The sequence below is a fragment of the Persicobacter diffluens genome (assembly GCF_036244895.1).
In the GTDB taxonomy this organism is placed as follows: domain Bacteria; phylum Bacteroidota; class Bacteroidia; order Cytophagales; family Cyclobacteriaceae; genus Persicobacter; species Persicobacter diffluens.
On sequence record NZ_BQKE01000001.1, the window covers coordinates 2,825,901 to 2,883,571 of the forward strand.

Sequence of the window (57,671 nt, forward strand, 5' to 3'; positions counted from 1 at the left end):
GTATCTTCAAAACAAGTCACCGAGGCAGTAGTCTCCGTCATTCCGTAACCAATCTTCACGACTAAGCCTACTGAATGGAAAAATTCCACAATATTGTCTGATAGCTTTCCACCACCACAGGGCATCATCCGAATATTACCTCCAAGATTCTCCCGAATTTTGGAAAGCACCAATTTATCGGCGATAGCATGCTGAATTTTCCAGTGTGGTGGTACAAATCGCTCTACTCTTCGGCGGTTCATCACCTTTTTCCCTACTCCCACTGCCCAGTTGAAAAGCTTTTGCTTGGCCTTTGGAGCCTCCTCTAGCTTGGAATAAATGGTACCGTAAATCTTTTCATATAAACGAGGGACCGAACAAAGCACCGATGGCTTCACTTCCTTCAGGGCATCTGCCACCGTAGCGGTATCGCGCAGATAGTAGTTGGTCATTCCTTTGTAAAAAACATAGTAGGTCCATGCTCTTTCAAAAACGTGACTCAATGGCAGGAAACAAAGAGAAGTATCTTCTTCACTAACGGATATGCGGAGGTCATGAATTTCATTCGTAAAAGCAAAATTACTATGATCCAGCATTACCCCTTTGGGCTCTCCGGTAGTTCCGGAAGTATAGATAATGGTCGCCAGATCCTCCAACTTCGCTTTCGCCAAACGATCCTGTATCATCAAAGTGCGATTTTCCTCCGCACCAAGTTTCAACAGATCAGAAAAATACATGACGTCTTTTTGCCCACTAATATCTACCGTAGGATCAAAAACAATAATTTGCTTTAAAGTCGGGTGATTCCCCAATAAAGTAATGGCCTTATCGTACTGATCCTGCCCGCCTACAAATAGAATGCGAACCTGCGCATCATTTAATATGTATTCGACCTGACCGACGGTATTGGTAGCATAAATAGGAACAACAACTCCACGAAGAGACATGACCGCATAATCGGAAATGGTCCATTCCGGTGTATTTTGAGAAAATATCCCTACTTTTTCCTCTTCCTGCAAACCAAAACCCAACAGCGCACTCGCTACCAAATCGATGTTTTGGGCAAACTCCGACCAGCTGCTCGGCAACCATTCCTTCCCCTCATAGGGTTGGTAATAGTAAGCGATTCTTTCTTTATATTTGGCGGCTCGGTTTCGAAGCCCGACCGCTAAATGCTCATAATTCATATTATTAAAGCGATTGTATCAACTTTTACACTTCTTAGAAAAAGATAATAAAAACTACTTTTTTTAATTGAAAAGTAGAATTATTGCCTCTAAAATACAAAAGTAAAGCAATTCAGTCGGAAATAATAGCATCTTCGCCCCTAGCTAGAAATTATTCTGCCTAACCCCGCATTTTATCTAATAAATTACTCAGAGTTTCCGCATCCTCCGGACTTAATTTTTCCATAAAATACGCCTTTTCCTTCAGTGCTCCACTCGCATCTTCCACCAGCTTCAGGCCTTTTTCAGTAATGCGTATCTCCACCTGCCGCCGGTTATCAGGACAAATCGCCCGCTCCAGGCAGTCCTTTGCGCGTAATTTCTCCACCAGCCTGCTGGTATTGGACATTCGGTCAATCATTCTTGAGGTTAAAACCTTTAGCGCAACGCTTTCCGGATATACCCCCCGCAAAATCCGAAGGATGTTAAACTGTTGAATAGAAATATCAAATTGCTTCATGACCTGATTCTGCAAGCCGCTTAACCAGCCAGCGGAAAATAACAGGTTCACCACCACCTTTTCTCTGGGATTAGCAAATGCCTTTTGGTTAATTTCCTGCTCTATATTCATTTGTTTAGACATCAATTGTAAGTTCAATACTGGTAAATGTATCTAAAACTACGTAAACCTAAACGAAAAAGTGGCAAAATTTCACAGAATCCTATGGAAAAGCCAATAGCAGCCAAAGTCGCTTTTTCATCATAAGAAGCGCGTAAAAAAACAAAGGAATCGTAGGGGAAAGCCACTGCTCGAAGCCATGACAGAAATAAGGGAGCACGCTTTTAATCGTCCAAAAAAAAGCAAAAAACCAAAAAAAATTACGCGAGCTGCTTTTTGATAAAAAAAATCTCTTTTCATGATATTTCCAATTTACCAGCCAGAAACAAAATGTGTTTTGAGATAATCAAAATAGAAAGCCTGATACACTGTAACAATATTTAAAAAAAAGGAGAATAAATACTAAAAAACACTTATTAGCAACCTTCATCAAATTGATTTTTTTACACTTAATCCTTTCAAAAACAAACTCTTATCCCTACTTTAAAACTGCGAGCACACAATAAAGGATGATTTTTATAATTATCGTACCATTTATCTCGCATTTCTTTAACCCCCTAATTCATTAGGACTATTATTAACTCACCAAAAATATGGCAGAAACTGTGACAGTAGTAGATCCAAAATCTGAAGCACTAGAGAAAGCATGTTCAAATGCTTTAACCAAACTAGAAAAATTGGACCTGGAACCTCATGCGGAACTTAGAGAGAAGTTGGCATGGGTAATCGGAAGCTACAACTACGATAAGAATCCGGAAGGATTAGTAGAATTTGGCGAAAAAACTTTAAAAGCACTATTAGCTTACAAAAAAGAAAAACCTCGTCAGGTAGCTAAAAAATTGATTGACGACCTTGAAAAGGCACTTGCAGCCTTTTAATCCATTCCTTAAAGTATTAAAAAAGGACGCCCTTTGATTAGGACGTCCTTTTTTTTGATTCATCGTAGGGCATTATTGGTAACCGAATCAGATGGACCAGAAAAGCTCCGAAGCTTTTACAGCTCCATGCAATCTACATTCTCAAACTCCTCGGCATTAAAAGTTTGCTGTCTTAGTCGATTACCCTCCGCATCATAATAAACCCACAGGTACAAATCAGCCTCCGCAATATACTTTTCGCCTTTATACAGTGGTTTCGCCGGAGTCCCGACATTTATCAGGCGATCCAGGGTAGGCTTTATTTTCACCCCCTTTTCCAGACTGAACAAACCTTCCTTGCCGTTCACCACCACAATCAGGTCGCCGCCTTTTTCCTGAGGATTCACTGGCAAATAACGCTCAATCTCATCAAAAACAACCTCCTTGTTCTCCACAGCCAAAATTTCCCACTGCTTTTCTTTTCTGGCCAGCACCAGGGAATCATTCCAGTTTTCAATCCGGTCATACTGAAAGTTAACCAGAGTTTTCCCTTTTTCATCCACCATCCCGAGCTTCCCGGCCTTATCGGCGATCAACATCTGGTCATTGATCGGGTTAAGTTTAGTCGTAAACTGAGGACGAATATATAAGGCATTATAAGGGTTATAAATACCAAACTTTCCATTGAGCAATAAGCTAACATAACCATCATGGAAATCCGCAATACCCTGATAGAGCATTTTAAGCTCCTGCTTGCTTCCCCGGCTCATCAAGCCCTTTCTGCCATTGGCCTCCACTACAAACATGGAAGTATCCAGCGGTACAATCTCCTTAAAACTACCTTTTATCACCTCTTCTCCCTTACCATCCAGTAACACCTTCCAGTTTTTCCCTTCAATCAGGGCCAGGTATTCCACGGCATCTTTACCAAAACCGGACTTGACAATTCTACACTTATAGTCCTTGTCCAGATTTTTATAATTTCCGGAGGAGAAATAAACCGTCGTGGAGTCTTCGGATTTCACATAAGCAAACTCTTTACCCAAGAATGCCACCGAATCAAAATCAAACTGTGGCAGATGGTCTGCTTCCCAATGCTGAAAAGACCAGCCATCCTTTTCGGCTGCCCACCATTTATCATTGTATGCAATGGCATCGAAGGCGATCTCATATTTCATTTTACCCAATGGGTCAAACATCAGATAATCTGAAGTTCTGCTAACCCAATTGGGGCCAGCGGAATTGATCACATGATTGCCCAAAGGAATGATCTCTTCCATTTTATTATTAAATAGGGATTCCTGATTTCCCACCATGGCAATGACATGATCCTGCCCCACCACTTCATAATCATCATAATTGAAGAAAAGAGGTACCGAAGAATTATCCGCACCCTTTACCAATTGCTGCTTATTGGTGATGCCATATTTCTTGCCCTTGCGGAAAATATAAAAATCGCCTTCCTGCTCTATTTCATCATATTCCGGCTTCAATGCCAAACGCCCCGTCGCAGAAACCACGCCCCAATATTTCTTCTTTCTTACCGCAAAGAAAGAAGGCGAGAGTCTTCTAATCTCTTCATACTGCGGCGCTGCCAGTACTTTGCCGGTTTTATGCACCAGCCCATGCAGCCCTTCATTGATGATTTCCATCACGCCATAGCCTAAATCATAAGCTTCGTTGATTTTCCCCTGGAAAACCAAATGGCCATCTCTTGCTAATAATTTTGGTTGTTGATCCTCTATGACTAACAACACATCCTCCGCTACAGGGTCACATTTATAATCTCTGGCCACCTGATCAAACCTATTGGGCATGGCCTCCTCCCCATTCTGATCAATGAAGATAAATTCCCCATCCTCATAAAATGGCACCCAACTTCCTTCGGATATATTGGAAAAATGCTGCAGGCTGTCAATCTTTGAAACATGGGCAAACCTTTCAAAAAAGTTATCCAGATTTCCCTGCTCTTTATACCAATAATAAAGGTAACCCATCGCAATAGGTGCGGCCGCACTCGTTTGGCTATATTCCTGCAAAAACCATAATAGTGGCTTTTCGGAATTATCCGAAGCGATAAAATCAAAAATCTGAATTTCTGCCTGTCCGCGGAAAGGAGAATCCGGATATTCCTCCAGAAAGCTCATAAAGCTCTTCAGCTTTCCATTCTTGGTTTTTGCCTCAAACAACAGGGCATCGTATTTTTCCTGTGCGGCCTCATACTGATCCGCATCCGGATAGCGCTGCATAAATTGGAAATAAGAAAGAAAGGTCCCTTTTTCCACTGCCTGATCAAAGGCCATCTGATTTCGCTCAGAAATAGCTTGGGCATGTTGTGGGGCTTCAGGATACTGTGCAATAAAATAATTGTAGCGATCCAATGCCGCCATCTTTTGCGTCAGATCAAAGGCCAGAGAATCAATTCTTCTTTCTTGCTGATCCAGCACCGCCTGATTAACACTGGCCCTTTCCAAACGATCCAGCACCCGCTCATCATCTATATTGTGATATCCTCGCTGAGCCGCCAGTATTCTTTGGTGCGCTGAATCTATATTATATTTCTCATACTCGAGCTGTAAGTACAATTCACTATAGGCCAGATTGACCGCTGGTGCCAAAGAATCCAATTGCATATCATCTTTTAACCAAGCCTCCGCCTTTTCATATTCCTTTTTCTCGATGGCTTTATAGACTTTCTTTACATTGTCGGCCATCACCCCCTGCCAAAAAATCATCAAAGCAGCAACCGCCGCCATTCTTTTATTCATATCCAGCTTAAAATCAATTCTATTGCAAACAAAGTTAGCAAAAGGCCTATCCTTTTCGGAAGGTACACGGCAATAATTTCATAAAAAATTAAAGGCTTAATCAAATTTCCAGGAATGAAGGCCATCAAATGTCTATCAATGCCACAAAAGATTTCAAAAAAATCAATAATTTTGATCCCCAGAACAACACAAACTTTTTATGGGTCAAAAACGCATCAAGCTTGCTGCCATTGATATTGGATCTAATGCAGCAAGAATCCAGATCAGCGCCATTTTAGGAGCCCCAGATTCCCCCACTCTCAAAAAAATCGAATACATCCGATATCCACTTCGCCTGGGAAAAGACGTTTTCAACTATGGTGAAATAAGGGAGGAGCGTAAAAACAAATACCTCAAGCTCATGCAATGCTTTAAATTAATGGTGGAGCTGCATGAGGTGGATTATATGATGGCTTACGCCACTTCTGCTTCCCGTGAAGCCCATAACGGTCCTGAAATCATTGAGGCCATTGAAAAAGAAACCGGCATTTTAGTGGAAGTAATTGATGGAAAAAAAGAGGCCGAAATTACTGATTTAGCCCTTGCAGATTTTATTGATGACGAATCATTTATACACATAGACGTTGGAGGTGGTTCCACGGAATTAAATATTCACCGAAACGGGAAAAAACGGGCCTCCAAATCTTTCCAGATTGGCTCCGTTAGAGTCAAGGAAAAGGACGACCCTGTTTGGAAAGAAATCCGACATTGGATTTCTCACCATCTGAACCCCAAATATGGCCCTATTGCAGCTTTGGGAACAGGCGGTAACATCAATAAACTTTTTCAGCTGGCCACACCGGATGTCGCCTTTACCCTTGGCCGGGGAGATTTGAAAGCCACCCGTGACTATCTGAACGGCATGTCCATTGAGGACCGTATTCACAAACTCAAGTTGAATGAGGATCGGGCGGATGTAATTGTTCCGGCGGCGGACATTTATTTGGGGGTAATGGCCATATGTGAATCTCCCAAAATTCTGGTTCCTCAAGTAGGGCTAAAAGATGGCATGATGATTCAACTTATGCAAAAAGCATTAAAAGCGTAAGGCATAAGGCATAAGGCATATGGCATATGGCATATGGCAATAAGTGAAGAAAGAAGCAGGAAGAAAACACCTGCTTTTTTTATAATAAAAATTACAATCATTACATCAGGCTGGAATATTGTCCCGAATTAATCTTAAGCCGAATTATTCAGCACTAAATTCATTAACTAAGCACAAGGGACTTATTTTCAGTTCATAAAGGGCTTTTTCATAAAAAGCTAAATCAGCCAATCAATACCTTATACAGCATAATTAATCGTTTCTTTTTCATTTTTTCTTGATAAAAAACGAAACAAAAAAATCAAGGCTGTGATCAATGTCGGCGGGACAATGAACCTGCTGACGGAATCCATCAAGGCGACATTTGCAGATGACGCGAGACTGGTAAAGTATTGCAAAAATGTCGCTGTGATGCCTTCTGGTCGCCAGCAGAACCCTTGTCTATCCGCCCATTGATCAAGGCCGGATTATTGATGTGGAAGATTTAATACCATAATGTCAATACTGTAAAGGTAGTAAGCTAACCCATAAACAAGCGCTCAAATCAAATAGACTCCCATTGGGAACTAGATCATACCTATAATTTGCCCATTTGTAGTTTTATGAAAAAGCAGTGTCAGTTTATAATAATTTGATTTCATTAATTTATATTAGCCCCAATTTGGGCAAACTTGCTTTCTCCTCATTCATCTGTTTCATTGGAATCCGGCTTAAACCCTCCTTAATTGCATTACGGGAAATAAATGAATTTTCCTTATTTCGAGTTTCCTCCAAGGAAGCGGATAAAGTAAGGGGAAAGCAAGCATCCCCCATTTGAACTTTAAAAAAACAGCAAAACTAACCACAACCCTTTGATTTTTTTTGGCCTTTTGCGACAAGCCAATAAAGCAAGCGGTAAATAATTGGGGTTGAAATTCAATAAGGGGGAATAGCCCCGGAGTTTGGCTTACTCTCCCCTACTCAAATGAAAAAGCTGACAGACTTCCAAAACTTAAACACCCCTGAAAAAACAACAACCTAATAGGTTGCCAATCAATCACTTGAGTCAGGAATCGAAATTTGAAACGAGAATTCGGGTGAAATTCCGTACCCTTTCCGTTACCACAGGAGTATGAATATTATAGACTACTTTCCTGTATATGTCCCCAAAAACACCCCTTAGTTTACCCTTGAGCCTTTTATGGCAAAGCTTCCTTCGGTATCCACTCTTTTACCTGCCTATTATTTTGGTGTTTGGAGCTTTACTTCTCCCCATGGCCACTGGTGGAGAAATGGGCATCTTCCTGTGGGAACCTTTTTTTAAAGGTCAAATTAATGGTTGGAGTTTCATCTTTCTCGGCATTGGCTGGGGCTGCCTGATCACCGCCTGGCAAGTGAGTTTATTTGTACTTCTCAGCGATCGACTTCCCTCCATTTTTAATCAAAAAAGACCGCTCAGTCTGTTTTCGCTTAATAATGCCCTCCTCCCGGTACTGTTAATCGGTACGCATATTATTATACTGTTTACTCACCTGAGCGAACTTCCCTTATCCGCTTTAGTCAGCATCCTATTACTTCCCTGCTTTGCCATCCTGACCCAGGCAGTACTGTATGTGCTTGCTGAGCATCCTATTATCAATCCTATTAAACATCGTTCAATATCAAAGCCACTGTATTCAATAAAAAAGCAAAACCCTTCAAACACCAAGGAACAAAGCCAAAAGAGGCAGCCTCTTGCCGTTAGCTGGTATTTCAACCTGCGCCTCCAAAAGATTTACCTAGATGAATCGGGTTGGGAAGAGCCATCCTTCAAAAGCCAAAAATTGTCGAACTATCAGCTTAACCTGCTCCTCTTAGCCCTATTCATATTGCTAATCATTCAGGCTAGTATTCAATTACCTCTGGACAGTAAATTCCATCTACCTGCTGCTACGGGCATGCTGTTTCTGATGGCCATGGCCATATTGCTTTTTGCCGCGATCACCTACTGGTTAGGCCGCTGGGCATCCTCGATATTGCTCCTACTGCTTACTTTATTGCTGTATACTCAACGCCTTCCTTCCCCTTTACATCACAACAACTACAGCATCACCACCGCTCAACAAAATGAAGAACGAATCCGCCTGATCAAATGGAGATCCAAATTTCAAAAAACGCCTCCTTATATTTTACTGATACAATGTGAGGGACAGGGGCAATCCAGTATTGTGTGGACTTTCAGTGCGCTACAGGCTTTGGATCAAAAGCGGCAGTACTCCATATTAAACCATACCTTTGCCATTAGCGGACAAGGCAGCGGCCTACTGGGCGCCGCTTACTACCGAGAACTATTTCACCGAAAACAGTCAGGATACAACCTTAACCTGAGTCAGAGGGCTTATCGGACCGATTTGGAAAGGGAGATTTTTAACCCGATGATGTTTAATTTCCTGCTTCAGAATGTCCCCTCTTTGAAATCATGGGTGAGCCCAAATGCCAGGAGGAAAGATCAGGTCCTTGAAAAAAAGCTACATGAATATACCCGGGGAATGTTAAGCAAAAGCCCTAAAGCATATCGGCAGGATGAAAAAGCAGGCTTGCTGCCCGAACTATGGATAAATGCTTCCTACCAAAAACCATCCACCGAAAGTATGCTGGCTAATTTACAAGCGGAGTTTTTGCTGGGAGCTGATGCCCTGCTCCAACGTAGATTTGGATCACATCTACAGCTGGAACAGTTTTTACAATATCATGAAGAATGGTTACTCAAGAATACAGCAGGCGTTATCCTGCTAACCATTAGCGATGTCCCGATCACCTTTACCCAAAGCCGGCAACAATTTGATTTCCCTTTTTTCCATTGGCAAATTCATCGAAAAAGTGCAAACACAAACTTCTCTTCCCTTCCATTACTATCTTTCCAAACTTCTTTATCAGATCATCAGTCCATTGATGACAATCTTTCCTTAGAACGTAACCAAATCTTGCTGCAGGCAGTCAAAGAATTAATAAGGGATGATTAATAAGAGATTTTTTTATACTGAATATTCTGTTTACTCATCGCAAATTATTGCTATTTTGGTCGCATTAGTGCATTTATTTAATGTTTTGCATTTTTTGTGCTCGTCCAAGCTCACCATCAATCCATGATTATGCTATTTCCATACATGCTATTTGGCCTCGGCTTACTCGCCATCCCTATCCTGATACATCTGTTTAATTTCAGGAAGGCCAAAAAAGTATATTTTACCAATACCCGCTTCCTTTCGCAGGCTAAAAAAGTCACCCATAGTCAAAATAAATTAAAGTATTTGCTGATCATGGCCTCCCGGATGCTGGCCCTGGCTGCTTTGGTGATCGCTTTTACCCAACCCATGCTTCCGGCCAAAGAGGAAATGCTCAATAGCCGGATGGTCTACATTTATCTAGACAATTCCATGAGCATGAGCAATAAGGTGGATGATAATACCACCGCTTTGGACATGGGCGTTGCCTATGTGGAGCGGATTTTGAAAATGTATCCTCAGGGAACGAAATTCCAGCTATTAACCAATGACTTCAGCCCCGAAGCAAGAGTAAATCGCTCGGCAGAACAACTGGATGAGAAATTAACGGAAGTCAGGCATTCGGCCATTGAAAGATCCTTCCCGGAAATTTACCAACGCCAAAAAACAGAATGGAATGATGAAAAACCGGAGGCTGACTTTTACTGGGTGTCCGACTTTCAGGAATCCACTGCGGGAAATCTGGCGGCCCTGCAATTGGACTCCCTGATTCAATTAAAACTTGTACCGGTGACCAGCCCGGAGGTGGAAAATATTTTAATTGATTCGGTGTTTTTGAACACTCCCTATTATCTGCCCGAGCAAAAGAATCAGCTTACCATTAGCCTTAAACATGCCGGGCAGGAAAATTATAATGACCTTCCGGTTAAGATGCTCATCAATGATATTCAGTCATCGGCCACCGTCATTGACCTACAGGCCGGAGAACAACAACTCGTTACCTTTGATGTGCCGATGCAGGTGGCCCCGGCCAAAGTGAAGGTAGTGATTGAGGAATTCCCCGTCTCTTTTGATAATGAGCGCTATCTGGTGCTGCAGCCATCTCCTCCGGTGGAAACCGTGGAAATTTATGAAAATCAGGCCTCCCAAGCCATTGAGCGGGTTTTCGGAAATGAGGACCTTTTCAAATTTGAAAGCATGAAAACCACTGCTCTGGATTATGCCAGACTGGAAAAATCTAATTTCATTGTGCTGAATGCCGTGGTCAACATCAGCCCTTCTTTAGAAAGCTTTTTACAACAATGGGTGGATAAAGGGGGCCACTTATTGATTATTCCTTCGGAAACAGCCGCAGCGAACACTTATAAACGATTAGCGCCATTCGTGACCGTTATCCCGGTGGATAAAATCAAAAAAATGCCCCTTCAAGCGGTAGACCTTAATGATCCGTTTTTTGAAAATGTCTTTGAAAGACAGCAGAAAAATTTCCGGATGTTCTCTGCTCAAACCGTAGTGGCCCCAATGAAAACTCCCGAGACCCATTTAAAATTCTCTACCGGAGATGCCTTTCTGGCATCCCAGATTCAGGGTTCAGGAAAATTGACCGCCCTGGCCAGCCCAATCGATGCCGCTTATTCGGATTTTCATTTACAGGCGCTATTCGTTCCGGTGATGTATAAGCTGGCCAATGAGAGCCGACAAGGAAGTACTAAACTGTATTATTCCCTACGAGACGCCAATATTCAACTTAGAGGTTTGGAAACCTACAATCAGGAGCTCCTAAGGCTAAAAAATGATGAGCAGGAAGTGATTCCTGCACAGCAATGGATGGGCAACCGCCTGATCATGGAGCTTCCACGCTTTGCTTTGGGTACCGGTTTTTATGAGCTGGTCAATGAAAAGCAGCAAACGGTCAGCAGCCTGGCATTTAATTACCCACAGGAAGAATCTTTACTAAAATCTATTTCAGCGGAAGATCTTTCCACCTGGGCTCAAAATCAGGGAGTTGAGATCATTTCTGTAGAAAATGAACAGCAGCTGGAAGCAAGATTAGATGAAAATTATCGAGGAAAAGCGCTTTGGGTATACTTCATTGCCTTAGCTTTATTATTTTTGTTTTTTGAAAGCTTACTGATACGCTATTGGAAATAGCCCGATTTTTTGAAAACCTCATTCTTTCGAAAAAAACGGTACCTTTAGCCTTCAACAGCTGAAAAACATTTTTCGAAAAAAGAAAAACGAATACCAATGAGTATCCTCATTCAAAATGCCCGGATTATGGATGCCGGCTCCTCCTTTCATGGCCAGACGGCTAATGTTTTGGTAGATGATCAGGGAAAAATCGCCCAAATATCTCAGCAATCCCTTCAGGCTGATGAAACCATTGACGCTCAGGGGATGATCCTGACCATTGGTTGGTTTGATCTACAGGCCAACTATTGTGACCCGGGACTAGAGCATAAAGAGGATTTGTACTCCGGTAGAGCGGTGGCACAAGCTTCCGGATTTACTGAAGTCGCATTGGTACCGGAAACCGAACCGGTTATTCAGACTAAAAATGATATCCGCTATATTCAGTCCGGCAACCGCACTGCATTGGTTCAATTACACGCCCTGGGTGCTTTAACCAAGGGATTGAAAGGAGAAGACTTCACCGAAATCAATGATTTGCATGAAGCGGGAGCTGTAGGTTTCTCTCAGGGGAACAAACCACTCTACAATAGTGATATTCTTTTAAAGAGCCTGCAATACCTACAAAAGTTTGATGGTATTTTGATGAACCGCCCGGAAGATCGATGGATGTCGATGTTTGGCTTAATGCATGAAGGCGTGGAGAGCACTATTTTAGGCATGAAAGGGATTCCTTCCATGGCCGAAGAGCTGATGGTGATCCGTGATCTGAAATTATTAGAATATGCAGGAGGTAAAATCCACCTTTCCAACATATCCACCAAAGAGGCCGTAGCCAAAATTCGGGAAGCCAAAGCACAGGGCTTAAAGGTAAGCTGCGACATTGCTGCCCACCAGTTGTGTTTCACCGATGAAGACCTGCACACCTTTGATACCAATCTGAAGGTATTCCCTCCTTTCCGTTCCAAGGAAGATCAGGAAGCCCTGATCGCAGGACTGAAAGACGGAACCATCGATGCGGTAGTTTCTGCTCACCAACCACAAGATCAGGAATGCAAGCAACTCGAATTTGATTTGGCGGATGCCGGTATCGCAGGACAGCAAACCTTATTGCACAGCATGCTAAATTCCGGATTAGAAATGGAACTTTGGCTGGAAAAACTGACCATCGCCCCACGAGAATTATTACGAATGGAGGTGCCTAGCATTGCGGAAGGGGCGCAGGCGAACCTCACCCTTTTTGATCCGGAAAGTAAATGGACTTTAGATGCCAGCACTAACCAATCAAAATCAGAAAATAACCCCTATTGGGGACAGGAACTGACCGGCCGTGTGAAGGCCACTTTCAATAACGGTCAGTACCATATTGAATATTAACATTTTTATTTCCCAAAATACCGGCTTTACCTGAGTCGGTATTTTTATTTTTATCAACAGACAATCAATGAACCAACCACTTATTCAAACCGGCCTTCGCTATGGAGCAGTCGGGGCCTTGGTATTTGCCACTTCTTATATTGCCTTGGCTTTTGTTTTTCAAAATCCCCCCATGGCACTACCGGTACCTTTGCATGCTATCATGCTTTTTGCTTTCATCTTTGGGGCAGCCTTTGAACTGCGAAGTCAGCAGGGAAAAAAGCTACACTTCTGGCAGGGAGGAGCAGTAGGCTTCATCACTTACTGCCTGATTGCAGTAGGCAGCTCACTAACCCTTTATTTGCTTTTTGAATATAACGATCAGGTCCTCCAAATGGAGAAAGAGGCCCGCTTGCTGGTGGCCTCCACCAATATGGAACAGATCAATGATTATGCTGGGGTTGAAGGCTTTGCACAAGAAAAAATTGAGCAGATCAAAAGCTTTGGTGCCCTGAATCTGGCCATCAATAATTACCTCTGGACGAATCTTATTATTGGTTTATTTTTATCTATTTTTGTATCTTTCCTACTCAGAAAGAAATAAATCAATAAATTTTTTATCTATGATGACTGTTGAAAATCAAGAAACTGCCCAGGCAAACCCAAAACTGAAGCAGGAGTTAGGGATTCGGTATGGAATAATGCTTTCTATTGTAGGAATAATACTGAATGTTGCTGGCCAAAATTTCCCAGGCATGGGCATAAAATTCGGCATAATCGCATTGGGAGTTTTTTCATCAATCCTCTTTTTTGTGCTGGGCATAAAAGCCTTCAAAAAACAAAATCAGGGATTAATTAAATTTGGAGATGCTTTTGCCATAGTCGCTATTATTACTGTGGTAAGTTCCATCATTTCCGGTTTATTTGGATACCTATATGGGACAGTGATTGACCCTGGATCAATTGACAGACAAATTCAAGAAACTGTTTCCTTTCTTGAAAACATAGGAGCTCCAGAAGCTCAAATTGATAAAGCTATTGAAGAATTAAATAGTAAATTAAAAGATCCTGCCGGTTATTTAGCATCCACATTACAAGGCGTAATGGGAGGAATTATTGGTTATTTAATCATCGGAGCCATTGTAGCAGCAATCATGAAAAAAGAAGAAAAGGAGGTATAAGCCACCAACGATCTTACCCAAAGCCCTGTTTTTTCCATTAAACAGGGCTTTCTTGTTCTTGCAGACAAAAGCCCAATCTCTTGTCACCAAATCATTCATGATTAACCCGGGCTGTCTGATTTTTTTATTAGCCCAGATTTGGTCAGACTTGTTTTCTCCTCATTCATCTGCTTCCTTGGAAAAAATTGAATTAGGAAACGAACCCTTCCTTTTTCCTGCATTGCCGCTAAAGGAGGCTTTTAGCCTTCACAATCCGGCTTAAAGCCAGCCTCGTTCGGGCTACCTCCCGCCTACCACAGTCCCATTCAAGGACGTCCATTCGGCAGAGGGATAGAGGGATTGCGAAGCTCTTTTTTGCAGCCTAAAGGCGTAGCGGCTCGCAAAAAAAGCGACTCCCGAAAGCCCGACCGACGTCAGGAGGGCTGCCCCTAAAAAAAAAGCTCCGATAAGCCTATGTTACCGGAGCGTTTACATTTTATTCCTTTTTTTATCCCAGCTTACGGATCAGCTCTTTAAATCTACTGAAGCCGTATTCGGTATCCAGCAGGTTCTTAATCCGGAGGATGGTCAGTCCATCATAGCCGTTGGTTCGGGTCAGGGCGCGTTCCATTTGTGACCAGCCTTCCCCGGTGGAGAGTTCATAGGTGGTAGCATTCTCGCCGGCCAGATTAATTTTCAATTCTCCGGCAGCATCTGCCACCCAGGTTACGAGGTCTTCTGCTCGGGAGAAGCCTTCATGGTCTTTATTGAATTTCTCCAGACAGGTGAAGTGAACCACCAGACGATCCCGATCTTCCTTATCAATTAAGATATTAAGCATCTCCAAATACTCCCGCTGATTGCTACTGTTCATATGGGGATGGGCATTCACCAGGCCGGCAGTCACCTCAGAGACACGAGGCATTTGTGGGTTGGAAATATTCCAGTGCACTCCGGCAATTTTGAAACCAAGCGGAGTTAAACCAAAGTGTTCCCCGGAAAAGACGTCCAGCGCCATCTTTAAAATTCTCCGACCGTGCAACAATAAAGAACTGTGGTACCAATTGATCAGATCACGACCGGCAACGGTCTTGAAGTACTGTTGTTCCTCAAAAAAAGCATCCGGATCTTTAGGCATTACGACCTCTTCAAAGCCCAGCAGCTTGGTATCCCAATGGGTATTCAGCTCCTGAATATTGCTATATTGTTTCTCCAGATAGCGGCGATAATCCTCCACCGCCAGACGACTGTAACACTGCAGGGTTCCGCGGTTAGGATAATCTCCCCAGTCATGGGAATTATAAGAGGGATAACGCAGCTCTCCTGCAGGCCCGCAGCTGATGTTGATCTCCGCAGTCATGTCCTCATAAGCCTTAAAGCGCTCGCGGAAAGCTGCCATGAAATTCTGGTAGTAGGGCATGACATATTCGTCCGCCCAAAGGGACACATACTCCACCGAAACGGCGCCGGACTCACTGACATACTGAATATCCGAAAGAGACAATTCCGGGTTCTTTTGCAACAACTCTCCCCATAACCAGACCGGCGTCCACTGGGTAAAGTCATCATTCACATTACCTCCTGCCTGATGGAAGGAGAGAATCGGCACCCAGTCCAGCCCATTAAGGCGAATAAGTTGCACCACTTTGTCATAATAACTCCAATCAAAATGGTTCGCGCCCTGCTGCTGTACCAATCCCCACCAAACGTCGATGGAAACAGCTTCCACTCCGGCATCCTTCATCAAACGAAGCTGTCGATCAAACTCCTGCCAGTTATCACGCTGGATCATGCGGCGATCATTGGCTGCAGATAAATGCAAGGGCCCCATCACCCGGAAAGACTTCCGCTTCACAGGAGAAAAAGCCTTCTGACTCCTGGCCTGCTCCAGCATGCGATGCAGGCGATTGTTGGCCAGTTCGTTTTCAAAAATGCTGCGCAGGGAGATTACATTCAGCCCGTCATATTCGGCAGTATCAAACATGGCCTTCTCTAGCTGATTCCAGCCTACATTATCAAACAGCCCACCTTTGGTGCCGTTCTCTGCCACCACGCGCATTCCCAGACGATGAGTAGCCTCTGCCACCCAACGGCTAAGATCTTCCGCACGGGAGAATCCTTTATAATCTTTATTTTCTTTTTCTACGCAGGTAATGTGCACCACCGTTTGATTCCTGAAACGCTCGGGCACTATACCTTCCAGTGTTCGGTAATATTCACGCTGATCACCAATATCCAGTGCTGCATGAGAAGCGATAATACCCGCGGTTACCTCGGCTACCCTTGGCATGCTGAGGTCACTAATTTTCCAATGCACTGCGGGCAGACGGAAACCAACCTTGGCTTTATTGAAGGGTTCATGACGGAAGACATCGAAAGTCATCTCCAGCATTTTTCTTCCATGATTAATCAGCTCCCCATTATACCAGCTGCTAAAATCACGACCAAACTGGGTTTCAATATATTGCTTGCCCTCAAAAATATCATGCTCCGGGCAGGGCAACTTCACCGCAGCCCAATTCTCCCATTCTGTACCGTAGGCTTGATTTACGGCTTCCAAAGTGCCATAATTCTCCAATAACCAGGACTGCCAACTACGATAAGCAGGTTGAGAATAACATTGAAGAGTGCCGCGATTAGGGTAAGCACCCCAGTCGTGGAAGTTGAAGCTAGGGTAGCGCAGCTCCCCATTAGGTCCCATTCCGACCATGATTTTGGGAATATTGATCCCCAGTGGCCGAAAAGTTTCCCGGAAGCTTTTCATCACATTACGGTATAAGGGCAGGGCATAGTCATCCACCCAAAGCGACAACATTTCAAAAGAAGAATCTCCGGTTTCGGACACATACTTCAAATCACTAAGACGCTGCAAGCCCGGCTCACGGGTAAGCAAATACCCCCACACCCATTCCGGTATGGGCTGCATGTAGGCAAAGTTCTCCACATCTTCCGGATTGGCGGCCTGAAAGTGAAAGCTGAACTCCGGCACAAAGCCGATCCGGTTATCCTTCAGGATTTCGGCAATCTTCAAATAATAGGACCAGTTAAAGGCGATATCAGAATCGGGATCTCTTAAATCCACATTGGCTTCCGGCTCTACGGTGGCCCAGGAAATGGGCACAACGACCGCGTCTACTCCCATTTCTGCTAAAGATCTCGTCCATTGTTCGAAAAGACGCCAATCCTCCTGATTGAGAATAGCACTTTCCGCATATAATCTCACACTGAGTGGTGCGGTTACTTCAAAAGTTTTTCTTTTTGGGGTACTCATGGCTATAATTATTTTAGTACCTGGAATTGATTCCTCCCCGTCTATTGCACAAAGCTTTCCTTCTTTCGATCATATCCACTATGAACCAATTTCGTTGGGAATTTAACGGAACAATAAGAGAAAAAGGAGCTAATACATCAAAATTTATAGCAATTATTTGCCCTCCTAAGCACATCTTTAACAAGCATTTAAACAGCACTTAAAAGGCTCATAATTCTTCCCGCTTTATTTGAGGCGATTTTTGAAATTCAACAATTTCACGATAAGGGATTTTCTCCTTTTTTGCACTATTATCCATACAGCTTCTGGCTTTCAGGAGAAGACAATTATTTAATAAAATATGGCGCACAAAAATTTCGCATTTTATGTCTAACTTACCGGTCCAAAACTCATTGACAGAACTTATGACACTTTAAGACCGCCCAAGCCTTAAAACTGATCGCAGTTATCAGAAGGCTATTTTCAAACTGGCGATCCTTATTGAACAGCTTCTGAGAAGAACACCGAGTGATCTGATTATTCAGGAGATGAACAGGCATGTTGAACAACTGAATCAATTGGATGATCAGGATAAACGACTCTGCCGTAAGATTAACAAAAGCTACCGCCAATTGACCCGCCTGGCTAAGAAAGAAATGAAACTCTACACCGAGGACTATCACCAAAACCTGTACTCCGGCACCTGTTGCGGATTGATTGGTTTACCCTTGGGCTTTGTCGGATTGTTGTTAAGCGGTAAGCTTGCCTTTTTGTTGATCGCCCTTCCTGTAGGGATAGCGGTTGGATTTATTCGTGGACATTATGTAGACCGAAAGGTGCGTAGAGAGGGGCGGTTAATTATGACAACAGCATAAGCCTTCGCACTGACTTTAAAGTACCGTTTTCTTTAAACCCACAAGCTTACCATCCTATTACAGATTCCTTTTTGCATTTTAACACCAAATTAAGTAGCTCACCTTAAGCCTTTTTTTTCAATCAAATACAACAGTGAATACCTATTTGTAATAGCGCAAATTTGAGTAAGCTTACTTTCTCTAGATGCATTTGCTTCATTTGATTGAAATTGAATTAGAACCTTTATCCCGCATATTCTGGCCCCGTAGCTTTAACAGGATTAATAATCGTATAATTCGACTAAGCAATTTCTAAAAACCTATTAAAATGGTAGGCAAATTCCAGGCAGCATTTGCCAATACCAGAGATATCAAATTGCGTTCTTTCAGATAAAGCCAGGTCAGCAAACCTCCTAGAAAAACCATGGAGACCGCATAACCAAAAGAATCGGGAAAATGATAGGCACTAAAAATCACCCCCATGATCAGAATGATGTAATAATGCTTCATGCCGGTCTTTTCAAGCAATGGAACAGAAAGTGCACGCACCATTTCTTCCACCAGGGGGTTAATGGATAAAAAATTGAGGTATAATCATTCACCGGCAAGCAAAAATACTGAATTATGCCATTAAGCATAAAAAGAAAAAGCCCTGCAAAAAAGTTAAGTTTTCCCACTTGCCCCTGAGTGAAAAGCCTGAGGCTTCCGTTAAGCCAGGAAAAAAGCCCCAGCAAGAGGGCCGAAAACCCAAAGGCTATACATAACTTCAAATCAAATGATGCTCCGGTTTCTCCCTCACCCAATGTGATGGCCAGTACCAACTGGCTCAAAAGGTGGAGCAGCATCACCACAAGCACTATCAGCAAGGGATTCCGCCGATAATAGCATATGGATTTCAATTTAATAGAAATGACCAAATAAGGTAAAGGCAGGAAAAGCCGAAAATCAGACTTACAATAAGGCTTCTAAAAAAATCATCATTAAAACTCATGCAAAAGAAAAGATGGTGACTGCATGAAGGTAGCAAAATAAACTTTGGATACAAAGGCTGGCTCTCGCTCTTTATTCTTTAAAAAAACCTCTTTAAAAAGACTTTAGAAGAAGGGATTAATGAAAATAAGCTAATGACCACAACACCTTTAATCTTCAATTTCTCAGTGGAAATTGAACCTATTTCCGTCATGATCTCCTGTATTCTATTTTGTAAAAGGTAAAGCCAAAACTACCCTACTCCTTTTACAGGACGGATTTTTAACCCCACTACCTTTTGAGGAAAACCTATAAGACCTATTATTAACTTCCGCATAGATGTTTGTAAATAACAGGGAACTTTCGTTAACCACTGAGCGCCCTATTTGCTGTATATATAGTGTTATACACTTTTTCAAATTACATTAATCTCCTTTTTGTTTTCAGGTAAAATACTGGTCAGTTTTTCTTTTCCAACAAAAAACTCCGTGAAATACATTTTTGATAGTTTCTTCTTTAAGTCGTCCAAGTAGTATTGTCCTGAAACTTCAAAACCAAGTAGCCCAAGTTCAAAACTATACTCTTTATATAAGTTCGACACAGTCTCTAGAAGAAATCTTTTTAATAATTCAGGAGGTTTAGGAATATCTTCCCATGTATTATAGTCTCCCCCAAATACTTGTTCTATGGCTTCTGTATAAAAACATATGTCAAACCAATTAAAACCTGTTTCAATTGGGTCATCTTCTCTAATGTTGATTGTTTTGAATGGAATTGAATAATTTTCAAGATTTAGGATACCTTGATACTCCATCCAAGGTTTTTGTTCTAAAGCTATTTGATTGAAATTTTGGTCATAAGGTCCCTCAACATTGGGAAGACTCCAAATGTAGTTGTCATATTTGTAAAGAGGCTTTGATTCTATACTTGGACAAACTTGTATACATAATTCATAGAAGCCACCGCAGCGAAGATTTGTATTAAGAAATAGTTTACGTTTATCGACCATAGTCTTCATTGTGTATAACACCTAAATATACACAACCATAATCATAACCTCCCCTAAAACCTCACAATCAGCATTTTTGAGTGGTTTTACTGATTTTATTATCACCCAATTCGGGTGGGCTTGCTTTCTCCTCATCCACCTGCTTTGTTGGAAAAACTCGAAATAGCGCTTCATTCCTTCATTTTCCCTCCATTACAGGTGAAGGAGGATTTAGCATGCAATTTTCGGTTTAAGAACGGCCTTTCCGCTTCCGGCTTTCGCCTTGTATGGCCCGGTACATTTTCCCCAAAGCCTTATCTTTCTTGCGGCGGTTCACCTTGTCCATCGCAAAATGCTCCTGTTCCCGCTGTAACTTTTGGTAACTTTCCCACCGGCGCCATTCCAGCCGACCGTCTTCCAACGCTTCCTGAACCGCGCATCCTGGCTCATGTTGATGACTGCATCCCCGGAATTTACAGGAATCGGCCAGTTCCGCAATCTCCTCAAAGGTCATCTCCAAAGCTTCACCGCTCTGACTCAAACCAAACTCTCTCGTACCGGGTGTGTCAATCAAAAAAGCACCATTGGACAGCTGCACCAATTCACGATGGCTGGTGGTATGTCGGCCCTTTTGATTCGAATGGCTGATAGCGGAAGTTTCCATGATCTCCTGCCCTAATAACCGATTCACCAAACTGGATTTCCCAACTCCGGAAGAGCCCACCACTACGGCCGTCTGCGCGGCAGGCAATAAATCGAGGATGGGGTTTAGATCTTCCTGAAATAAGGAATATTGCAAAACCCTGGCCTCTCCGGCAATCTGCTGCACTTCCTGTAGCTTTTGAGCTAACTCTTCCGGGGTACAGAGATCCGATTTGGTTAATAATATTGCCGGCTGTATTTCACAAGCCCTAATTTGCACCAAATAGCGCTCCAGCCGGTTCAGATTATAATTCTGGTCCATGGATTGTACGATAATCGCCAGATCCACATGAGCGGCCAAAACCTGCTCACTACCAAAGCCACCCACTTTTGCCCGACTCAATACAGCCCGTCGCTCATATCGCTCCATGATGTAGGCATGCGTATCATCCAAGGGCTGAATCGCCACCCAATCCCCGACTTGCGGAAGCTCGGAGGGATCATCTGCCAGGAACATCAGTTTACCCGCCAAATCTGCCTGAAACAATCCTGCAGGTGAGGCCACCTCATATTTTTGGCGATGTGCACGGATAATGCGTGCCGGAATAAAATCTGGAAATATATTTTGATAAGCTTGGGGAAAGCCCCATTCTTTTAAGGTTTTAATCATTACTGTAATTATATTAGAAGCGTAATGCTACGCACTCTTAAAATATTGATAAAATGGATTAGATATAACTTGCCCTGGGAAAAGGTATTTTCCAAAAAAACGACGCGGGGAGCGTCTTACAGGGCAATATCTACCAGTAACGATTGTGGCATAGAGTGCAAATATAGTGAAATTTCTTTTTGAGAAAAAACGCGGCAATCCTGACAAAATGATTTTTAGTAACTATCCGAAAGGACTAACATTTACCTCTTTATAATGAAAACCACCTTCACCTTACTTTTTTGTATGGCGATCTTGAATGTATTTGCTCAAGATCAGCTGGAATGGAAGCCCAATCAAAAATTACAATTAACTGATTTTAAATCTCCTCAAAGCAAAGTAGATCCTTCGATGAATAACCTGTTGTATTTGACTGGTGCACAAATGGAGTTCTCCTACCAAATGACCGTTGCGGAATTTACCTTTACAAAAAATTTCAACAACAGGGTAAAAACAGTCTTCAGGAAAAGCTCCTCTACCATTATTGCGAATGATAGCACCAATGCACAACATATGGTAGCTTTAGGTAATTATGAATTTGATCTGGTGGAGTTGTATAGCAGAAAACTGCGTAAAGCCTTGTATGAAAATAAAAATGCCTTCTCTGATGCCCGCTTTTTCCAGCCTATTCATGAAAAAATAAATGATGCCCTGAATCAAAAAAGAAATGAGGTAAGCACGGTCTCTGATCTGGGAAGAAAGGCTGATTATCTGCAGAAGGAACATGAGCTGGTTTTGAAAGAAATTGAAGAATTAGCAGACTTCGCCATTGATGCTAAACCCAAGAAAAAGAAGAAAAATAAAGCCAAAAAGTAAGCATTTCCTTTTACGGGTAATTAAAAACTTGATTTCCGGCTTTTTGCCCGGACAATTCATGCTTAAATGCTCTTTTGAGCTGCAGGGCGGGTAAAAGGAAAGTATAGTTTCCTATTTCGAGCTTTTTTCAACACTGCAGATGAAGGAGGAGAAAGCAAGCTTTCACAAATTGGGACTATAAAAACCACCCCCATAAGAGCCTGACGACAAACATCATAACTCGAATCAAAAAAATTTAACAGTAAATAATTCGGATTCATTATAAAAAAAGACCGGCATCTCTACCGGTCTTTTTTTCTATCCTATTCCTTAAAAATGCGTCACTAAAGCGCACCCTTGGTGGATGGCAATTGATTTAAAGTCTGCGGATCGCGGGCCACGGCCATTTTAATCGCTTTCGCAAAACCTTTAAAGATAGCCTCTATCTTATGATGCTCATTATCTCCCTCTGCTTTAATGTTCAGATTCGTCAAGGAAGTATCAGAGAAAGACTTGAAGAAATGGAACACCATTTCTGTTGGCAAATCGCCTACTTTCTCCCTTTTGAATTCCGCTTCCCAGATCATCCACGGGCGCCCACCAAAATCAATGGCCACCTGCGCCAGGCAGTCATCCATAGGCAATAGAAATCCATAGCGATAAATTCCCATTTTATCTCCCAAAGCCTGACGAAAACACTCCCCCAGGGCCAGTCCCGTATCTTCAATGGTGTGGTGTTCATCAATATGCAAATCACCCTTCACCTTTACGGTAAGGTCGCAATTACCATGACGCTTCACCTGATCCAGCATGTGATCAAAGAATGGCAGGCCGGTATCAATACTCCCCTGTCCACTGCCATCCAGATTCAGCTCGATGAAGATATCCGTCTCATTGGTCTTACGATGAACGCTGGCCTTCCGGTCCGGCAGGCGAAGAAAGCGGTAAATCTCATCCCAGTTGGTGGTAGTCAGCACCGCTCTTTCATCTTTGAATTCGTCCAGCAATAAGATGCCTTTCGCCCCCAGGTTTTCCGCCAGCTGAATGTCTGACACCCGGTCTCCCAGCACAAAACTGTTCTCCAGATCATATTCCTCAGAAAAATACTTTTTCAGTAATCCCGTCCCCGGTTTGCGGGTATCAGCTCCCTCATGCTCAAAAGTGCGGTCAATACAAACATCGGCAAAGTGAATATTCTCCGCCTCCAGCATCTCCATCATCTTATTATGGGCGGGCCAAAAGGTATCCTCCGGGAAAGAAAGCGTCCCCAGCCCATCCTGATTAGTCACCATTACCAGCTCATAGTCCAGCTCTTCGGCTATCTTTCTGAGGTTAGACAATGCTTTGGGCAAAAAAGCCAGTTTTTCCAGGGAATCAACCTGTTCGTCTTCAATCGGCTCCACGATAATGGTGCCATCTCGGTCTATAAATAATACTTTCTTTTTCATAACGTTTACCTGCATCGGGGAGTGTCTCAGCTCCCCCATGTGCTTTTATACCTCGGCGATTTCTCCATTTTGATAGGCCTCCAGGGCTTCTACCAATAGTTTATTTTCTTCCGGTGTTCCTACGGTAATTCTCAGACAGCCTTCACATAATCTGACCTTGGAACGGTCTCTGATCACAATGCTCTTTTGTAATAAAAACTGATAAAGCTCTTTGGGTGATTTCGTCCGAACCATCAGGAAGTTGGCATCCGAGGGATACACCTTTTCTACCAATGGCATAGATTGAAAAACCGTCTCCAATTTTTGACGTTCCGCCAGGATTTCTTTCACGTACTGGTCTTTTTCCGAGTAGCGAATCAATGCCTCCAAGGCCAACTCCTGCGTTGGCTCTGAAATATTGTAAGGTGGCTTCACCTTATTCAAAATATCCACCACTGCCTCTGCTGCATAGCCAACCCCCAAGCGAATACCTGCCAGACCGAAAGCTTTGCTAAAGGTTTGTAAGACCACCAAATTAGGGTATTGTTTCAGGTAGGGCAACATACTTGCCCCGGGTGCGAAATCAATATAGGCCTCATCCACCACGACTAATCCCTGGAAGTTCTCCAAAAGATTAATGATGGCTTCCTTTTGCAATAAATTCCCTGTAGGGTTGTTGGGAGAGCAAACAAAAATCAACTTGGTTCTTTCGTCCACCTGATCCTTCACCTCCGGAATATCAATAAAGAAATCCCGCGTCAAAGGCGTACGGCGGGCGGTGATATTGTTGATATCCGCACACACCTTATACATCCCATAAGTAGGCGGCATGATGATCACATTATCTTCTGCCGGTACACAAAAAGTACGGAAAAGAAGATCAATCACTTCATCGCTTCCATTCCCCAATAGGATATTGGAAGGATTTACCTCCTTTATCTGTGCCAGCTTGTTTTTGACCTTCGCCTGAAGCGGATCGGGATATCGATTATAGGAAGCTCCTCCCACAGAACCGTATGGATTCTCATTGGCATCCAAAAAAATCTTGGCATGACCACTGTACTCATCCCGGGCGGAAGAGTAAGGCGTCAGGTATTTTAAGTGCGGACGAACTAATTTCGATAAATTAAACATGGGCATTAGGATTTTAAGTGTTTTAGGCGAAGGGTGACTGCATTTTCGTGCCCATTAAGTTCCTCACTGGCCGCCATTTTTTCAATAGCAGGGCCAATGTTTTTTATACCATTTTCAGTTATTTTTTGGAAGGTAATCTGTTTCAGGTAGCTATCCAGAGATACGCCTGAATAATTTTTAGCATAACCATTCGTCGGAAGGGTGTGGTTGGTTCCCGAGGCATAATCTCCGGCAGACTCCGGCGTATAGGCCCCAATAAATACGGAGCCTGCGTTGATCACTTTTTCCGCCATAGCATCTTCATTTTGAGATTGCAGGATCAAATGCTCCGGCCCGTAAGTATTGATCAGCTCCAGCGCTTGCGCTTCCTCCTCCATCACGATGGCGAGACTATGTTTCAGGGCTTCTTTTGCAATTTCCGCCCTTGGCAAAGTCTCCAGTTGAAGGGTCACTTGCTCCTGCACGGCCTCGACCACTGCCATTTTGTTGGTAACTAATACGACCTGGGAATCAACTCCATGCTCGGCCTGAGATAATAAATCTGCGGCTACAAAAGCCGGATTGGCCGCCTCATCTGCATAAACCAGTACTTCCGAAGGGCCGGCCGGCATGTCAATGGTCACATTAGTGATTTGCCCGACCAACTGCTTGGCCGCCGTGACATACTGATTTCCGGGCCCGAAAATTTTATAAACCTGAGGCACGCTTTCCGTACCAAAAGCCATGGCAGCAATCGCCTGCGCCCCACCCGCCTTTATGACCTGATCAATGCCTAAAAGCTGTGCGGTAAAGAGAATCGCCGGATGCACCTTCCCTTCCTTATTGGGAGGTGTACATAAGACAATCTCCCCACAACCCGCAATTTTAGCAGGAATCCCGAGCATCAATACGGTAGAAAAAAGTGGCGCTGTGCCTCCCGGAATATACAAGCCCACCTTCTCAATGGCCACGGATTTCCGCCAGCAATTCACTCCGGGCATCGTTTCTACTGCCATCACCGGACGTGCCTGTGCCGCATGGAATTTCTCAATATTCGCAGCGGCCAGCTGAATGGCATCTTTCAGCTCTTCCTCCACCAAAGCTTCTGCTTCCACAAACTCCTCAGCGCTTACCGCTAAGCTGTCCAGCTCAACCCCGTCAAACTGTAAACCAAAAGCTTTGAGGGCTTCATCACCCCTGTCCCGCACCTGCTCGAGCACGGGCTGCACGCGTCCGTATATTTCCGAAAGATCCAGGGTGGGGCGTTTTAACAACGCTTCCCACTGTTCTTTTTCCGGTTCCTGATAAATCTTCATACCCTTACTTGATCATTTTATCTATCGGAAGGCTAATGATATCCTCCCCTCCCACACTTTTAATATCCTCAATAACGGACCAAAACTCATCTTCCTGAATGATGGCCTGCAGTGACACCCAACCCGGAGTAGACAGTGGCGTGACCGTGGGGCTTTTGGCGCCGGGAAGGATCTCCTCAATATTCTTCAGCGCCTCCTCCGGGGCGTTCAACATGATATAACGGAAATTGCGTGCTTCCTGCACCGCCGCTATGCGGAATAATAATCGATCCAAAATGGCCCGCTTATCGGCATCCAGCCCTGGATTAGCGACCAAAACCGCCTCAGAGAAAAACACTTTTTCTACTTCTTTGAGCCCATTACTGATCAGGGTAGAGCCCGAGGATACGATATCAAAAATACCATCAGCCAGGCCAATGCCCGGGGCTATTTCCACAGAGCCAGAAATGGTGTGGATGTCAGTATCTACTCCTTGCTCCTCAAAAAATTGGCGAAGAATTACCGGATAGGAAGTCGCTACTTTCTTTCCCTGAAAATACTTTAAACCCTCATAATCAACCTCTTTAGGAATCGCCAGGGAAATTCGGCATTTAGAAAAACCTAAACGTTTAATAAGGTCTACATTTTTCTTTTTTTCCGCGACCTCATTCTCTCCTACAATCCCAATGTCAGCCACTCCGGAGGATACATAATCCGGAATATCATCATCTCTGAGAAATAAAAATTCGATCGGAAAATTAGTTGAAGTGGCTTTTAACTTGCGATCATTATTGGAAAATTTCACCCCGCACTCTTTCAACAAGCTTAAAGAAGATTCTGATAAACGGCCTTTTTTCTGAACGGCCAAACGCAATACAGTACTCATGTAATAATATGATTAAGGATATAAAATTTCTTATTCCATCATCTGCAAAAAATGCAGACCTGCGGGAAACAACCCGACTTTAACATTAAAAATTATGGATAAATTAGGATAAATCCGAAATACTATTGGATTATAACAAAACACCCGCTACAAGGCTGTTCTTTAAAAAAATATCCGGATTTGGTCGTTAGGCTGAGGGCTACATCCTGGATGTGAAGGCACCTCAAAAATTATACACTCCTCAAAAAGAGGAATGATGATGATGGAAAGTATGATGAAAAGTGTGGGCACAGCGAACTGCAAGGCGGTCAATGCCCTGAACAGAATAGGTCGATATGTTCGCTATGGTGTTCATCATTCTTTAGAAGATGCGACTAAGGTAGGAGCTGATTTTTTTAAATCCAATGGTTTTTTGAAAAAATGACAAAAAAACAGGCTAAAGGTTATCAAATTAAAACCTTTAACCTGTCTTCATTTTCAATAAAATTTCGCGGAGCGCTGATTCCGCCCTTAGTCAAACCAATAGAATTAGATATGTGACCTTTGGAAGAAAAGTAACTTTAGGAAAGTACCTCTCTTAAAATGGCCATGGACTGTATTTCCCCAAAACCATCAATATGCTCCCGATAAAAACGAAGTAAATGATCCAAAACGGTTCTTCGGATATAGTTATTCATGGGAATGTGCTGCCCAAAGGAATAGGAACGCAGTTTTTCCAGCATTTCTTTTTCCTGTTTAGCAATTTCCGGATCATCGGCCCACTGAATTACTTCCGCGATGATCTGGTCACCAGTGGACACCCCAAGCCCAAGAGGCTGACCAATTTTTAATAAAAACTGAAGATGAAAATTTTCATAATGTGCCTCCATCTGATCAAAAGCCTGCACACTTAAGAATAAATAATTAAACATCTGAGGATTGGCTTCTTCATGACGAAGCAGTTGGGCACAAACTTCTGTGATGAATAAAGCCACAGTAGACTTCATGACCTCAAAAGGAATGCTTTGCAGCGGATAAGCAATATTCACTTCCGATATTCGGTTTAAATCCGAGCCGGGACGCTCATAGACTACCAAATCCAGGAGCGTTAAAGGCTGAAAGAAAGCTATCTTATTATTTTTAGTCTTGGCTTTCCGCACACTGTTCACCACATAAGAGCGCATCCCGAAAGCCTCAGTATAGATCCGGACAATGATGGAGGTCTCCCGGTACTTGATATAGTTCAGCACCACTCCGCGGGTTTTATGCAAGTTACTCATACAGCCCTAATTAATCACGGCAACCTTACCTACGGCCGCATCGGTACCATCCTCCTGCGCCACCCAAACCAGGTAAATGCCGGGCCCCACAGGTGCTCCGGAGGCGGTGGAACCATTCCAGCTGGCAGTTCCGCCGTTGGCCACGGTTTCAAATAGCAATCGACCACTGAGGTCGGTAATTTTTACTGTCGCATCAGCCGAAAGTTGATTGATCGTCACCGGCCCGGAGAAAGAAGCCCTGACCGGGTTCGGGAATATTTTCACTTCCCCCTGGGGAGAAATACCCGCGGAGGCATCTGAGCGAAAGGAAACCATTCCTGCCTCCGTCAAAATAAACACTTCCCCACTCCGTGATTCATCCGCCAATTTTAAAATTTTGTTGGCAGGTAAAGGGCTATTGTCGCGGTTAAACTCCGAAATTAATTCGATATCAGAATTACTACTAAAATCCGTAATCGGCTTAGAATACAGAAATAAACCATCATCAGCACCCAACCATTTTCGATTTCCACCATCCACCGCCACGGTATTCACCTGCTTGCCATTGAAAATAGGAAATCCGTTGGAAATTGGTCTTACAGCACTGATGCTACCATTGAAATAATCCGTATTAGGCAAAAAGATAATACCTTCGGGCGTTGCCAGCCACAGATTCCCCATTACATCAAAATCCATATCCAATATATTGGCATCAGGAAGTGCGGAAACATTGCTGGTATTTAAGATTTTAGACTGCTGATTTTCAAAATCATAAACATAAAGCCCGGAAGACCTTTCCGGATCCAGTCTACACATCAATACATTTTGGAAAGGATGGACCAATATTTCTGAAATCACTAAGGATTCACTACTCAAAGATTTCCACTCCTCCTGAGGAGCTTTTACCCAAAGTGCCGGACTGGCATTATATTGTGCCAACCATAAATTACCGAAACGGTCATCGGTAAAAGCGGATAATCGGCTATTATTGGAGAGCCCGGGTACTTCTACCTGTTCGAAATTACCTTCCACATCCACTTTCCAGAGGCCATTTCCCATGGTGGCTAAATACCAGGCTTCCTCCGCCACCACCCAGGCGCCATCCACAATATCGTTTACCTCTACGCCCGAGGGCCAGCTATCAAAGTTTTGCCATCTTCCCTGATCAAAAACATCAAATGCACCAGCATTTCCGGCGGGCACACCATTGTTATAACCTCCCACAAAAGAGAGTATATTTTGGTGGTTCGACTTAATTTGAAAAGGTATAGGGGTCGAAATTCCCGATGGCGTAAGCGCCTCTTCCTGATCACCTTGCTTACGCACCAATCCCTGCTCATGGTCCGCAATCCAAAGCAAATTTTCACTTCCGGCAATTTGCTGTGGAGCCAGCACTCCAGCCTCAATGGTTTTCAACTCCTGGTTTTCCCATTCATAAATGGAAAGACCATCGACCACCTGAAGTTTTTGCTGAAACTGAAGATCCGTGACACTTTGGCCACTTTGCCCAATAGTTTGTACCCCTTCAGCATAGGTGAAAAGATTATTGGCTTCTGCCCAAAATAGCTGATTCCCATCCGATGTCACGGCCTGGGTAGCGGCTTCCGGATGACTCCATTCCTGCGCATAGCGCCTCCAGCTATTGAAGTCCTGGATATTCGACTGACCGGTAAGATCATTCCCCAACAAGCCACTGGCAGTAGCCAAAATCAAACTATCGCCTTTGAGGGTCCCATCAAATACCTCCAGAAACTCCCCTTCCGGGGACAGATCTCGCACAGAGGCGATAACATTCCCTCTGTCAACATCAAATAGAATGGCGCCATAAGGCAATATGGCGATGGTAGTATCTCCCCTGAAAATAAAATTTCGAATTTCCTTATTGACCGGACGAGGATCATCCTTAATGGCTGAAAATGTCTGAATAGATTCCGGGCTAATTACATCAATCCCGCCAGAAGCATAGCCAATCAACCATTGTTGGTGGCGGGCATCGTATGCAAGAGAAGTGAAGGTATTTTCGCTCAGCCCGTCGGCTGCCGTGACCGGGCTCAATTCCCCGGCGGTCTGATCGAAATAAAACAGGGAGTTGGCGGTCGCACAATAAACCTCATTTGGCCCTTCGGCCACTAAGGTGGCCTTTAAATAATTGAAGTGTGTCCGCCAGCTACCGGTGGGTATATCCTGCGCCTGAGCGGCCCAGCCAAAAAATACGGCAAAGATACTAGAGCGTATCCTCTTGCGCAGTCTTGATTTTCTTTTCATTCATTCCCTCGTTATAGCATTTTCGACAACGAGGCTCATATGCTTCTTTTTCCCCCAGAACTACCTGTTCTTCGTTGGCAGTCATGCGGAATGAATAGGAAGCCACCGAGCCACATTGTGCGCAGATGGCATTTACCTTGGTGACAAATTCGGCAGTAGCCATCAGCCCCGGCATTGGACCGAAAGGTTTTCCTTCGAAGTCCATGTCCAGTCCGGCTAAAATAACCCTTTTCCCTTGGTTTGCCAATTTGTTAGCCACCTCAACGAGCTCCATTCCAAAAAACTGAGCTTCATCGATGCCCACCACTTCGTAGTCGTCGGCATGGTCTAAAATTTCCAACACTGCACGTAAAGGCTTACACACCACCGCATTAGCATTATGAGAAACCACTTCTTCTTCCGCATAGCGGGTATCAATACTAGGTTTAAATATGACCACTTTTTGTTTGGCAATTAATGCACGGTTAACCCTGCGAATTAATTCCTCGGTTTTTCCAGAGAACATGGATCCGCAAATTACCTCTACCCAGCCTGCCTGAGATATGCCTCCAAAATGTGGCTCAATAAACATAGATGTTGAACGTTTAAAATGAATGTGATCTGAATATGATGACAAAGATAAGTCGAATATTCTCTCGAGGGAATATTGAAAATGCGGGAATTTCGGTTACGGCTCCCCCAGAAATTTTAGGCCTGGAAGATTTTTTTTTGATCGGTTGTCTTATTTCAAAGATGTTTGTACTTTATTTGACAGTCAAAACCATTATTTTTGTTTGCTAAACCCATCAAGCATTATATTATTGTGGGTAAGACCTTTTAGGGATCGAATTACATGGATAGAATAATCAACACGCGGGTCATTAAAGATTACGCTAAACAATATACTCTAGAATTTTCAGCTAACTTTTTCAGAAGCGCTCCGGTGGTAGAGGGGAAACATTTAAAAACCCTTTGCAATGTCGCGCAGATCAATTTTTTTCTGATTCAGATACTTTCTGAAAAATGGCACCTGGAGGCGCAAAAAATCAAAAGTCCTTATTTTGATTTTACTGCCCCGGCCGTTCAGGATGCTTTTAAGCGTTTTAAAAACATCCTTTCTCAGCATATTTCCATTGAACAGTATGATTTTGAACCCCTGATGGAGGAAGCCTGCTATCGCAGTTTGCTTTTAACTTATGCCCCGGAGAATTTTTACAAGGAAATGTGGGAGCAGTGGGAAACGGATGAGGTATTGTTGATTCAGTTGAAGAACCAATTGAAATACTTAAAGATCAACAACCGCCCGTTTGAGAAAATGGTGCAGATCTGGGAAGCGGAGGGCAAAGACGGTATTGAGCTGGAAGAGAGTAAACAACAGTTGGTGCATTTAATGGAAAATGCGCATTGGGATCTTCCCGACAATGAACAACTGATTGAAGAGTACTCTCGGGTTTTCCCGCTGGATCCGGATAAACTATTTGAAACCATCACCCTGACCCCTGTTGGTGCGATGGGGGAGGAAAGTCTAAATGGCACCCTTCATGCACAATTGGCCAACCATCACCAACAGGAAGCCATTACGCTTGCGGACAGACTGAAGAGTAGTAACCAAAAATCGTTAAAGGATTCGATCTCGCTGAACCAGCGCTTTATGTTCACCAATGAGCTTTTCGGAGGCAGTAAGAAGATTTTCAATGAAACGCTTGATCATATTGAAGGCTATGAGACCAATGATGAGGCTGCCACTTATTTGATTAATAATTTTGCCAGACCTTATGCCTGGGATATGAATGCCAATGAGACCAAAGAGTTTTTGAATTTGGTGGCTAGTAAATTTCAGGGATAAAGATTGTGTCAATGACCACCACATCAGTTCCTAAAAGGACGCCCTTTTTTCAGCGCACTCCAATTCGTAATACGATTTTGGTGCTTTCCATTGCAATGTTATGCTTAAGAGCGTATTCCCTATTTGATTTTATTCAAGTAACCGGGGGAATTTTCTTCGACCATTTCACCTCCTACTGGATATATTTACTTCAGTGCTGTATATGTATCGGTTTTATATTAAGAGGAAAAATTGGCCTTGGATTAGCTTTTACCTGTAACATTGCATTATTAAGCCTTTATTTTTTACCCTATAATCTGACTATCTCTCAACTATTGATCCCTACGCATTTTCGAGTGTTGCTGGTAGGGGCAATTATTTGTTCTCCTTTAGGACAAAGGATATTTATTGACCCACCACTTCCCCGAAAACAAATGAGAAAGATGGCCTTGTTCATTCCTCTTGGGTTGACACTGGGACTGATTCCCCATTTCTTTTTTTCCTGAATCGCCTGATGTAAAGCAGGGCTAAAGCCGAATGATTTTCATGCTTAACCCGGATTATTTATGCTTCAATCCTCTTTTTGCTGCAAGGCGGGAAAAATCGGACTTTTACCGACCTCCAGACTAAAGCAGATCCCCTCAATTTCAATAAAAAAAAACGCCACGCTTTAGCCGGAATATTCATACGTCAATTCTCGTATAGCTTGTAGGCGGATGAAATGAAGGAAAAGTTTCCTATTTCGAGTTTTTCCAACGAAACAGGTAAATGAGGAGAAAGCAAGCAAACACAAATTTGAGCTAATAAAAAATCAGCAAAACTAACCCTAACACCCTGATCGATGGATCTTTGTGACATTCCGCCAAATCCATCGGTAAGATAATTCGGCTTAAATGAAAAAAGCGGATCCTGATAACAAGACCCGCTTTCCAATTTATGCTTTGTTTGATGTTCTTACGCTTCTACTTCTTCTTGCAGGTATTGCTCCACGGCAACATAGGGCAAATCAAACGCCTCGGCTACCGCTTTATAAACTACATCACCTTTCACCACATTCAAGCCCGGCTTCAATTGTGGATTTTCATTACATGCTTTCTTCCAGCCTTTATTCGCCAACTCAATCGCATAAGGCAAAGTAGCATTGGTTAATGCCAAAGTGGATGTATAAGGCACCGCTCCCGGCATGTTCGCCACACAATAATGTACGACATCATCAATGATAAAAGTAGGCTCGTTGTGAGTTGTTGGCTTACAGGTTTCAATACAACCACCCTGATCTACTGCCACGTCAACCAATACAGTCCCCGGACGCATTTCTTTCAGCATATCACGGGTAACCAAGTGTGGGGCTTTTGCTCCTGGAATCAATACAGCTCCAACAATCAGGTCAGCTGTCTTAATTTCCTGACGGATATTGTACTCGCTGGACATCATGGTTTTCACATTGGCCGCCATCACATCATCCAAATAACGCAGACGATCCAAAGAGATGTCCATGATGGTCACGTCAGCACCCATACCTGCCGCCATCTTAGCCGCCTGGGTACCTACTACACCCCCGCCTAATACCAATACCTTGGCTGGTTTCACCCCGGGAACGCCACCTAAAAGAATACCTCTCCCCTGTTCTGGCTTCTCCAAATACTTCGCGCCTTCCTGAATAGACATTCTTCCGGCCACTTCCGACATCGGCACCAATAATGGGAGGGAACGCCCTTTTTCCACTGTTTCGTAAGCCAAACAAACCGCCTTGCTTTCAATCATTGCCTTGGTTAAGGGCTCATAGGAAGCAAAATGGAAGTAGGTGAACAACAACTGATCTTCTTTGATCAAGTCGTACTCATATTCAATTGGCTCTTTGACCTTAATGATCATTTCTGCGATGGCATAAACATCCTCAATGGTTGGAAGGATAGTTGCACCGGCACTTTGGAATTCCTCATCAGAGAAACCACTTCCCAATCCTGCGGTCGCCTGAACGTACACCTCGTGACCATGCTTTTTCATTTCCACCACACCTGATGGAGTTAATGCCACACGATTCTCGTTATTCTTAATTTCCTTTGGAACTCCGATAATCATAATTCAACGGGTTTAATGTATACTGGTATTAATCTTAGAAAAATTACATTTTAAACAAATGGCATTTTCGTCCCTTGTTTCTGGCTGTTAATTTGTGACTTTTTATTTAATTTCCTACAAGTTGTCGGCTATTTTTTATTTATCATACTTTTCCAATTCAATTCAAATCATTCCTTTAAATGAATCAATCGCGAATCTGAAGGTGATTTTGAGGAGAACAAACTAAAAAAAGTGAAAAAATTTTTATAAAGAAAATCAATGTACTGCCAAATTTTATTTGGCAAAATGCATTACCGTCAAAATTTCGGTAAAATATTGAAAGTCAAAACAAAAAATCAAATCGCCGGAATTAAAATCTCCTTTAGGGCTTTCGGGGAAAAGAATGTATATTTAGAATAGGACAGGAAATATCCGGACTGTTAATTTTTATTTCTTCGGATATGTGAAAAGATTTTTGAGAACCTTAAAAACCAGTTTGACTGTGTCGAACCAAAATACAACAACTGTATCCCAATTGAACAAAAAAGATATTTTACAGGACTATCAAATTGTTGCCGAAAGCCGAGAAACAGCGCTAGTAGGTCGCAAAGAGGTATTCATGGGCAAGGCTAAATTTGGAATCTTTGGAGATGGCAAAGAAGTCCCACAGGTAGCCATGGCACGCGCCTTCCAAAAAGGAGACTGGCGATCAGGCTATTACCGTGATCAAACCTTTATGATGGCCATTGGTGAAATGTCCATTCAGGCTTTTTTCGCCCAGCTTTATGCCCATACTGATTTGGAGGCAGAGCCGGCTTCAGGGGGAAGAATGATGAATGGCCACTTTGGGACACGATGGATTGATAATAATGGCGACTGGAAATCACAGGCTGATACCTATAACGTAGCTTCTGATATTTCTCCCACTGCAGGGCAAATGCCTCGGATCATGGGCTTAAGCTACGCCTCAAAACTATATCGAAAAGAAACAAAATTACAGGGAGAAGCATTTTCAAAATTCTCCAATAATGGAAACGAGGTTGTATTCTCCACCATTGGAAACGCCTCCACTTCCGAGGGCATGTTCCTGGAAACCATTAATGCGGTAGGAGTCATGCAATTGCCGGTGGTGATGTCCGTTTGGGATGACCAGTATGGTATCTCAGTAGGGCCGGAACACCACACCGTTAAACAGAGTATTTCTAAAGCCTTGGAAGGATTCCAGCGTACGGAGGAGCATCCGGGGATTGAAATTTTTGAAGTGAATGGCTGGGATTATCCGGCACTGGTAGAAACCTATCAGGCCGCTGCAAAATTGGCTCGTGAAGAACATGTTCCATGTTTGGTACATGTGGTGGAAATCACCCAGCCGCAGGGGCACTCTACTTCCGGTTCTCACGAACGCTACAAATCCAAAGAGCGCCTGTCCTGGGAAGAGGAGTTTGATTGCGTAAAGAAAATGCGTGAGTGGATTTTAGCGGAAGGACATGCGACTGAAGAAGAATTGGAATCCATGGAACTGGCGGCTAAGAAAAAAGTGAAGGAAGAGAAAAATGCGGCCTTCAAAGCTTTCTTAGACAGCATGGTGGATGATCGCAATAAAATCATCAGCCTGATTGAAAATCTGGCGGCCAATGAAAATGAATCTGAGTCTATCAAAGCGGTTGCTGATGGCTTGAAAAATGCCTTCAACCCAATAAAACTAGACACTATAAAGTCGGCGAAAAAAGCGCTTCGCATTGTAAGAAGCAAGCCCTCTCCGGCACGAATGGCCATTCAAAAATGGTTACAGGAAGCCGAAGAGAAACATCGCCAAGAATACAATACATTACTTTACTGCGAGGATGATTCCTCCGCATTGAAAGTGCCGGTCATCGCCCCGACCTATGGGGAAGATGCTGAAATGAAGGATGGTCGTGAGATCATCAATGGCTTTTTCTTTAAGGCCATGGAAAAAGATCCGCGGGTGTTTGCTTTCGGCGAGGATGTCGGAAAAATTGGGGATGTGAATCAAGGTATGGCCGGACTTCAGGATAAGTTTGGGGCACTACGCGTACATGACACCTCTATCCGCGAAATGACCATCATTGGAGAAGGAACAGGAGCTGCCATGCGCGGTCTTCGCCCTATTGCCGAGATTCAGTATCTGGATTATCTGGTTTATGCATTAAATACCCTGACGGATGATGTGGCTTGTCTACATCACCGTACTGCGGGAGGACAGAAAGCGCCATTGATTGTGCGTACTCGCGGACATCGTCTTGAAGGCGTATGGCATTCCGGATCTCCGATCAGCATGATTTTGGGAAGCTTGAGAGGTATGTACGTTCTTACCCCGAGAAACTTTGTGCAGGCTGCCGGTATGTACAATACCCTTTTACAGGCGGATGATCCTGCTTTGGTAATTGAATGCCTGAATGGCTATCGCCTGAAGGAAAAAATGCCGAGCAATTTGGGTGAATACACCGTACCACTTGGACAGCCTGAGATTCTGAGAAGCGGAACTGACGTAACGGTGGTCACTTACGGTTCTATGTGTCGCATCATTGCTGCAGCAGCGGAGGATTTAGCACAGGTAGGCATTTCAGTGGAAATTATCGACGCACAAACACTGGTTCCATTTGATTTGGAACATAAGATTGTGGAGTCTATCAAAAAAACCAATCGGGTCGTATTTGCCGATGAGGATGTTCAGGGAGGCGCGTCGGCTTATTTAATGCAAAAAGTACTGGACGAACAAAAAGCTTATCAGTATCTGGATTCACAACCGATCTGTATTGCTTCTCAGGATCACCGTCCGGCTTATGGCTCTGACGGCGATTATTTCTCCAAACCCAATCCGGAAACAATATTTGATGCCATCTACAAGATGATGCACGAATATGACCCGCAGCAATTCCCGGAAATTTACTAAGCATATATTATAAGGTTACCATATTTTAAACAGTCACTTTTCGATTCAGAAGGGTGGCTGTTTTTTTAACCCGGATAATTCATGCTTAAATCCTCGTTTAGCTGCCAGGTGGGAAAAAGGAAGGGATTTTTCCTATTTCGAGGATTTTCCAAGGAAGCAGTTGAACAAGCACAAAGCAAGCATACCCAAATTTGAGCCATTAAAATTCGGCAATAGCAATTATAAAACATTGACACCAAATCACTTCCATCACCCCACTAACTCTATCAGTAAATAATTCGGCTTAAAGGATAAAAGCATTGGGTAAATCCGGATACTTTTCCCGTCATACCTTTCCAAAAACCGGTCGGGTCCTCCACATTTCTTTTCCGATATATTTATTTAGCAAATAAGTCATCATTTCCGGACCCATGCCGGTATTAGCACAAACAGCAGTATAAGGCTATTCCTCCCCGTAGGCGGACAGCATCACCACATTATTTGGAAAAGCCTGAATTTCGGAAAACAATTCCCAAGAAGGGTTCATCGTCCCTTCTTCAGAAGAATAAGTCTTGCCCATAAAAGCAATTTCACTAAGCTTGTTCAAATTCAGCTCGCATACCGAATACTGTTGATTTAACAAAGCAGCAACCTCTGCACTGTTAAATGTATGATGCTTTATAAACCTACAAGGGGAACAGCCATTCGTAGTAATAAATAAATAGATGGGCTTGCCTTCTGTATGAAAAGCCTCCAAAGCATCTGCCAGTGAAAGCTAGCGTAACACTTCCCCCGGAACCTCCTTTTTTCTAAAAAGTCTTCTCGAAAATCTGGTTGCTGCGCCAGCAAGGTGAGAGGCAAACAGCCGACCACAACTGCAAAAAAATAACGCATAACTGAAGGAGATTAAATAACAAAAAGCCACTCCGCTATGGAATGGCTTTCCTCTCAGGGCTCACCTGTGAATTTCTTTTTTCCTAGTTGAAAAAATTAAGCAGAGGTTTTTGAGTTTTTACGCTCCTGAACTTCCACGCGAATCTCTTGCGCCAGGTTTTTCAACTCTTGCATGCCTTTACGCACACGAGTACCAGCTGCCTGATTCTCTTTTTCATAGAATTTGTGGAAGTCAGCTTCCAACGAAAGAACTAGATCTTTGATTTCGTCAAATCTTTTCATTGTCTAAAAATAGGTTATCGTTGATAAATATATAAGGTTACACAGAAGCAATATAAGGAATTTAACCAAATATCCACAAAGTGAGGATATTAATTGAGGAAAAGCACAAAAAAAAAGATCGAAATTTGCCCAAAAATGAAGATTTTCTTCGTTTTTGAACCCATTTCGATCCTTTTATACCTATTTCACACCTTTACGGTGTTTATTGTCTTAAACGCTATTAATCAGGCATTTGCTCAGCAACACCATCTTTATTGTATTCGCCAGCTTCTAATTTATCTTTAATTTCCGCAAATGCGTTGATCGTTTCCTCCACATCAGCTAAAGTATGTGCTGCTGTTGGGATTAAACGCAACATAATCTGCCCTTTAGGGATTACCGGGTAAATTACGATGGAACAGAAAATATTAAAACGCTCACGGATATCTTGTGTCAAGTTCGCCGCCTCCAACATCGTACCCGAAAGGAATACTGGTGTTACAGGAGTTTGTGTGTGACCAATGTTGAATCCGCGCTCTTTCAAACCGGACTGCAAAGCATTCACTACTTCCCAAAGCTTGTCCTTAGCAGGAGAGTTTTTCAACATCTCCAAACGCTTCAGGTTACCCACTACCAATGGCATTGGTAAGGACTTTGCGAAAATCTGCGAACGCAAGCTGTAACGCAAGTACTTCACGATCTTCTCATCACCCGCTACGAAAGCTCCGATAGAAGCCATAGACTTGGCAAAAGTAGAGAAGTAAAGATCAATACCATCCTGACACTCCAACTGCTCACCAGTACCTGCACCTGTAGCACCCATAGTACCGAAACCGTGGGCATCATCCACAAACAAGCGGAAATCATATTTTTCCTTCAGCTTGATTACACCTGGTAGGTTACCCATCACACCTGACATACCGAAAACCCCCTCAGTGATCACCAAAATACCACCACCGGTCTCCTTCGCCAAACGCTCAGCACGCTCCAACTGCTTCTCCAATGACTCCATATCATTGTGGGCATAAACGAAACGCTTACCAATATGCAAACGCAAACCATCCAAAATACAAGCATGGCTTTCTGCGTCATATACCACTACATCACGACGGTCCAAAACAGCATCGATGATCGATACTACCCCCTGGTAACCGAAGTTCAATAGGAAACAATCCTCTTTACCTACGAAATCCGCTAACTCACGCTCCAACTGCTCGTGCTTCACTGTATTACCGGACATGATACGCGCACCCATTGGGTAAGCCAATCCCCAGTCAGCAGCAGCTTGTGCATCCGCCTGACGGATCTCAGGATGGTTCGCCAATCCCAGGTAGTTGTTCAACGACCAGTTCAAAACCTGACGGCCCTGAAAAGTCATGCGTGGACCAATCTCCCCTTCCAATTTAGGGAACATATAGTAACCCTCGTCCACATCTGAATATTTACCCAGAGGTGTGTTCTTTGCATCACACTTAGCAAATAAATCCATAAAGAATATCTTTTAACAACAAAAAATGCTTTTCAAATCGAAGCACAAAGGTATAAAAAAAAGCTTCTCACCCAAAGATTAAGATGAGAAGCTCTAATCAAATTCATGATTATAATGAATTTATTTCCAATCTTTTAAAGAAATTTATTCGATACGTTCAATTTTTGCCCCCAGTGCTCGCAAACGGTCATCAATGTACTGATAGCCCCTGTCAATTTGCTCCACATTATCAATCACACTCGTTCCATTTGCCGAAAGTGCTGCAATTAATAAGGAAACCCCTGCACGAATATCCGGGCTGGTCATACGGATACCTCTAAGCGGATATTTTCTATCCAAGCCGATCACCGTGGCACGGTGAGGATCACAAAGAATGATCTGCGCGCCCATATCAATCAATTTATCGGTAAAGAACAAACGGGACTCAAACATCTTCTGGTGGATCAGAATAGTACCCTTCGCCTGCGTAGCCACTACTAATAGGATCGACAATAAGTCCGGCGTAAAGCCAGGCCAGATGGCATCCGCCACGGTCAGGATAGAACCGTCAATGAATGTCTCGATCTCATAATGCTCCTGTGCCGGAATGAATAAATCATCACCACGCTGCTCAATCTTAATGCCCAGCTTACGGAAAGTATCCGGGATAAGTCCAAGCATATCAACACGTACATTTTTAATGGTAATCTCGGACTTGGTCATGGCCGCTAAACCGATAAAAGAACCAATCTCGATCATATCCGGCAACATCGTATGGGTAGTTCCTCCCAATACCTCCACCCCTTCGATGGTCAGCAGGTTGGAGCCTACACCCTGAATGTTCGCCCCCATGCGATTCAACATCTTACACAGCTGTTGCAAATAAGGCTCACATGCCGCATTGTAGATGGTTGTGGTTCCTTTGGCCAATACCGCCGCCATCACCAGGTTGGCTGTACCGGTTACGGAAGCCTCGTCCAGCAAAATATATTGCCCCTCCAAGCGGTCCGCATCCACGTAATAGCGGTGCTTCTCCTCATTAAAAACGAAATTGGCACCCAGTTTTTTCAAACCAATAAAGTGGGTATCCAGTCGACGGCGACCGATCTTATCTCCTCCGGGCTGTGGCATTTGAGCTTTCCCAAAACGCGCCAACAAGGGACCAATCATCATGATGGAACCACGAAGGGAAGAAGCTTTCGTACGGAAAGTCTCGGTTTCCAAAAAGTTCAGATCCACATCTGAGGCCGTAAAGCGGAATGCTCCTGCTTCTTCCAACTGCTCTACCTTAACGCCAAAGTCGCGCAGCAATTCAATTTGCTTATTGACATCACGGATGTTGGGAATATTGTGAATCGTTACAGGCTCCGAGGTCAGTAATACCGCTGACAAAATTTGTAAGGCTTCATTCTTAGCACCCTGTGGCGTGATCTCCCCACCCAGCTTGTGCCCGCCTTCAATTTTAAATGCCGACATTATATGGTTTGGTTTTAGTTTCTAACAATAGTTAACGAAAAGAATGGCAAAGTCCTATGAATTTTTAAATAGAAAAATTACTCAAAACTTGCCCGGCCGGCACTCCTGCAATAATCTGCTTGATTTTTACCAGCCACGAATAACAAAACTAATAAAAAAAGGAGACTGCCCAGCCTCCTTTAGTATTATTAATTTTTTCTTTTTCGATATCCTCCGCTTCGGTTTTGATTCCCTCGATTCTGCCCCTGACTGCGGCCCTTATTGGAGAATTTCCTTCCACGGTTATTGGAGTAGTTGCGGTTTGGTCGGCCAGTAGGTCCGGAAGTTACTAATAGTTGATTTTCCAGGATATGCTCCTCATCAAACTTCAATTTCCCACGAGACAAGCGCTTAATATCCGCCAGGATAACCTTATCATCCACATTGTCGCGATTCCATTGCAAATAGAAGGTGCGCATTAGCCTTCCGATGGTCACCACCGCTCCTAGTCGCTCTTCTTCATCCTCAATTTCAGTAGCCTTGGCGATCATGTTCTCGATATTTCTACCGTAATGCATAAAAGACGGACGGCCACCCAAATAAGGCACCTGTGCCGGTTTTTTATGAATACTGGCTGGCTCCGGACGCTCAAAAGGCCCATCCACATCCAGTGCAAAATCAGTCATGATATACAGGTCATCCCATAAACGCTGCGCATATTCCGGAGAATCCTTCATTTTGTTGGGCGTCAATTCCTTCATCAGGTGAATCAATGCATGCGCCGCCTTGGTTCTTTCTTGTCGGTCCTCAATCCCTACCACATGCGCGGCCAGCTCCTGAAGGTTGCGTCCATATTCGCGTTGTAAGATTTCTGCTTTAGTGGTGTTATATACAAACATATATTCAATTTTATAATTCCCGGCTAGTGGTATAACGCATGTGCCCGGATGATGACGTAAAAGAAATAATTTTTTTCTAAAAAAACAGCTTATCCCCCTTGGATTTTCCTTTTGGGGCTGCCCTCGCTACACTCGGTCGGGCTTTCGGGGCTCGTTCTTTTTGCCGGCACTGCAAAAAAACATCCACGCCAGTGCCGGCAAAAAGGAACTCAGACAAGCCCCCTCAATCCCTCAGCCGGATCAGCGGCCGGAGAGTGATTCCCTATATATAAAAAGGTTTGCGGCCAACAGACTCCACACTGCCTGACCGTCCTTTCATTTATTCTACTATTCTAAGTTTGGCAAAGCTTAATAGCAATGTCTTCTCCCCCACATTATCAAAATTGACCTTGGCTTTAGGCGCTGCCCCCTGTCGGTCCAGCTGCACAATATTTCCAAAGCCAAATTTAGCATGCTCCACTTTCTGCCCCTCAGCCAAATCCGCCGGATTACTAGCGGTGAAATCCGCTGAAGCTTTATGTGCCGGAACCGGCTTACGGGAAGGCACTGGTCGCTGCACCAAATTCTTGGCATATGATGCCCCGGAAGCTCCTGTACCCGTAGCAAAACCTCCACCAATTCCGGACGGACGATCAAAGCTACCACCCGGAGCGGCATTTCCAAAACTTACCTGCTTAGATTTTTTCGCTACATTCAATAATCCGGGCTCCACCTCTTCCAAAAAGCGGGAAGGCTCACAGTTCACCAACTTCCCAAAACGATAGCGGGTCATGGCATAAGACATGGTCAGCTTTTGCTCCGCACGGGTGATGGCCACATAGAACAATCGGCGTTCTTCTTCCAAATCTTCCCTGGACTCCATCATCATGGTGGAAGGGAATAATTCTTCCTCCAGTCCGGTCAGGAATACATGACGGAACTCCAGTCCCTTGGCCATGTGGATGGTCATCAGCGTGACCACATCCGGATCATCATCCTGCGCCTGATCCACCCCCGTCAGCAGGGAAACTTCCTGCAAGAAGGCATCCAGGGATTTATCTTCGTTCTCCTCATTATCCACATACTCCTTCACCGCATTCAGCAATTCCTGCACGTTTTCATAGCGGCTGACGCCCTCCACGGTTTTGTCCGCAAACAACTCGCGCATCAGGCCGGAAGCTTTGGCTATTTTCTGAGCAGCCTCGTGTGCATCATATTTCTGCACATCCACCTGCATGGCCTTGATCATGGTCACATAACCATCCACGGCATTGGCTGCTCTGCCTGGCAAATACATGCGGCATTGCTGCAGGGCTGTCCATAAGTCCACCGATTGCTCAGCAGCAAATACCCGTATTTTATCCACGGTCCCCGGGCCAATGCCCCGCTTAGGCAAATTAATCGAGCGGACGACGGCCTGCTCATCATTCGGGTTTAGGGCAATACGGAAGTAAGCCAACAAGTCCTTAATCTCCCGGCGCTGATAGAAAGATAGTCCGCCAACAATTTTATATTTCAAATTCGCACGACGCAGGGCTTCCTCCAATGAACGCGATTGCGCATTGGTACGGTACAATACTGCGAAATCCTGATTGTGCCATTGGTTCTGCATCTTGGATTCAAAGATCCCCTGAGCAATCAGCCTGGCTTCCTCTCCATCTGAGGCGGCAGAGATCAAATCAATCTTCTCACCCTCGGCATTCGCGGTCCAGACATCCTTTTTGATTTGCCCCTGGTTTTTGGCAATTACGCCATTGGCAGCGTTCACAATCGTGCTGGTAGAACGATAGTTCTGCTCCAGCTTGATAGTACGGCAATCCGGAAAGTCCTTTTCAAAATTCAGAATGTTCTGAATATTCGCTCCACGGAAAGCATAAATGGACTGCGCATCATCCCCTACCACACAAATATTTTGGTGTACCGCCGCCAGCTTTTTCACAATCAGATACTGCGAAACGTTGGTATCCTGAAACTCATCAACCAACACATAGCGAAAACGATGCTGATATTTATGCAAAACATCCGGATGATCACGGAACAACACATTGGTATTGAACAACAGATCATCAAAATCCATCGCTCCTGCCTTGAAACAACGCACCACATAGCGCTTATAAATCTCTCCCAGCATCGGGCGATTGGCGGCCTCATCATCGGCTTTGTACATCGGATTATTGATATACTCCTGCCAGCTCACCAGACTGTTCTTAGCATTGGAAATGCGACTGTAGACCGCATTCGGCTTGTAAAGCTTATCATCCAGCTGCATTTCCTTCACGATCGTCTTGATCAGTGACTTGGTATCATCTGCATCATAGATGGTGAAGTTGGACGGATAGCCCAGCTTATCACATTCAAATCGAAGAATTTTTGCAAAAACAGCGTGAAAGGTCCCCATCCACAAATTACGCGCCTCATTTCCCACCTCTTTCTCAATGCGCTCGCGCATCTCCTTAGCGGCTTTATTGGTAAAGGTCAAGGACATGATCGAGAATGGATCCACCCCATGGGCACGCATCAGATGGGCGATACGAAACGTCAATACCCGTGTCTTCCCTGATCCTGCTCCGGCAATAATCATGGTTGCTCCCTCGGTGTTTACCACTCCTTCCCGCTGTGGGGGATTCAATTGATCCAAATAATTCATGCTGCTTTTGCGCTTTCTCTGATTAATGTGAATGGCAAGATACGAATAAATTCAGAATTCATTTTCATAAAACACCTGCCCCATCAGGGCTTTTTCACAAAGAGCCAGATCAGCCCATCAATACATTTTTCTTAATCATCATTCGTTGCTTTTTCATTTTTCCTCGATAAAAAACGAAACAAAAGACCAAAGCAGTTAGCAATTTCAGATCCCCTCCGAATCCACTAGCGGAAGCCATCAAGCCACTATTTGAGGATTGAAGTGAATAGTAAAAAAAGGTTATCAGAGCTCTCTTCAGCAGCAAACCTCATCGCTTTTCGCCAATTGTTCAAAACCCGGAAGTTGAAATAGGAAGTATTGGAGCGTATTTAAAAGCACACCATCCGGCTGCAAATTCGAATTATTGGAAGCGATTTTGGCTTTTAAACACGCTCTCAACGCTAACCCATCCATGACCTAAAGCCTGATATTTTAACAATCTGAATGGAAGTCAATTTGCTTTCCTTCACTCATCTGCCTCCTTGGAAAATTTCGAAATAAGCAACTCCTGAACCATTTCCCCCGCCTTGCCGCTAAACAGGGAAGCATTCATCATTTGGCTTAATCACCAACAAGCACATCCCCCTGCACAAAAAACTCACGCTTTTAGACTTATATTTTATTTGCGCGATTTCTCATATTGTTATTTTTTTCTGCCCTGCATTTTTTGCGCTGCTTTTTTCAGAGAAAGCCATTAGTTTAGAATAGAAGATCACCCTTACTATAGAAAATTTTTATGGACTTTTTATCCACACCTGACGCAGAGGGATTTTTTGGTTCCTACGGTGGGAGCTTCCTTCCTGCTCCTATTCAAAAAGAAATTGATAAAATTACGGAGATGTACCTTAAGCTCCGTGAAGATGCTTCTTTCTGGACGGAAATTAATAGCATCCGAAAACATTATCAGGGCCGACCTACCCCACTTTATTATTGTAATCGTTTATCAAAGGCTTATCAGGCTCATATTTACTTAAAACGAGAAGACCTCAACCACACCGGTGCACATAAACTCAACCATTGCATGGCCGAAGCCCTATTGGCCAAAAAAATGGGTAAAAATAAATTGATAGCAGAAACCGGAGCAGGTCAGCATGGCGTAGCCTTGGCTACTGCTGCTGCCTACTTCGGACTTTCTTGTGAAATTCACATGGGAGAAGTGGACATTCAAAAAGAGAAACCCAATGTGGATCGAATGATTGTCTTAGGGGCTAAAGTTATTCCGGCTACCCATGGTTTGAAGACATTAAAAGAGGCTGTGGACAATGCCTTTGAGGCTTATCTTAAAGATCCTGAAAAAAGCATTTATTGCATTGGATCGGTGGTTGGTCCACACCCATTCCCCATGATGGTTCGGGATTTTCAGGCCATCGTTGGGCAGGAAGTTCACGACCAATACCTGCAAATGCTGGGCAAACTACCTGACCACATTGTGGCTTGCGTAGGAGGAGGCAGCAACGCCATCGGCATGTTCAGTGCCTTTTTGGATGAGCGGGTAGAACTGCATGGGGTAGAACCTGCAGGCAAAGGAATACACCTAGATGGCCAACACGCCGCCACACTGACCAAAGGCAAGAGAGGCATGATTCATGGCTTTAAATGTTACAATCTGGAAGATGAAAAGGGGGAACCACTAGCGGTACACTCAATCGCCAGTGGCCTGGACTATCCGGGAGTAGGGCCGGAGCATTGCATGTTAAAAGACAGCGGCCGGGTTGATTATGTTAGTGTCACAGACGAAGAATGTATCCAGGCCTTTTATGAGTTGTCTCAGCTGGAAGGCATTATCCCGGCCCTTGAAAGCGCACACGCATTGGCTTACGCCAAAACGCTGGGCACATTGGATGCAGGCGCCAACATCTTGGTTAACCTTTCTGGTCGTGGAGATAAAGATTTGGAATATGTCTTAAAAAATTTTCCTGCCCATGAGTATTATTTAGAAGAACAAGAATCAAACCCCATTTAAAAAATACATTTTTTTATTCCATTGCATAGCGGGACGCCAAGGGCGAGCACTGTTGACTCCCTTTATTCTTTTAAAAAAAGCCCCCAACCAACTATTTTTCACCAACCACTAATAGGTTTATAAAATTCCATTTTACAGGTAGGACAGCATCCAACTATGCCCCCAAGTAGTTCGGAATAAGCTGTCCTACATTTTTATTACCTCATTAAACCGAATTATGTATGCTGAAAGCCTTACACATTGGCAAATCGGTAGAAATGAAGGATTCGGCCCTGTTTTGAATTTCCGCCGATGAAGCAGGTGTAAGAGGAACAGGTAAACCGAACCAAATGCGGGCTACTTTAAATGAGCGCGCCCTCAAAACACTGTGAATATATCGTTTGGCTGTATTTACTAAATCTAACGACTCATATTCGGTTAAAAATAGCATTTCATCTCCCCCCTCCCGAGGCCTCGAAAAAACACATTTCTCTACTAGCCTGCCCCGAATTTTCTCTATAAATATTGACATGGAAGCACCTGCCATTCCTGCTGTAATGATGAAAAGCCCCGAGTACTGAAAAAATTTGCACTATATTTGCCCTTTGATCATGCATCAAGCAGTTAGTAAAGAAATCATTTAGCAAAAAATATTATGATTGTAGTCGACAATCAAGTCATCAGTGACGACATTAAAGAGCGGAAATTCGTCTGCGATTTAAGTAAATGTAAAGGCGCGTGCTGCGTTGAGGGAGACCTTGGAGCTCCATTGGAAAAGGAGGAGCTGGCCATTATGGAGGATGTTTACGAAAAGGTAAAGCCCTATATGACGGAGGCCGGCATCAAAGCGGTGGAAGAGGAAGGCATCTATGTGGAAGATTGGGAGGGGGATTACTCCACCCCGATTATCAACGGTAAAGAATGTGCTTATGCCATTATCGAAGAAGATGGCACCCTGAAATGCGCCATTGAGCAAGCTTATCTGGATAAGAAAATTGATTATCACAAGCCAATCAGCTGTCATCTCTACCCAATTCGCATCACCAAGTACGATCAGTACGATGCCCTGAATTACGATGAGTGGTCGATTTGTGCAGATGCCTGCAGCTTGGGAGAGAAATTACAAGTGCCGGTCTATAAATTCCTAAAAGGTCCATTGGAAAGGAAATATGGCGAAAAATGGTACCGCAAGCTTTGTAAAATCATTGAACAGGAAGAAACTTAAAAATCTTCACCTGAAGCATTGAAGTAGAAACAAGAGAGGTCCTAAAGGGCCTCTTTTTTTGCTTAAACCGAATTATTCACCGATTTATTTATTACCAAGTAGTAAGTAGTTTATTTTCATTGATTTATAACAACCCAAATTTGGGCAAGCTTAATCATGAATAATCCAGCTTAAAAATAGAAAATCCACTACTCGGACCAAGTCCGGCCGAAATAATAAATATTTCGCACAAATCGATATTAATGGAATAATATTTTATTTTTCACAAAACAACACCTAAAACATAACATAAAATTGAAAATTTGGTAATGATTATCATTCCGGACTATTAGATAAAATAGTAGCTTCCTTTACAGCATTTTTTTCAGCAATCAAAATTCACTTTTATGAATGAGGCCTTACAGGAAGCTGCCATGCTACTAGCGATTGGAATGATCACCGTATTTCTGATCCTCTTTTTAATTGTTGGTTTAGGGAATGTATTAATCCAAATCGTCAATCGATTCTTCCCTGAGGAAAAAACCAACGCCCTTCCCATTACCACCTCTAAAAGCCCGCCTGAATCCCCTCAAAAAATATCCACTGCTCAATTGGCGGCTATTACCGCTGCTGTAAATGTCATTACCCATGGAAAAGGACATATCACGAGCATCGACAAAGTCTCTTAATTTTTAATCAACAGTATTTTTTCAAATGTCTAAAGCCATCAAATTCAGCCTGGTTTACCGCGACATGTGGCAATCCAGTGGAAAATATGTTCCCCGAGTGGATCAATTAGTTAAAGTCGCTCCTCACATTGTGAAAATGGGCTGTTTTGCCCGGGTAGAAACCAATGGAGGGGGATTTGAGCAGGTGAACTTATTATTCGGTGAAAACCCCAATAAGGCCGTAAGAGCCTGGACAAAACCTTTTCAGGAAGCCGGAATCCAAACCCATATGCTGGAGCGCGCCCTGAATGGAATACGCATGAGTCCGGTTCCTGCAGATGTTCGCCGGTTGTTTTTCAAAGTCAAAAAAGAACAGGGCACTGATATTTCCCGCTCTTTCTGCGGCTTGAACGATGTACGAAATCTGGAAAATTCGATCAAATTCGCCAAAGCCGTAGGCATGGTTTCTCAGGCCACCCTATCGGTCACCTACTCCCCGGTACATACGGTGGAATATTATGTGAATATGGCGAAAAAGCTGATTGCGATGGGGGCGGATGAAATCTGCGTAAAGGATATGGCAGGCATTGGCCGACCGGCATGGCTGGGGAAAATTGTGAAGGGCATAAAGGCTGCACATCCGGAAATCATTATCCAATACCACGCCCACTCAGGACCGGGCTTCGCCCCTGCGTCCATACTGGAAGTGGCCAGGGCCGGAGCGGAAATCATAGATGTAGGCATGGAGCCGCTTTCCTGGGGAACAGGTCATGTTGATTTACTCACTGCCCATGAAATGCTGAGAGATGCCGGATTTGAAGTTCCGGATATTAATATGGAAGCCTATATGCAGGTGCGGAAACTGACGCAGGAATTCATGGATGACTTCCTGGGCTATTACATCAACCCAAAGAACCGCTTCATGAATTCTCTGTTGATTGGCCCGGGACTGCCCGGGGGCATGATGGGCTCATTAATGGCGGACCTGGAAGATAACCTGAAGTCGGTAAATAAATTTAAAAATAAGAATGGCCTGAGACCACTCAGCCAGGATGAATTACTCATCAAACTTTTCGATGAAGTGCAATACGTTTGGCCGAAACTCGGCTACCCGCCGCTGGTAACCCCATTTTCTCAATATGTGAAAAATGTGGCCATGTTCAATGTGATGGCCATGGAAAAAAACAAAGCACGCTGGAGCATGATCCCCGATAATGTATGGGACATGATCCTGGGGAAATCCGGCCAACTCCCCGGGCCTGTAGACCCGGAAATTATCCAGCTGGCCAAAGCCCAAAATAAAATATTTTTTACAGGCATTCCCCAGGATTCTTATCCGGACGCTTTGGACAATTTCCGCCAGGAAATGAAAGATCAGGGCTGGGATGTTGGACCGGATGAGGAAGAACTTTTCGAATTGGCCATGCATCCCGAGCAGTACCGTGCTTTTAAATCCGGCAAAGCCAAGGCTGATTTCGAAGCTGATTTGGCCAAACGAAAAATAGCAAAAAACAGCCCTCCAACTCCTGAGGGGAAGACCATTAATTCCACTGCGCCCAGCCCCAGCGAAATGAATGTGACGGTAAATGGAGAAGTATTCCACGTAAAGGTGGATTATGAAATCCATCCCGCTTCCGAAAAGGCATCTGCGAATCAAACAGCAGTACAACCCCCAATAGCTGCTAAAGCGGAAGAAGAAGCCAGGACGATTCTAGCCCCTATTGAGGGCAAGTTCTTCCTGACCAAATCCAATGCTGAAAGCCCTAAAAAGGTGGGTGATAATATACAGGAAGGAGACATCATTGGGTATGTGGAATCCATGAAGGTTTATAATGCCATCACGGCAGATGTTGGCGGGCAGATTACAGAAATTTGTCCGGGAGATGGAGAGAGTGTCGATGAAGATGACATCCTGATCAAAGTGCACTAATATTCATTGCGTCCCAATCTTGGGGGCGCCATTTTTCTAGCTTATGGAAATCATTGAAAACTTATATGAGATGACTGCCCTGAGCAACCTTTTCCAAAGTCCGGGCACCCTTATCATGCTGGCATTGGGACTGTTTTTGCTATATCTGGGCATCTACAAGCAATACGAACCACTACTATTGGTTCCTATTGCCTTCGGCATGATACTCGCCAATTCCTTAGGCGGAGGCATGGCCATCAGTACCGAGGAGGAGATCAAGCACCTCACCTTTCTGGAAATTGCCAGTCAGTATGGCATCATGAATTATTTATATTACACCCTCATCAAAACCGGTTTACTGCCACCACTCATTTTTATGGGGGTTGGTGCACTCACGGATTTTGGCCCCATGCTCCGGAACTTGCGGCTGGCCATTTTCGGAGCCGCCGCACAGATGGGCATTTTCACGGTGCTGATCATGGCCATCCTGATGGGCTTCAGCCTGAAAGAAGCCGCCTCTTTGGGCATCATTGGTGGTGCCGACGGCCCCACTGCAATTTACACCACCATTAAGCTGGCTCCTCATTTATTAGGACCTATTGCCATTGCCGCTTATTCCTATATGGCTTTGGTGCCTGTTATCATCCCGCTGGTAGTGAAATACACTATGAATGAACAGGAGCTCAAAATTAATATGAAGGAGATGGACAAACGCTTCCCTCCTAAGCATGAAATAAAAAACATGCGGTTGATGAAAATCCTTTTCCCACTATTTGTGGGTGGATTAGTGGCCTTTTTCGTGCCTTCATCTGTTCCTCTAGTGGGCATGTTGCTCTTTGGTAATTTGGTAAAAGAAATTGGAGCCAATACACTTCGGTTAAAAGAGGCAGCTTCGGGTCCGATCATGAATGCGGCCACCATTTTTCTTGGCCTAACTGTGGGGGCTACCATGACGGCCCAAACATTCCTGAATACCAAAACCCTTTCTATTGTGGGGGGCGGTTTTTTGGCTTTCGCGATTTCCATTGCTGTGGGAATAATGGCCGTAAAAACCTATAACCTTTTCGCGGAGAAGAAGATCAATCCGCTGATCGGAGCCACCGGCTTATCGGCTGTACCCATGGCCTCTCGGGTGGCCAATGAAATCAGTCTCCGTTATGATTCTCGGAATCACATTTTGCAATATTGTATGGCCTCCAATATTTCAGGCGTGATTGGTTCCGCTGTGGCGGCGGGCGTCTTGATTTCATTCTTGAACTAAGCTGAATGAGGCCCCACTTTACTTACGCTCCTGAAAATTAACCACCTTAAAAAAACACTATTAAGCCGGATTGCGCTTGCTTAAATTCTCATTTAGCTGCAAGGCGGAGAATATGAAGGAATTTTTCCTATTTCGAGTTTTTTCCCTGGAAGAAGTTGAACGAGGAGAAAGCAAGCGCTCCCCCATTTTGGACTATTAAAAAAATCAGCAAAACCACCTATCACGAACTGTCCCTCTGGACCTATTCGCAAAACCCGACAGGAGATAATTCTGGTTAAAAATGTCTGCATAAAAAGAACAAGCCCCCAGCTCATTCCTACCCGCTCGACAAGGACTCTCCAAAATTATGCTTTGTGATCACGAAAACTGCTTAGCAGCTAAGCCTACCCCCCTAACTAAAGACGCAACAATCACAATAAACTTACACGGAACTACAACCACCCCATCTTCCTTTATCCATTTTTTCCCTTCAAAAACGAACATCCCTCACTATACAGCTCCAAAAAAGACAAATAGCAGTAAATCAAGTAAATACACGAATAAATCGAAATACTGGACTAAAAAATTCAATGAAAATCAGATAAAGTTTAAAAAATAATTGAATTAGGTAATTGTTTCATATGAAAAATAGTCATACTTTAGATCAAAACTTACACGGTTATTACATCCATGAAATAATCAAGACTTCTAAAAATTATTCACTTAGTTAAATAAACTTACATCAATATACGAATGAAAATATTACAGAAACTATTCCTCCTCCTCTTCTTTTTTGCCCTTTCCCATATGGCTGAAGCCCAAACTTTCTTCGGTTATACTATAGGCAATAAATTAAAAGAAGACCTCAACAAAACTACCGAAATCGGAGGATTACCGGCCAAATTGGTAGTGAAGCAGTATCAGGGCAAAATCATTTACATCGGCGCCCATTTTGATGTAACTAATAAGAATGATGCCCGCCTAAAAGATGTGAAAAGAGCCTTTATTGACAAGTTCCACCTCACATTGAAGGATTATGGCCACCGCGAACTTCAAACCATCAAAGGCATTACTTTCGCTATTGATAACAAGCCCGCCAGATTCTCGGTTTCCAACCAGGAAGGGTTTAAGCAGAAAGCCAATGCTGAAAAGAATGCACAAAAGAACAGCATTCAAAATATGATGTAGTAATCCGTAGTTCGTATTTATAAGTGTAGAAAGGAGGCTAAGACCTCCTTTTTTTTATGCAAAAAAAAAGGAGCCGAAGCTCCTGATTAATATTTATTCTTTTTCTTATCCTAAAGTACCCCTTCTAAACTCACCCCCCTCCATACAACATTAAGTTTTGGGGCTTAAGGAACGCTGCTCCTGATTTTTTAATCACCAAAATTGAGGCAAGCCTGCTTGCTTATCATTCATCCGATTTCTTGAAAAGACTTGAAACAGGGAAATTTTCTGTCATTTCCCAGCTTGCGGCAAAACGAAGATTTAAGCAGGCACACTACGGGTTATGAGGTTGCAGCAAACTCCTTCTCCACATCTACCAAGACTTTCAGATCCGGGTATTGCTCCTGCAAAAGGGCTATATAGCCGGGAGATGTTTTCACGATATCAGTAATTTCTCTCTGAATCCCCAGCAATCCGGTTGTTCCTATCGAAGGTATCGACATTGGACGCTTAGCGATCAACCAATACTTCACATTCCCATTCACTTCCACGCGCTCAATGGTCCTCACCGGCAGTTTATTCTTTATAATTTCCAGCTCGGCATCCCAATATCCTTTGGCCACCTCATAATCGAAAAAGTGGTAATCGTCTTTTCCTTTCAGCTCATCACGTTTCACCCCATAATCATTCACTACCGCCTGATTGTACAAATGAAATTTCCCTTCATGATCCTTCAAATACACCTTACCTTCTACCTCATCCAGTATTTTTTCCATCATATCATTCTGCTTACTCAAGCGCTTCATCATCGCCTTCTGAGTCGCCGCTTCCTCTCTTTTCAATCGCTCCATTTCCTCCTGCGTCGCCTGCATCTCTTCCATATTCTGACGAAGCTCCTCTTCACTGGCCTCCAATTCCTGCTTTTGCTTTAAAGATTCCGACAATAATTGCTGCGTGCGCTCGCCGACTTGCTGACTATCAATCATGGCAGCAACATCTTCTCCCAATTTATTGATAAATTCCAATTCATGCGCTTCGAAAATATCAAAAGCAGCAATCTCTAACACCCCCCGAACTTGTTCGTTATACATCAGCGGCAGGATATACACATTCTTGGGCAATGCCTGCCCTAAACCTGAGGTTATGCGATAATAATCCTGCGGAACTTCCTTTAAATATATGGGCATTTTCTCCAAATACGCCTGCCCTACCAAGCCCTCACCAGGACTTACCTGATGGTCAATGAACTTCTTACGATTAAAAGCATAGCAACCTTTCATCGTTAACCTCACCTGCGCTTCCTCATTCTCTTCCACCACATACATCGCCACTTGATTAGCATTCACATATTTGGAGAGTTCTGAAACCAGTTGTTCACAAAAAGCATGAATATTCTTGCTATCAGTCCTCCGGAATAAAGCGGAGAAATCCGCCAACCCTTTACTCACCCATTGCTTTTTGCGCTCTTCCTGAGAAGCTTCCTGCAATTGTCGCCCCATTTTTTGTAAGGCCAACCCTAATTTATCCTCTTGCTCCACTTCCCGCGTTTGGAAATCCAGTCGCCCCAGCGCTTCGGCATGTGCAACCTGCTCATCCAGGTAATTAGAGACCTTGAATAACTGCCGATGAACATAACTGAACTCCCAAGTGGCATATTCACTATTTTTCCAATCTTCCGCCTTTCTGGTGAAATCCCTCAAATCGGCATGTAAGCGCACAAAACCCTCTTTCACTTTCCATAGGATAACAGATAATCCTACCACTAACACTACGCCAAGAATGACCGATAGTAAAATACCTTTGCCAAAAATCAGATTTACGACTAAAGACACCAACAAGAGAATAGCAACTCCCAAGGCCATCACCAAAAAAGACTGTAATGACTTACCACCTTTACTTTCCAGCGGCCCTTTTTCCATTATTGTTTCCATCTCTAAAAAATAAATTAAAAAATACGGTTCTATACTTCCACTTCTAACGAAAATATAAAATTAATTCTTCCTTAGCGTATCGGGATTCAATTAATCCATTATAAAATAAAATTATCCATCCTTGAAAGTCAAATCACGCAAACCTACCTCTGCTCAACATTCAAGAAGCTGGCAAACAAAAACATAAGACAAAAAAAATACCCCGGACCAAAAAAGGTCAGGGGTACCCATAAATATAAAGCGAATATTTTAATCTTCACTGGATTTTTCCTCCGAGGAGCCTCCTATCGGACGACGAGGAGGTAAATCGGTTCTTCTTTCTCTAGGCGGGAGATCATTTCTCCTGGACTGATAACCTCCCTCACGACGCTGATAACCTCCTTCATTAGAACGCTCACGTGGTGGAAAATTTCGACGATTTTCATAACCTCCTTCGCGACGATTATCATAGCCCCCTTCACGGCGGTCATTATTAAAATTACGTTGATAACCTCCCTCACGACGCTCTCCACCGTTGTTGTTATAGGGGCGACGTTCACGGTCTTGATTATATGGACGACGCTGCTGGTAACCTCCTTCGCGACGCTCACCGGAACCCTGCCCATAGCTTCTTTGCTGATAACCACCTTCGCGATTACCATAACTTCTTCTTTCACCAGACTGCTGATAGCCTCCTTCACGGTTTCCATAGCTTCTGCGCTCACCGGATTGCTGACCTCCGTCTCTATCCCTGGATTGGTAATTAGGGCGATAACCACCTCCTTGTGGCCTACCGGAATTCTGGTATCCACCTCGGCCACCACCCTGGCGATATCCACCACCTGGTCTTTGTGGTCGCTGTGGCTTTACTGGTCTTGGCTTTTTCTTGGACTCGGGGAATTCGTCTTGCAGTCGTTTTAATACAGAGTCAATGGTGTCACTCATCTCAATCGGATAGGCAAAAACCTCCATCATTTGCCCGCGCACCTCTCTTTTTATTTTTTCCGGATCACGACCAAAAACCTGACGATACATGCTGATCACCTGCATGCCGGCACGCTGTTGGCCCCACCCCCATTTACCCATACCTAAAGCAAAGGCACGCTGGTCAATGGTAGTGTACTTCTTTTCGTTCTCTGACATCTGTCTATTCGCTTTATTTTATTACTCAATATAATAACATTCGGCAAGTTCTTCCAAGCAGATCACTAAAAAGCACTCATTTACAAGGTAATTCTGCTAACCGCCGAACAAAAAATCCCCCTTCGGTTATATCCAAAAACAACTACCAAAGGACCATAAACAAGAAATTTCAATACCTCCACCTGATGGTTTCAATATTGAAATTTTTAAGAGTGGAGCATATCGGATTCGAACCGATGACCTCTACGCTGCCAGCGTAGCGCTCTAGCCAACTGAGCTAATGCCCCTTGATTAATTTGAGAGCTCAAATGTAGGAAACTTTTTTAGGGAACAAAATAATCCCCCATATTTTTTATAATTTATTACATCCAAAATTATACTACCTCAGCCCGCTCAGCCCCCCAAAAACTATATAACACCCTCACTAACAAATCAAAAGAAAAAATCACAATCATTTCCAAAACATTACCACTTCTCACCCGAGTAAGGATACTTAAATCCTCATTTTTCCACCAGAAGGGAAAAATAGAGGAAATTTTCCTTTTTCAAATTTTTCCAAGAAAGCAGAGGAAGGAGCAGCAAACGCCCTTCACTCAAAGCAGGCGCATAAACTAAACCAGAGAAACCACCTACAATTTACTGAAAATAAAAACCCTCGGCCAGCCTCACTAAATATGGCAGTAGCTAGTTTGTGTAAAGCAAGCTTTAGCAATCCAAAATTAGATTACCCTAGAATTTGTATATCATTATTTTTAAGTAAATCTATAGTATTATAAGATATTCACCCTAAATAGCCGTGAATAGCTTGAAATCTATTCGAATGATATGGTTTATCCTGAATTGCACATGCTTTTATCTGACTTTAGCTCCCAGATGGGGAAAAGGAAAGAAATTTCCCTTTTTCAGGTTTTTTCCAAGACAGCAGGTTAATGAGTGGAAAGCAAGCCTACCATAATTCGCGCTAATGAAAAATTAGCAAAACCAACACTAACGACCTGAAAGAAAACTACTTGAACCAGCCAAACAAATATAAGGGTGAATAATTCGGACTAAATCTAGCGGTGCCAGTACCAACGAAAGGGATCCCACCGTCTAATTGCAAAAGCCCTTTCCTTATTCTGATCAATTCAAAACATGAATTTCATCATCAGATTTTCAACCCGCTCCCTACAGCCATCCACACTATAAGTCAACAACCTTAACAGCAAGCTATAAGTCTTTAAAATCAGGAGGGAGTGATCATCCATATTAATATGACAACTTCTTTATACATTTAGGGAGTAAATACCCCCCAATAACGGAGATAAGATTGCTTTCCATAAACAAGGGAAATTGTTTTAATTCCCGGTTTCAATGACCTATTGCATTTCAATTTTAACTTCTTTTTAAATCCTCCGTTACACCTTCCCTAAATCCTATTACAGAGAGCAGGACAAGCCCTGCTCTCTTTTTTGATCAATTACATCATAAATTCAACAAGCGGGAAACCTTAGCTTTGTCTTCAGATTATAATAATAACCTGCAAGAATCCAGGCATGCCCTAGCTTACGACCAAATGAAATCACTTCCGCT

At 43.5% G+C, this 57,671-nt stretch carries 39 protein-coding genes, 1 tRNA gene and 2 pseudogenes (1 of these 42 only partly in view); 18 read left to right on the forward strand and 24 right to left on the reverse strand.

Going from position 1 to position 57,671, the window contains the following annotated elements; all coding sequences use genetic code 11:
* Positions 1–1,166, reverse strand: the 5' portion of a protein-coding gene (locus AAA970_RS11415; RefSeq protein WP_338237208.1) for an AMP-dependent synthetase/ligase. 655 nt of this gene lie to the left of the window's left edge; the window shows 1,166 of its 1,821 coding nt (coding positions 1–1,166); it begins with the start codon at positions 1,164–1,166; the stop codon falls past the left edge of the window.
* A 160-nt stretch (positions 1,167–1,326) separates the two neighbouring features.
* Positions 1,327–1,788, reverse strand: a complete 462-nt coding sequence (locus AAA970_RS11420) for a MarR family winged helix-turn-helix transcriptional regulator (RefSeq protein ID WP_338237210.1) — start codon at positions 1,786–1,788, stop codon at positions 1,327–1,329.
* Between the two features lie 569 nt (positions 1,789–2,357).
* On the opposite strand from AAA970_RS11420, the gene AAA970_RS11425 reads away from it, so the two are divergent.
* Positions 2,358–2,642 (forward strand): hypothetical protein, encoded by a 285-nt coding sequence (locus AAA970_RS11425; protein WP_053405734.1) that lies wholly within the window; start codon positions 2,358–2,360, stop codon positions 2,640–2,642.
* Between the two features lie 116 nt (positions 2,643–2,758).
* Here AAA970_RS11425 and AAA970_RS11430 read toward each other — a convergent pair whose 3' ends face one another.
* Positions 2,759–5,389, reverse strand: coding sequence for a WG repeat-containing protein (locus tag AAA970_RS11430; protein WP_338237211.1), 2,631 nt, complete (start codon positions 5,387–5,389; stop codon positions 2,759–2,761).
* Between the two features lie 199 nt (positions 5,390–5,588).
* Here AAA970_RS11430 and AAA970_RS11435 point away from each other — a divergent pair, with 199 nt between their 5' ends.
* The 6 genes from AAA970_RS11435 (at position 5,589) to AAA970_RS11460 (ending at position 14,106) form a co-directional block, all read left to right on the forward strand.
* Positions 5,589–6,476, forward strand: a complete 888-nt coding sequence (locus AAA970_RS11435; protein ID WP_338237212.1) for a Ppx/GppA phosphatase family protein — start codon at positions 5,589–5,591, stop codon at positions 6,474–6,476.
* A 1,139-nt stretch (positions 6,477–7,615) separates the two neighbouring features.
* Positions 7,616–9,457: a hypothetical protein gene (locus AAA970_RS11440; protein WP_338237213.1), complete on the forward strand. Its 1,842-nt coding sequence runs from the start codon at positions 7,616–7,618 to the stop codon at positions 9,455–9,457.
* 129 nt (positions 9,458–9,586) lie between these two features.
* Positions 9,587–11,590 (forward strand): BatA domain-containing protein, encoded by a 2,004-nt coding sequence (locus tag AAA970_RS11445; protein ID WP_338237214.1) that lies wholly within the window; start codon positions 9,587–9,589, stop codon positions 11,588–11,590.
* Positions 11,591–11,686: 96 nt separating this feature from the next.
* On the forward strand, positions 11,687–12,946 hold the full coding sequence (locus AAA970_RS11450; RefSeq protein WP_338237215.1) for a dihydroorotase: 1,260 nt from the start codon (positions 11,687–11,689) through the stop codon (positions 12,944–12,946).
* A 67-nt stretch (positions 12,947–13,013) separates the two neighbouring features.
* Complete coding sequence (locus tag AAA970_RS11455) at positions 13,014–13,529, forward strand: DUF4199 family protein (protein ID WP_060686997.1); 516 nt, start codon at positions 13,014–13,016, stop codon at positions 13,527–13,529.
* Between the two features lie 19 nt (positions 13,530–13,548).
* A complete protein-coding gene (locus AAA970_RS11460) occupies positions 13,549–14,106 on the forward strand; it encodes a DUF4199 domain-containing protein (RefSeq protein ID WP_338237216.1) in 558 nt (185 codons plus the stop codon).
* Positions 14,107–14,593: 487 nt separating this feature from the next.
* Here the strand turns inward: AAA970_RS11460 and AAA970_RS11465 are convergent, their stop codons facing one another.
* Positions 14,594–17,356, reverse strand: a complete 2,763-nt coding sequence (locus AAA970_RS11465; RefSeq protein ID WP_338237217.1) for a family 14 glycosylhydrolase — start codon at positions 17,354–17,356, stop codon at positions 14,594–14,596.
* 527 nt (positions 17,357–17,883) lie between these two features.
* Between AAA970_RS11465 and AAA970_RS11470 the strand changes: the two genes are divergently transcribed.
* Positions 17,884–18,210, forward strand: a complete 327-nt coding sequence (locus AAA970_RS11470; RefSeq protein WP_338237218.1) for a hypothetical protein — start codon at positions 17,884–17,886, stop codon at positions 18,208–18,210.
* A gap of 291 nt (positions 18,211–18,501) precedes the next feature.
* Here AAA970_RS11470 and AAA970_RS11475 read toward each other — a convergent pair.
* From AAA970_RS11475 to rsgA, 3 genes and pseudogenes are all read right to left on the reverse strand, one after another.
* A pseudogene (locus tag AAA970_RS11475) lies at positions 18,502–18,765 on the reverse strand (CPBP family intramembrane glutamic endopeptidase); the annotation flags it as partial.
* A gap of 808 nt (positions 18,766–19,573) precedes the next feature.
* Positions 19,574–20,167, reverse strand: coding sequence for a hypothetical protein (locus AAA970_RS11480; protein ID WP_338237219.1), 594 nt, complete (start codon positions 20,165–20,167; stop codon positions 19,574–19,576).
* A 229-nt stretch (positions 20,168–20,396) separates the two neighbouring features.
* Positions 20,397–21,458, reverse strand: a complete 1,062-nt coding sequence (gene rsgA / locus AAA970_RS11485; protein ID WP_338237220.1) for a ribosome small subunit-dependent GTPase A — start codon at positions 21,456–21,458, stop codon at positions 20,397–20,399.
* A gap of 255 nt (positions 21,459–21,713) precedes the next feature.
* Between rsgA and AAA970_RS11490 the strand changes: the two genes are divergently transcribed.
* Positions 21,714–22,313 carry a hypothetical protein gene (locus AAA970_RS11490; RefSeq protein WP_338237222.1) on the forward strand — a complete coding sequence of 200 codons (600 nt, stop codon included), beginning with the start codon at positions 21,714–21,716 and terminating at the stop codon, positions 22,311–22,313.
* Between the two features lie 323 nt (positions 22,314–22,636).
* On the opposite strand, the gene hisB is transcribed toward AAA970_RS11490, so the two are convergent.
* Genes hisB through hisG form a run of 4 tightly spaced genes read right to left on the reverse strand, consistent with a single transcriptional unit; the run spans position 22,637 to position 27,013 of the window.
* A complete protein-coding gene (hisB, locus tag AAA970_RS11495) occupies positions 22,637–23,740 on the reverse strand; it encodes a bifunctional histidinol-phosphatase/imidazoleglycerol-phosphate dehydratase HisB (RefSeq protein WP_338237223.1) in 1,104 nt (367 codons plus the stop codon).
* 45 nt (positions 23,741–23,785) lie between these two features.
* Positions 23,786–24,853: a histidinol-phosphate transaminase gene (gene hisC / locus AAA970_RS11500; RefSeq protein ID WP_053406934.1), complete on the reverse strand. Its 1,068-nt coding sequence runs from the start codon at positions 24,851–24,853 to the stop codon at positions 23,786–23,788.
* 5 nt (positions 24,854–24,858) lie between these two features.
* Complete coding sequence (gene hisD, locus AAA970_RS11505) at positions 24,859–26,148, reverse strand: histidinol dehydrogenase (RefSeq protein ID WP_338237224.1); 1,290 nt, start codon at positions 26,146–26,148, stop codon at positions 24,859–24,861.
* Between the two features lie 4 nt (positions 26,149–26,152).
* Positions 26,153–27,013: an ATP phosphoribosyltransferase gene (hisG, locus tag AAA970_RS11510; protein ID WP_053405750.1), complete on the reverse strand. Its 861-nt coding sequence runs from the start codon at positions 27,011–27,013 to the stop codon at positions 26,153–26,155.
* Positions 27,014–27,266: 253 nt separating this feature from the next.
* Between hisG and AAA970_RS11515 the strand changes: the two genes are divergently transcribed.
* Positions 27,267–27,437 (forward strand): hypothetical protein, encoded by a 171-nt coding sequence (locus AAA970_RS11515; RefSeq protein WP_338237226.1) that lies wholly within the window; start codon positions 27,267–27,269, stop codon positions 27,435–27,437.
* A gap of 136 nt (positions 27,438–27,573) precedes the next feature.
* Here AAA970_RS11515 and recO read toward each other — a convergent pair whose 3' ends face one another.
* The 3 genes from recO to AAA970_RS11530 are packed head-to-tail and all read right to left on the reverse strand — an operon-like array spanning position 27,574 to position 31,087.
* Entirely contained in the window at positions 27,574–28,272 is a 699-nt protein-coding gene (gene recO / locus AAA970_RS11520) for a DNA repair protein RecO (protein WP_053405751.1), read from the reverse strand.
* A gap of 6 nt (positions 28,273–28,278) precedes the next feature.
* A complete protein-coding gene (gene porZ, locus AAA970_RS11525) occupies positions 28,279–30,516 on the reverse strand; it encodes a type IX secretion system anionic LPS delivery protein PorZ (protein ID WP_338237228.1) in 2,238 nt (745 codons plus the stop codon).
* Entirely contained in the window at positions 30,476–31,087 is a 612-nt protein-coding gene (locus tag AAA970_RS11530) for a thymidine kinase (RefSeq protein WP_338237229.1), read from the reverse strand. The genes porZ and AAA970_RS11530 overlap by 41 nt, the downstream gene beginning before the upstream one ends.
* Before the next feature lie 261 nt (positions 31,088–31,348).
* Here AAA970_RS11530 and AAA970_RS11535 point away from each other — a divergent pair, with 261 nt between their 5' ends.
* Complete coding sequence (locus AAA970_RS11535) at positions 31,349–32,341, forward strand: hypothetical protein (protein ID WP_338237230.1); 993 nt, start codon at positions 31,349–31,351, stop codon at positions 32,339–32,341.
* A gap of 933 nt (positions 32,342–33,274) precedes the next feature.
* On the opposite strand, the gene ald is transcribed toward AAA970_RS11535, so the two are convergent.
* Positions 33,275–34,402 (reverse strand): alanine dehydrogenase, encoded by a 1,128-nt coding sequence (ald, locus tag AAA970_RS11540; protein ID WP_053405758.1) that lies wholly within the window; start codon positions 34,400–34,402, stop codon positions 33,275–33,277.
* Between the two features lie 514 nt (positions 34,403–34,916).
* Between ald and AAA970_RS11545 the strand changes: the two genes are divergently transcribed.
* Positions 34,917–37,295: an alpha-ketoacid dehydrogenase subunit alpha/beta gene (locus AAA970_RS11545; protein WP_338237231.1), complete on the forward strand. Its 2,379-nt coding sequence runs from the start codon at positions 34,917–34,919 to the stop codon at positions 37,293–37,295.
* Between the two features lie 598 nt (positions 37,296–37,893).
* Here the strand turns inward: AAA970_RS11545 and AAA970_RS27815 are convergent.
* The 6 genes and pseudogenes from AAA970_RS27815 to AAA970_RS11570 form a co-directional block, all read right to left on the reverse strand.
* A pseudogene (locus AAA970_RS27815) lies at positions 37,894–38,031 on the reverse strand (hypothetical protein); the annotation flags it as partial.
* A 233-nt stretch (positions 38,032–38,264) separates the two neighbouring features.
* On the reverse strand, positions 38,265–38,450 hold the full coding sequence (locus AAA970_RS11550; protein WP_053405762.1) for a hypothetical protein: 186 nt from the start codon (positions 38,448–38,450) through the stop codon (positions 38,265–38,267).
* A gap of 220 nt (positions 38,451–38,670) precedes the next feature.
* Positions 38,671–39,918, reverse strand: coding sequence for an aminotransferase class I/II-fold pyridoxal phosphate-dependent enzyme (locus AAA970_RS11555; protein WP_053405763.1), 1,248 nt, complete (start codon positions 39,916–39,918; stop codon positions 38,671–38,673).
* 144 nt (positions 39,919–40,062) lie between these two features.
* Positions 40,063–41,373, reverse strand: coding sequence for a UDP-N-acetylglucosamine 1-carboxyvinyltransferase (gene murA / locus AAA970_RS11560; RefSeq protein ID WP_338237232.1), 1,311 nt, complete (start codon positions 41,371–41,373; stop codon positions 40,063–40,065).
* A gap of 188 nt (positions 41,374–41,561) precedes the next feature.
* A complete protein-coding gene (locus tag AAA970_RS11565) occupies positions 41,562–42,251 on the reverse strand; it encodes a DUF4290 domain-containing protein (protein ID WP_338237233.1) in 690 nt (229 codons plus the stop codon).
* Between the two features lie 319 nt (positions 42,252–42,570).
* A complete protein-coding gene (locus tag AAA970_RS11570; protein WP_338237234.1) occupies positions 42,571–44,877 on the reverse strand; it encodes an ATP-dependent helicase in 2,307 nt (768 codons plus the stop codon).
* A gap of 775 nt (positions 44,878–45,652) precedes the next feature.
* Here AAA970_RS11570 and trpB point away from each other — a divergent pair.
* From trpB to AAA970_RS11600, 6 genes are all read left to right on the forward strand, one after another.
* The gene (trpB, locus tag AAA970_RS11575) at positions 45,653–46,879 is read left to right on the forward strand and encodes a tryptophan synthase subunit beta (RefSeq protein ID WP_338237235.1); all 1,227 of its coding nucleotides are present in this window, start codon (positions 45,653–45,655) and stop codon (positions 46,877–46,879) included.
* A gap of 634 nt (positions 46,880–47,513) precedes the next feature.
* Positions 47,514–48,083, forward strand: a complete 570-nt coding sequence (locus AAA970_RS11580; protein WP_053405769.1) for a DUF3109 family protein — start codon at positions 47,514–47,516, stop codon at positions 48,081–48,083.
* Positions 48,084–48,469: 386 nt separating this feature from the next.
* Positions 48,470–48,751: an OadG family protein gene (locus AAA970_RS11585; RefSeq protein ID WP_053405770.1), complete on the forward strand. Its 282-nt coding sequence runs from the start codon at positions 48,470–48,472 to the stop codon at positions 48,749–48,751.
* Between the two features lie 25 nt (positions 48,752–48,776).
* Positions 48,777–50,660, forward strand: a complete 1,884-nt coding sequence (locus AAA970_RS11590) for a biotin/lipoyl-containing protein (RefSeq protein WP_338237236.1) — start codon at positions 48,777–48,779, stop codon at positions 50,658–50,660.
* Between the two features lie 43 nt (positions 50,661–50,703).
* Positions 50,704–51,900, forward strand: coding sequence for a sodium ion-translocating decarboxylase subunit beta (locus AAA970_RS11595; RefSeq protein WP_338237237.1), 1,197 nt, complete (start codon positions 50,704–50,706; stop codon positions 51,898–51,900).
* Positions 51,901–52,632: 732 nt separating this feature from the next.
* Positions 52,633–53,067, forward strand: coding sequence for a hypothetical protein (locus tag AAA970_RS11600; protein WP_157601016.1), 435 nt, complete (start codon positions 52,633–52,635; stop codon positions 53,065–53,067).
* 320 nt (positions 53,068–53,387) lie between these two features.
* Here AAA970_RS11600 and AAA970_RS11605 read toward each other — a convergent pair whose 3' ends face one another.
* From AAA970_RS11605 to AAA970_RS11615, 3 genes are all read right to left on the reverse strand, one after another.
* Complete coding sequence (locus tag AAA970_RS11605) at positions 53,388–54,977, reverse strand: GAF domain-containing protein (RefSeq protein ID WP_338237238.1); 1,590 nt, start codon at positions 54,975–54,977, stop codon at positions 53,388–53,390.
* Positions 54,978–55,226: 249 nt separating this feature from the next.
* Positions 55,227–56,099 (reverse strand): hypothetical protein, encoded by an 873-nt coding sequence (locus tag AAA970_RS11610; protein ID WP_338237239.1) that lies wholly within the window; start codon positions 56,097–56,099, stop codon positions 55,227–55,229.
* 213 nt (positions 56,100–56,312) lie between these two features.
* Positions 56,313–56,386: transfer RNA gene (locus tag AAA970_RS11615), tRNA-Ala, on the reverse strand.
* Positions 56,387–57,671 lie beyond the last annotated feature (1,285 nt).

Bases quoted from the DNA above. Each gene is read 5' to 3' on its own strand.
- trpB (WP_338237235.1), top strand. From the start codon at position 45,653: ATGGACTTTTTATCCACACCTGACGCAGAGGGATTTTTTGGTTCCTAC.
- AAA970_RS11460 (WP_338237216.1), top strand. From the start codon at position 13,549: ATGATGACTGTTGAAAATCAAGAAACTGCCCAGGCAAACCCAAAACTG.
- AAA970_RS11580 (WP_053405769.1), top strand. From the start codon at position 47,514: ATGATTGTAGTCGACAATCAAGTCATCAGTGACGACATTAAAGAGCGG.
- AAA970_RS11480 (WP_338237219.1), bottom strand. From the start codon at position 20,167: ATGGTCGATAAACGTAAACTATTTCTTAATACAAATCTTCGCTGCGGT.
- AAA970_RS11515 (WP_338237226.1), top strand. From the start codon at position 27,267: ATGATGATGATGGAAAGTATGATGAAAAGTGTGGGCACAGCGAACTGC.
- rsgA (WP_338237220.1), bottom strand. From the start codon at position 21,458: ATGATTAAAACCTTAAAAGAATGGGGCTTTCCCCAAGCTTATCAAAAT.
- AAA970_RS11440 (WP_338237213.1), top strand. From the start codon at position 7,616: ATGTCCCCAAAAACACCCCTTAGTTTACCCTTGAGCCTTTTATGGCAA.
- hisG (WP_053405750.1), bottom strand. From the start codon at position 27,013: ATGAGTACTGTATTGCGTTTGGCCGTTCAGAAAAAAGGCCGTTTATCA.
- murA (WP_338237232.1), bottom strand. From the start codon at position 41,373: ATGTCGGCATTTAAAATTGAAGGCGGGCACAAGCTGGGTGGGGAGATC.
- AAA970_RS11455 (WP_060686997.1), top strand. From the start codon at position 13,014: ATGAACCAACCACTTATTCAAACCGGCCTTCGCTATGGAGCAGTCGGG.
- ald (WP_053405758.1), bottom strand. From the start codon at position 34,402: ATGATTATCGGAGTTCCAAAGGAAATTAAGAATAACGAGAATCGTGTG.
- AAA970_RS11450 (WP_338237215.1), top strand. From the start codon at position 11,687: ATGAGTATCCTCATTCAAAATGCCCGGATTATGGATGCCGGCTCCTCC.
- AAA970_RS11425 (WP_053405734.1), top strand. From the start codon at position 2,358: ATGGCAGAAACTGTGACAGTAGTAGATCCAAAATCTGAAGCACTAGAG.
- AAA970_RS11570 (WP_338237234.1), bottom strand. From the start codon at position 44,877: ATGAATTATTTGGATCAATTGAATCCCCCACAGCGGGAAGGAGTGGTA.
- AAA970_RS11550 (WP_053405762.1), bottom strand. From the start codon at position 38,450: ATGAAAAGATTTGACGAAATCAAAGATCTAGTTCTTTCGTTGGAAGCT.
- hisD (WP_338237224.1), bottom strand. From the start codon at position 26,148: ATGAAGATTTATCAGGAACCGGAAAAAGAACAGTGGGAAGCGTTGTTA.
- AAA970_RS11530 (WP_338237229.1), bottom strand. From the start codon at position 31,087: ATGTTTATTGAGCCACATTTTGGAGGCATATCTCAGGCAGGCTGGGTA.
- recO (WP_053405751.1), bottom strand. From the start codon at position 28,272: ATGAGTAACTTGCATAAAACCCGCGGAGTGGTGCTGAACTATATCAAG.
- AAA970_RS11585 (WP_053405770.1), top strand. From the start codon at position 48,470: ATGAATGAGGCCTTACAGGAAGCTGCCATGCTACTAGCGATTGGAATG.
- AAA970_RS11465 (WP_338237217.1), bottom strand. From the start codon at position 17,356: ATGAGTACCCCAAAAAGAAAAACTTTTGAAGTAACCGCACCACTCAGT.
- AAA970_RS11420 (WP_338237210.1), bottom strand. From the start codon at position 1,788: ATGTCTAAACAAATGAATATAGAGCAGGAAATTAACCAAAAGGCATTT.
- AAA970_RS11595 (WP_338237237.1), top strand. From the start codon at position 50,704: ATGGAAATCATTGAAAACTTATATGAGATGACTGCCCTGAGCAACCTT.
- hisC (WP_053406934.1), bottom strand. From the start codon at position 24,853: ATGTTTAATTTATCGAAATTAGTTCGTCCGCACTTAAAATACCTGACG.
- AAA970_RS11605 (WP_338237238.1), bottom strand. From the start codon at position 54,977: ATGGAAACAATAATGGAAAAAGGGCCGCTGGAAAGTAAAGGTGGTAAG.
- porZ (WP_338237228.1), bottom strand. From the start codon at position 30,516: ATGAAAAGAAAATCAAGACTGCGCAAGAGGATACGCTCTAGTATCTTT.
- AAA970_RS11430 (WP_338237211.1), bottom strand. From the start codon at position 5,389: ATGAATAAAAGAATGGCGGCGGTTGCTGCTTTGATGATTTTTTGGCAG.
- AAA970_RS11470 (WP_338237218.1), top strand. From the start codon at position 17,884: ATGAACAGGCATGTTGAACAACTGAATCAATTGGATGATCAGGATAAA.
- AAA970_RS11600 (WP_157601016.1), top strand. From the start codon at position 52,633: ATGAAAATATTACAGAAACTATTCCTCCTCCTCTTCTTTTTTGCCCTT.
- AAA970_RS11610 (WP_338237239.1), bottom strand. From the start codon at position 56,099: ATGTCAGAGAACGAAAAGAAGTACACTACCATTGACCAGCGTGCCTTT.
- hisB (WP_338237223.1), bottom strand. From the start codon at position 23,740: ATGAAAAAGAAAGTATTATTTATAGACCGAGATGGCACCATTATCGTG.
- AAA970_RS11490 (WP_338237222.1), top strand. From the start codon at position 21,714: ATGAAAACCACCTTCACCTTACTTTTTTGTATGGCGATCTTGAATGTA.
- AAA970_RS11555 (WP_053405763.1), bottom strand. From the start codon at position 39,918: ATGGATTTATTTGCTAAGTGTGATGCAAAGAACACACCTCTGGGTAAA.
- AAA970_RS11565 (WP_338237233.1), bottom strand. From the start codon at position 42,251: ATGTTTGTATATAACACCACTAAAGCAGAAATCTTACAACGCGAATAT.
- AAA970_RS11435 (WP_338237212.1), top strand. From the start codon at position 5,589: ATGGGTCAAAAACGCATCAAGCTTGCTGCCATTGATATTGGATCTAAT.
- AAA970_RS11445 (WP_338237214.1), top strand. From the start codon at position 9,587: ATGCTATTTCCATACATGCTATTTGGCCTCGGCTTACTCGCCATCCCT.
- AAA970_RS11535 (WP_338237230.1), top strand. From the start codon at position 31,349: ATGGATAGAATAATCAACACGCGGGTCATTAAAGATTACGCTAAACAA.
- AAA970_RS11590 (WP_338237236.1), top strand. From the start codon at position 48,777: ATGTCTAAAGCCATCAAATTCAGCCTGGTTTACCGCGACATGTGGCAA.